Origin of the sequence: Seohaeicola saemankumensis (genome assembly GCF_021021435.1) — a bacterium.
Classification (GTDB): Bacteria; Pseudomonadota; Alphaproteobacteria; order Rhodobacterales; family Rhodobacteraceae; genus Seohaeicola.
In genome coordinates this window covers 115343-171580 of record NZ_JAINWI010000010.1, presented here as the reverse complement: position 1 = coordinate 171580, position 56238 = coordinate 115343, and the positions used below count along the sequence as shown (strand labels likewise).

The following is a 56238-nucleotide window of genomic DNA, read 5'->3' as shown; positions in this document are numbered from 1 at the left end:
AGCCAGTCGGAGGCCCGTGGAAGGACCAGCGCCAGAACGGTGCCCAAGGCCGATACAAAAACGAGTCGAGTCGCGAAAATCATGGCAGGACCATAGCCTTGGCGTGCCTTCTGTCTACTGCAATGATTTTCACAGCGGACAAGTTTGGAATGATCCGATCTGTCGCGTCCGACGTAAATCCTTTCGTAAGTGGTAATGTGCCACAGACCATCCTATCTTAGGATGGCACCATGTTGCGAAGGGGCTCTGCATGAATATTCACACGCCTGATCTGGACCGCCATTTCACCCGCGAAGACGCAGCCGAGGCGCTGGAGCGTTTGCGCCATTGGGCCGCGCGTGCATCCGAGGCCGAGATTGCGGATCTGGACCCTTCGCTGGCACGGCTTTTGCCGGATACGGAGGCGTCCAGCTATCCCGCGCTGTCGCGCGCCTATCCTTACAGTTTCGAGGTGGATTCCGCTTATAAGGATAGTCTGCCTGATTTGCAGAACGGTCCGTCCAGCCTGATCCGTGGCGCACAGCAGCAGATCCAGCATGTGGGCATTTCCAATTTCCGCCTGCCGATCCGCTTTCATACCCGCGACAATGGCGATCTGACGCTGGAAACCAGTGTGACCGGCACTGTCAGCCTTGAGGCGGACAAGAAGGGCATCAACATGTCCCGCATCATGCGCTCGTTTTACAAGCATTCGGAAAAGACCTTCAGCTTCGAGGTGATCGAGGCCGCGCTTGAGGACTACATGACTGATCTGGACAGCTTCGATGCCCGCATCCAGATGCGTTTCTCCTATCCGGTCAAGATCATGTCGCTGCGTTCGGGTCTGGAAGGCTACCAGTATTACGACATCGCTCTGGAACTGATCGAAAAGGCGGGTGTTCGCAAGAAGATCATCCATCTGGACTATGTCTATTCCTCGACCTGCCCCTGTTCGCTGGAACTTAGCGAACATGCCCGCCAAACGCGCGGGCAATTGGCCACGCCGCATTCGCAACGCTCGGTCGCGCGTATCTCGGCCGAGGTGATGGAGGGCGCATGCCTGTGGTTCGAGGATGTGATCGACATGGCGCGCCGCGCCGTCCCGACTGAAACACAGGTGATGGTCAAGCGCGAGGATGAACAAGCCTTTGCCGAGTTGAATGCCGCCAACCCGATTTTCGTTGAGGACGCTGCGCGCCTGTTCTGCGCGCAGTTGCAGCAGGACGAACGGGTGGGCGATTTCCGTGTGGTCGCCAGCCATCAGGAAAGCCTTCACAGCCATGACGCAGTCAGCATTCTGACGGAAGGCGCAACCTTCGCCAGCGAAAGCGTTGATCCCAAGCTGTTCAACACCCTTTTCCACGTCGGGTAAAGACAGGCTGCCGCGACGCGACCTGACGCAATGCCTGAAATAAGCCGTCCGGGACCGACCGGACGGCCTTTTCATTTCTGCAATGCAGCATTTCGCTGCGTTGCAGAAGGCGCAAGGCGGAGTTGCAGATTTGTCTGTGGTGGCACATCACCCCAGCCCCTATCTGATGCAGGAGCCCGAAACCGGGTGTACTGACCAGGACATGACAGATGAGCAGCAATACAACGAATATCATTTTCGCACAGGGCAATAGCTGGGCGAACTTCACCGCATGGTTTGCCCGTGCATTCGACGCCTATGTCGCCAAACGCGCGCGTACCGGTCAAATCCAGACGCTGGAGGCGATGAGTGACGCGGAACTGGCCAAGCTCGGCGTGCGCCGCGACCAGATCGTGCAATACGTGTTTCGCGACCTTTACTGGAGCTGATCGCCTTTCGCGGTCACCAGACAAGGCATGCACGTCCATGATGCAGAGGCTGTCCAATCGGGCAGCCTTTTGCCTTTTTGCGCGGCGGAACGCGAAACCTGCGCGACTTGCCTTGCTCTGACTGCAATGCCGCATTGCAGCATTGTCTATAGTAATGTCACATCTGCTGACCTATCTTGGCATCAGGGAGACAACTGAAACAACCAAGTGAGGTTTCCAATGGCTACCCAAACCACCAATATCAGCACATCCCGTGGCGATACGCGCACCCGGCTTATGGCACGGCTGGACGCTTTCTTTGCCGGATTGGGGCAGGGCATGAATGCCTATATGCACCGCAAGTCGCGCATGGACGAGATCGAGGCGCTGAATGCGAAGACAGACAGCGAACTGGCCGACATTGGCATCACCCGCGATGATATCCCGCGCTACGTGTTCCGCGACACCTTCTACATCTAAGGCTTGGGCCGCGGATAATCATGAACAGATAAGCGCGGCGCTTGACAGCGTCGCGTCTGACGGCCAAGCCTTCGCTCCATGTTGGATATGCGACCCGTCGGATACGTGATCGGCCTGTTGGTCGCGGCCTTGGGCCTGACCATGATCCCGCCGCTTGTGGTGGATCTGGCCGAGGGTCTGGGACACTGGCCTGTTTTTGCCGAAAGCGCGATCCTGACATTCCTGACCGGCAGTCTTGTGGCCCTTGCCTGCCGCAATGGCGCGCGCGAGGGGCTGTCGCTACAACAGACGTTCATTCTGACAAGCGGTGTCTGGCTTGTCCTGCCGCTTTTCGGCGCCTTTCCCTTCATGCTTGGCGCGACCGAGGCGCGCTTTGTCGATGCCTTTTTCGAGGCGATGTCTGGCATGACCACGACTGGATCAACGGTCTTTGTCGGGTTGGATACATTACCGAAAGGGTTGCTGCTGTGGCGCGGTATCCTGCAATGGCTGGGCGGGATCGGCATCATCGTCGTGGCGATGGTATTTTTGCCCGAATTGCGCGTCGGCGGCATGCAGATCTTCAAATCGGAAGCCTTCGAGACGATGGGTAAAATCCTGCCCCGTGCCAGCGCCATCGCTTCGCAAATCTCGATCATCTATGTCGGTCTGACGATTGCGTGCATGTTCACCTATCTGGTCATGGGCATGTCAGCCTTTGATGCCACGGTTCATGCCTTGACCACGATCTCGACAGGCGGCTTTTCGACCCGTGATGCGTCTTTTGGTGCATTTGCCGGCTCGATGGAATATGCGGCCTCTGTCTATATGATCCTCGCGGCTTTGCCTTTTGTCAGATTTGTGCAGTTGATCAATGGATCGGCCCAACCTTTATGGCGCGATACGCAAGTGCGTTGGTTTATCGGTATTATAATGGGGCTCAGTGTCGGCACCGCGTTGATCCTGACCAACATCTTTCCCAACCATCCGGAACAAGCCTTCCGCGAGGCGCTTTTTAATATCTCGTCGATCATGACTGGCACCGGCTATGCCAGCGTTGACTACATGGGTTGGGGCAACTTGCTGATCAGTATGTTCTTTTTCATTGGCCTCATCGGTGGTTGCGCCGGATCGACAGCCTGTTCGGTCAAGATATTCCGCTACCAGATCCTGTTTTCCTCGATCAGGGCGCAGATCCGCAAAACGCAGATGCCGCATGGTGTATTCATCCCGCGTTTTGAGGGCGCGCCGATCACCGAGGATGTGATGGACTCGGTCATCGCCTTTTTCGGCTTCTTCGTGCTGACCTTGGGGCTGGTCGCCGTTGCCCTGTCGCTGACAGGGCTGGACTTCATCACATCCGTGTCGGGGGCGGCGACAGCCATCGCCAATATCGGTCCCGGATTGGGTGATCAGATCGGTCCTGCTGGCAATTTTGCGTCGCTGAACGATGCAGCAAAGTGGATATTGGCTGCGGCAATGTTCGTTGGACGTCTGGAACTATTGGTGGTCTTCGCGGTGTTCACCGTGGGCTTCTGGCGCGCCTGACAGAAAAAAGGGGCAACCAAGCAGGCCGCCCCTTTGAAAACACGAGATAAAGTGTCCCGCTATTCCCAGCAACTGACAAGAACCGTCATTGCACCGGCGCGACGGGTCAGGTCGACGGGATGGATCATGGCGGTTTCCGTTGCTTCTGTCGGGGTAAGGCCCAGACGGTCCAGCATGGCACGGATGGCAGCGGCATCGACGCTGAAGCTGACATCCTGCGGCAGTTGCCGCCCGTTGTCCTGTGGTGCTGTCAGCATGCCAAGAACCGCGCCGCTGGCATCGAAAACCGGTCCGCCGATATCTCCGGGCAGCACGTCAAGCTCCAGCCGCTTCAGATTTTCTTCGCCGTTCAGCCCGCGCAGATCGGCTAGCCGGCCATAGGTCAGCGTCGGCGCGCTGAGAATGCCACCATAGGAGAAACCCGCGACCGAAATCTCCGATTGCAGGCGCGGGGTCGCGGTCTGGAAAGCCGCAGCCGCCATCGGAACCAATGGCTGGTCAGGCCGCAACACCGCAATGCCCTGCGCCGGATCGCTTTCCAGCACCTGCGCTTCTGCGTCATTGTCCAGCGTGATCCGTGTGCAGGCCGCAACCGCATCTGCCGTTGTCACGACCGTTCCTTGTGTATCGACAAAGAATCCCGACCGCGTCATGCGCGGCTTGCGGATCTCGAGCCCAGAGACAAGGTCGATCCGTTGCTCACCCGGCATGCCTGCCGCGAAATCCAGCACACCGTCCGTGCGGGCAAAGCTTTTCTGCATCTCGCCCAGCAGGCGCAGGCGACGGTCCTCGTCACCGGCAGGCCAGACCAGTGTAAAACCCTTGATCCGCCCGTTCAGCAGGCTGACTTCGGTATGCGAGACAAAATCCCCGCCTTGCCCGATCAGGGTAAAACCATCCTCGCGCCGCTCGCGCGGGCCTTCGGTGGGCACGATCTGCAAAGTCTGCATGATATCGTAAAGACCGAACATCGTGGCCTGATCGCCTTCTTGACTGATCAGAAGCACACGGGCGTCGATATCGTTGCTAGTCTCGTAATGCACGAAAGGTGGCTCGATGCGGTCAAAGCTGACAACACCCAGCGGCAGCAAAATCTCGATGCCCGCGGTGTCGTCGCGCACCATTTGCAGATCCAGTCCTTCCAGAACCGCATTATACTGCTTGAGCAGCGTCTCGCGCTGGAGTGTCGTCAGAATGCCGGTCGTGTCGAAGTTGTTGGCACTCTGCCACGCGGCCATCGACGACCGTGTTCCGCGCCCGAATGCCCCGTCGATGGCCCCGTCATAGAAACCGGCCCATTTCAGCGCCACTTGCAGGTTCTCGCGTGCGTCCCGCGTCAGCAGCGCCTCGCTGGTGCGGGCTTCGTTGGGGCTTTCATCGGGCAGGGGCGGCTGTGGAATCCCGTCCTCGTCCGTCAGTGGAACAGGTGCCAGCGCAAGGGGTTGTTCAGGCTCCGGCGCTGTGGGTTGCGCGGGCTGGGGCAGGTTTAGCAGATTGGCGCCAATGGGCCAGAACTGCTGCCGGAAGCTGCTGGTGAAGGCAATATAGCTGTCATTCGGGATGGTTCTTTCGGCGCGGTAGACCCGCAACACTTGATCCGCATCGGACCGCACATAGGGCCCAAGCGCAATTGCATACCACCCGCTATTGAGCGCAAATCCGTTCACATCGGGCAGTTCGGCCGCATAGGCGCGGGCGCGCTCCTGAGCTTCTGCCAGCGTGGAATGCGCCTCGATCTGGATCCAGACGACCTCCTGCTGTGCCATGAGGGGCCGGGTGAGGCAGAAAGCAACCCCGATAATCGCTATAATGAATCTGAACATGATGGGAATATGACCCTGTTTATGTGTGTTTTGCCCTTGAGCGACTGCTCTGATGGTGTTTTAGCAAATCCAGCCCTGCATGCACCCCAATAATGCGTCATCACGGAATTGACCCGATGCAATGCGGGCCTTAGGTAGAGCGCGCGACCGGTCGGGCAGGCAAAACTGTCATGGCGGGACGCACGGACATAGCCCGATAAGGTTGGGACGGATAAGCATGGTAGAGACAGGCAGCACACCGCGCAGTTTTCAGGAGATCATCCTGCGGCTGCAAGGCTATTGGGCGCGGCAGGGCTGCGCCGTAATGCAGCCCTATGACATGGAAGTGGGCGCAGGCACCTTCCATCCGGCAACGACGCTGCGTAGCCTTGGCACCAAGCCATGGGCCGCAGCCTATGTGCAACCTTCGCGCCGCCCGACCGATGGCCGCTATGGCGAAAACCCCAATCGTTTGCAGCATTACTACCAGTATCAGGTGCTGATCAAACCAAGCCCGCCGGATTTGCAGGCGCTCTATCTGGGCTCGTTGCAGGCCATCGGCATCGACATGGAGATGCACGACATCCGCTTTGTCGAGGATGACTGGGAATCCCCCACGCTCGGTGCTTGGGGGCTGGGCTGGGAAGTCTGGTGCGACGGGATGGAGGTTTCGCAATTCACCTATTTCCAGCAGGTTGGCGGGCATGACTGCCATCCGGTTTCGGGCGAGCTGACATACGGGCTGGAACGTCTGGCGATGTATGTTCTTGGTGCGGCGCATGTGATGGACATGCCCTATAACGATCCTGACGCGCCGATCCCGCTGACCTATGGTGATGTGTTCCGCCAGACCGAGCAGGAATACAGCCGCCACAATTTCGACGCCGCCACGACCGAGATGCTGTTGCGCCATTTCGAGGACGCCGAACGCGAATGCGCGCAATTGCTGGCACAGCCTGCCGAAGACCCCAAGACCGGCAAGCGCATCATCATGGCGCATCCGGCCTATGACCAGTGTATCAAGGCCAGCCACCTGTTCAACCTGCTGGACGCGCGCGGCGTCATTTCCGTGACCGAGCGGCAGGCCTATATCGGACGCGTGCGCGCGCTGGCCAAGCAATGCGCGGATGCATTCGTGCAGACCGACGCAGGAGGCTGGGCCGCATGATGGGCAAGTTTCTGGCGTTCCTGATCCTTGCTGCGGCAGTGATCGGTGGCGGCGCCATGTATTACCTGCAGGTTTACGGCTATTACGACGAGATCGCGGCCTCTGGTCCTGCTGATGTGCAGGTGGTCATTGCGGCCTCGGGCCAGTCTGTGCCTCTGCCGCATAGCGATTTTCAGGCGATTGATTCCGATAGCAGCCCGATCCGCTATCGCGCCTGTTTCACAACAGATCTGACCGCTGCGGAACTAGCCCAGACCTATCAGCCCTATACCGGCGCCGTGCCCTTGCTGGCGCCCAAATGGTTCGACTGTTTCGATGCCCGCGAGATCGGCGCAGCGCTTGAGGACGGGCGCGCACTGGCTCTTATGGGCACGCCCGATATCCGCTACGGCATTGACCGGATCATTGCCGTGCTGCCCGACGGTCGAGGATTTGTCTGGCACCAGATCAACCGCTGCGGCGAGGTGGTCTTTGACGGCCAGCCCGCGCCCGATGACTGCCCGCCGCCTCCGGCTAATTGAATACCCGCAAGGAAACTGATCCATGCCCGATCTTCTGATTGAACTTTTCTCCGAGGAAATTCCCGCGCGTATGCAGACCCGCGCGGCCGAGGACCTGAAGAAACTGGTGACAAACGGGCTGGTCGAGGCAGGGCTGACCTATGCGGGCGCTGCCGCTTTTTCCACGCCGCGCCGTCTGGTTCTGGCCGTCGAGGGCTTGCTGGCCAAATCACCCACCCTGCGCGAGGAACGCAAAGGCCCCCGAGTCGATGCGCCCGAACAGGCAATCGAAGGCTTCCTGCGCGGCGCTGGCCTGACCCGTGACCAACTGATGGAACGCGATGCGGGCAAGGCGCGCGTGTTCTTTGCCGTGGTCGAAAAACCGGGCCGTCCGGCGGCTGATATCGTGGCCGAAGTGCTGGATCACACGATCCGCAATTTCCCCTGGCCCAAATCCATGCGCTGGGGGGCGGGTTCCTTGCGCTGGGTGCGCCCGCTGCAATCCATCCTGTGCATTCTGACCGACGAGGCCGGGGCCGAGATCGTGCCGCTGTCCGTGGATGGCATCACCGCTGGAAACACCTCCGAAGGCCACCGTTTCATGGGCAAGGGGCGGTTTTCTGTATCTTCGTTCGAGGATTACAGCGCCAAGCTGAAACAGAACCGCGTGATCCTTGATCCGGCGGAACGCGCGGGGGCGATCTGGGCCGAGGCGACAAATCAGGCCTTTGCAAACGGCCTTGAAGTGGTCGAGGATCAGGGCCTGCTGGCCGAGGTTGCAGGGCTGGTCGAATGGCCGGTTGTGCTGATGGGCAAGATCGACGAGGCGTTTTTGGGCCTGCCTGCGGAAGTGCTGCAAACCTCGATGAAGGAGCACCAGAAGTTTTTCAGCGTCCGCAACCCCAAGACGGGCCGGATTGAACGCTTCGTGACAGTCGCCAATATCGAGACCCGCGATGACGGGGCCACGATCCTTGCGGGCAACCAGAAAGTGCTGTCGGCGCGTCTATCGGATGCGCGCTTCTTCTGGGAAAACGACCTGCGGACCGTCAAATCCGTGGGGCTTGAGGGGATGGGCGCGGGGCTGTCTTCCGTGACCTTCCACAACAAACTGGGCTCGCAGGCCGACCGCGTCGCGCGGATCGAGGCACTGGCCCGCGAGATCGCACCGCTGGTCGGCGCGAAACCCGATCTGGTCGCCGAGGCGGCCCGGGTTGCCAAAGCCGATCTGCAATCCGAAATGGTCGGCGAATTCCCCGAACTTCAAGGGCTTATGGGGCGGTATTATGCTGCGGCAGCCGGGCTGGATGCGTCGGTGGCCGAGGCTTGCGAGATGCATTACAAACCTTTGGGGCCGACGGATTCTGTGCCGAATGATCCTGTATCGGTGGCTGTGGCACTGGCCGACAAGATCGACACGCTGACAGGGTTCTGGGCGATTGACGAGAAGCCGACGGGAAGCAAAGACCCCTACGCCCTGCGGCGGGCGGCTTTGGGTGTGATCCGGTTGGTTCTGGGGAATGGGGTGCGGATGCATTTGAAAGAGCTTAGAATTTCCGCCGAAATGCGTATTCCCGATGAACATAAATCTGGCGAACTAGTTTCTGAAACTGCAGGCCATGACCAAGATAGCTTGCTGTCCTTCATCCACGACCGCCTGAAAGTCTACCTCAAGGACCAAGGCATCCGCCACGACGTCATCGACGCCTGCCTCTCCGAGTCAAGTGGCGCGCCTTCCGGCGCGACGCCCGGCAGTGACGATCTGACTCTGTTGGTCAAGCGCGCCGAGGCTCTCGCAGCGTTCCTGAAAACCGATGACGGGGAAAACCTGCTGCAAGGGTTCAAGCGCGCCAACAATATCCTGTCTCAGGCCGAGGAAAAAGACGGTGTCGAATATTCCTTCGGCGCGGATGTGAAATTCGCGGAATCCGATGCTGAACGCGCGCTGTTCGAGGCTCTCGACACCGCCGAGGCGGCGATTATCCCCGCCATGACATCCGAGGATTTTGCCGCTGCGATGTCAGCCATGGCCGCCCTGCGCGCGCCGATTGATGCGTTTTTCAACGCGGTGCAGGTGAACACGGACAACGAGATCATCCGCCGCAACCGTCTGAACCTGTTGCACCGTATCCGCACCATCTGTCTGTCGGTGGCCGATCTGACACGTCTGGACGGCTAAGCACCACCTGCGACGCTTCGGCCCTGGTTTGCCCCAACGCTTTGCTTGCGTTGGGGCGCACGGGGCGTATTCTGCGTCTGAATACGAAAGGCGCCGCAGTGCAGCATAACGATCCCGATTTCACCCTTGTGACGCCAACTGCGCCGATTCGTGCGACCACGCATGGCGGGCGCGCCAAATGCCTGCAAAGGCTCGCGCGGCTTGATCTGCCGGTGCCGCTGACTGTTGCCCTCAGCTTTGGTGCGGTTGAACGGATCGCAGCGGGCGAGATGCCGGATATGGCCGATCTGCTGGCCCCGTTTGGCGAGCGGCCTTTGCTTTGCGTGCGTCCCTCCTCGGAAGACCCTGATTGGGGCGGGCCGGGGGCGGTGCTGAATATCGGGATGAACGACAAGGTCTATGCCGAATTGCGCGCGGGCATGGGCGATGATGCGGCGGCGGCACTGTATCTGCGCTTCGTGCAGTCCTATGCGGTGCATGTGGCGCGGCTTGACCCCGATATGTTCGACGATGTGACGCTGGATGGTCCCGAAGGTCTGGACGAGGTGCTGCGCGCCTATGAGGCCGAGACCGAAGAAGAGTTCCCCCAAGACCCCGCCGTTCAACTGGCCGAGGTGCTGCGCTCGATGGCGCGGGCGTGGTCGGGCACAACCGCGCGCCTGCTCAGGCAGGCCAAGGGCGCTCCCGCCGATGCAGGGTTGGGCCTTGTGGTGCAAGCCATGGCGCTGGGGCTTGGCAAGGGCGAATGCGGGTCGGGTGTGATCCAACTGGTGAACTCGCAAACGGGGCATAAGGTGCTGACAGGGCGCTACCTGTCGCAAAGTCAGGGACGCGACGCGCTGCAACGCGGCACAGGTGCGCTTTATCTGGAACGTGACAGCCGCGGCCCCTCGCTTGAGGAACTGGCCCCCGACGCCTTTGCCGAGTTGAAGGCCCATACCGCCCTGATGCGATTGCGTCTGCGCGAGGAAATGCAGGCCGAATTCACCATCGAAAACGGAAAGGTGCATATTCTTGACGGTGTGCGCGTCGCCCGCAACGCCCGCGCCGCCGTGCGGATCGCTGTGGCGCTGGCCGAAGAAGGGATCATCCCGCGCGAGGAGGCATTGCTCAGGATCGAGCCACGCTCGCTGAACGAATTGCTGCACCGCCAGATTGACCCCCAAGCGCCGCGCGACCGTCTGGCGCGTGGCATTGCCGCCAGTCCGGGGGCGGCCAGTGGTCGTCTGGTGTTTACCGCAGCCGAGGCGCAGGCCAGTGCCGCGCGCGGCGAGGCATGTATTCTGGTACGCCGCGAAACCAGTCCCGAGGATATTCGCGGCATGCATGCCGCCGTGGCTGTGCTGACCGAACGCGGCGGAATGACCAGCCATGCTGCCGTGATCGGGCGCGGTTTGGGCCTGCCTTGCGTGGTGGGGGCCTCGGATATCAAGTTCAATCTGCGTAAAAATGCCCTGACAGCACCGGATGGCCGTGAATTCCGCGCCGGTGATATCCTGACCATCGACGGCACCAATGGCGAGGTTCTGGCAGGCGAGCCCGCGATGCTTGAGGCCACGCAGGACGATGCCTTCCAGACCTTGATGGAATGGGCCGATGCGGTGCGCGATATCGGCGTGCGCGCCAATGCCGACACGCCTGCCGACGCGCAAACTGCGCGCAATTTCAAAGCGCAAGGGATCGGCCTGTGCCGGACCGAGCATATGTTTTTCGAGGCGGATCGCCTGACTGTGATGCGCGAGATGATCTTTGCCGATGCGAGCCATGACCGCCGCGCTGCATTGGACCGTCTGTTACCCATGCAGCGCGCAGACTTTGCGGAACTGTTCCGCATCATGCAGGGCCAGCCAGTCTGTATCCGCCTGTTCGACCCGCCGTTGCACGAATTCCTGCCGCATGACCGCGCTGGCCACCGCGAACTGGCCGAAGCGCTGGACCTGCCTTTGTCAGATGTAACCCGCCGCTGCGAGGCTTTGGCCGAATACAACCCGATGCTTGGGATGCGCGGTGTGCGTCTGGGCATCACCGTGCCCGAAATCTATGACATGCAAGCCCGCGCCATTTTCGAGGCGACGATACTGGCCAGTCGTGACGGTGATCCGGTGGTGCCTGAAATCATGATCCCGCTGGTCTCGGCCAAGCGCGAGGTGGAACTGGTCAAAACCCGCGTCGATGCGGTGGCCGCAGCGGTCCGCAATGAATCGGGGGTGAATTTCACCTACCGTTTAGGCGTCATGGTCGAGACCCCGCGCGCCGCCCTGCGTGCGGCCGAAATCGCCCCGCATACCGCATTTTTGAGTTTTGGTACCAACGACCTGACGCAGATGACCTATGGTCTGTCGCGCGACGACGCGGGGCGTTTCATGTCGACCTATGTGCAGCAAGGCGTCTTTCCCGAAGACCCGTTCCACACGCTGGATCAGGACGGGGTCGGCGAGTTGTTGCAGATTGCGGCAACAAGAGGGCGGCAGACCCATCCGAATCTGGTGCTGTCGATCTGCGGCGAACACGGGGGTAACCCCGAATCAATCGCCTTCTGCAGGGATGCCGGATTCGACTATGTATCCTGTTCTCCCTTCCGTGTGCCTGTCGCCAGACTGGCCGCCGCGCAATTGGCGGTCAGGGACAAGATAGGGTAGAAAGACCGCACTCTTACCTCTAGATTTCCGCAAACTGCCTGGAAAAACAGCAAATTTCCGAAAGGCCCATTTGAGCGAGTTCCCGCCTGTTTCGGGTGCGAATAGTGCTCGGGTGGACGCCAGGGTCATTTTTAGCTAAGCCCCCATCTGATTTTGCGAGATGAAACGGATTTCTGCTTACCGGTCATCTTGACAAGGAGATGACGAAAATGCGCCTTTTTGCTGCCATTGTGCTGGCCACATCCGTGGCTTTTCCTGTGATGAGTGAAACACCGATCCATGAAGTCCTGAAACAGGAACGCCGCGGTCTGAACAGCCTGTCCTCGTCGCATCTGGATAGTTTTCTGCAAAAGACCAAGCCTGCCCAGGGGCAGATCAGCTATAGCCAGTCATGGCTGGACAGCCTGCCGCGTCCCAAGCTGACACAAGACGATATGCGCTGCCTGTCCGAGGCACTGTATTTCGAGGCGCGCGGAGAATCCATTCGCGGTCAGTTCGCTGTGGCGGAGGTGATCCTGAACCGTGTCGACAGCGCGCTTTACCCAGATACGGTCTGCGGTGTGATCCATCAGGGAACGGGGCGCAAATACCAGTGTCAGTTCACCTATACCTGCGATGGCATCCCCGATGTGATCCGCGAGAAACAAGCCTATGATGTCTCGGTCAAGGTCGCCAGCGTTATGGTCAGCGGCGCGCCACGCGCGCTGACAGAAGGTGCGACGCATTACCATACCAAGGCGGTCAACCCCAACTGGGCGCGGAAATTTCCGCGGACGGCCACGATCGGCGTGCATCATTTCTACCGCCACCCGATGGAAACGGCGCTGAACTGAACAGGCAACGCGTCCTTCAGGGCGACGGTTTCAAGCGATATGGTGCCGCGGGTGGTCTTGCGGGCGGGGCGATCGGCGCTACTGTGCGCCCTCATCGCAGAGGGGACCTATCATGAGCAGCGAAATCACATGGGCTTTTGCCCATCCGTCCGAGCGCGCCGAGGCCACAGCCGGCCCCGAGGTGCTGGACCGCATCTCGCTGCGTGATCATGTCGTTACTGTTGAAATCGGGGCATTTCAGGCTGAACGCGGCACGATGCAGCGCATCTGTTTCAATGTCGTCGTCGAAGTTGCGCCACAAGGTCAACTGGATGACGACGTGGATCGCATCCTGTCCTATGACAAGGTGACCGAGGCGATTGCCCATGAACTGGCCGCAGAGCGGCTGAACCTGCTTGAAACGCTGGCGCAGCGGGTCGCCGACCGCATTTTGATGGAGCCGCAGGCCCTGCGCGTGTTTGTCCGGATCGAGAAACTGGACCGCGGCCCCGGTGCCTTGGGTGTCGAGATAGTGCGCGCAAGGAAATCGGCGGATATTCCGCGCGGTGACGACGACCGCCCGCATCCCGAGGTGATCTATCTTTCTAATGCCGCCATCGCATCGGGCCATCTCAAGGGCTGGATTGATCAGTTGGAAGCGGGGCATCGCCCGACAATTCTTTGTGTTGGTGCAGCCCAAGTGCCTGCACCGCAAGCTGCCCATCCCTTGGCGCAACGCCGGATCGACCTTCTGGCGATCGAACAGAACGCGTGGGTTCTGGCCGCGCGCGATCCGCGCTGTGTCGTGGTCAACTCGCGCACCGAACTGGACTGGTCCATGCGGCAGGGCCAGATCAGCGTCTGGGCCCCGTCCAAGATCGTGCTGGACGCGGTCGACGGGCCTTCGGCGCAACCGCGCGACGCGCTTGAACTGGTCTTGTGGTTCGCACGCCATATGCAGGCGGCGGATGTCCTTGTGATCGGCGAAAGCCTGCCGGATGTTGCAGACCTGCCAGTTCGGGCCATGGCAGCGGACCAGCCCGTTCTTTAACGGTGCTTGCCAACGGGCGTTCAATCGCCCATCACATGCCAAGCATGAAGACCTATTTCCGCCCCCTTGTCCTGACTGGACCGGAACAGCCCGCAGATGCGCTGCCATTGGCTGGCGGACCATTGTGGTTCGACCGTGTCGAGCGGTTGACGCGGGACAAGCCGCCCGTCGTCGTGCCCGCCAGTGACCTTCCGGACAGGATTGTTGAACATTTGACTGCACCCCGCGCGGCGATTGCCGGTCTGGATATGGGGCGCGTGCAGATTATGGGCATCCTGAACGTGACGCCTGACAGCTTTACCGATGGCGGACAGCATGATGCGCCCGCGGCAGCGCTGGCTCATGCCCGCCGGATGCTGGCAGACGGGGCCGATCTGATTGATATCGGCGGAGAGTCGACGCGCCCCGGGGCGCTGGCCGTACCCGCCGGTCAGGAAATCGACCGCACGGCGCCAGTCATTGCGGCGCTGCGGGCGGCAGGGATCAAACTACCCCTGTCCATCGACACGCGCAAAACCGCCGTGGCCCAAGCCGCTGTCGCGGCAGGGGCCAGTCTGGTCAATGATGTATCGGGTTTCACCTTCGACGAGAGCTTGGCGCGGTTTTGCGCGGATCAGGCGCTGCCTGTCTGTGTCATGCATGCACAGGGCGACCCCCAGACCATGCAACAAAATCCGCAGTACGATGATGTCTTGCTGGATATCTACGACTACCTCGAAGCGCGCGTGGATGCGCTTGCGGATGCGGGCATTCCGCGGAACCGCATCATCGTTGATCCGGGCATCGGCTTTGGCAAGACACAGGCCCATAATCTGGCGCTGCTTGCCCGCATCAGCCTGTTTCATGGGTTGGGCTGCGCTGTGTTGCTTGGCGCATCACGTAAGAAATTCATCGCTACTCTGGGACAGGCGCCGCAGATTGCGGACCGAGTGCACGGCTCGGTCGCCGTTGCGTTGGCCGCCGTCGCGCAGGGTGTACAGATCCTGCGGGTCCATGATGTCTTTGCGACCAGATCCGCCCTGACCCTTTGGCAAGCCTCTGTGAAAGGACAAGCCTATGACCCGTAAGCTGTTTGGCACCGACGGGGTGCGTGGCACGGCCAATACTCATCCGATGACCGCCGAGATGGCGTTGCGGATTGGGGCTGCTGTTGGCCGCTATTTTCGCCGCGAGGCGGGCACCACGGTCCATCGCGTTGTGATCGGCAAGGATACGCGCCTTTCGGGCTATATGTTCGAAAACGCGTTGACTGCGGGCCTGACATCCACAGGTATGAATGTCCTGCTGCTGGGGCCTGTGCCCACACCTGCCGTGGGTTTGCTGACACCGTCGATGCGCGCCGATCTGGGGGTGATGATCTCGGCCAGCCATAACCCGGCCTCGGATAACGGCATCAAGTTTTTCGGCCCCGACGGGTTCAAGCTGTCGGACGAGGCCGAGGCCGAGATCGAACGCCTGATCGAAGAAGGCGTGGCACCCGCACAGGCGCAGAATATCGGACGCGCCAAGCGGATCGACGACGGGCGTTTCCGCTATGTTGAACGGGTCAAGTCGACCTTTCCTTTCGGAATGCGGTTGGACGGGATCAAGGTCGTGATCGACTGCGCCAACGGGGCTGCCTACCGCGCCGCGCCCGAAGTGCTTTGGGAGTTGGGCGCGGATGTCATTCCGGTGGGGGTGAACCCTGACGGGCGCAACATCAACCTCGATTGCGGTTCGACCAAGCCGCGACTGGCAGCGGAAACCGTGGTGGCGCATGGGGCCGATCTGGGGATCTGCCTTGATGGTGATGCCGACCGTGTCATCCTGATTGACGAGAACGGGCAGGTGGCCGATGGCGACCAGATCATGGCGCTTCTGGCCGCCCGCTGGGCCGAGGAAGGGCGTTTGAAAGGTGGCGCATTGGTGGCCACCGTCATGTCCAATCTGGGGCTGGAGCGGTTCATGAACGCGCGCGGGCTGCGCCTCGAACGGACTAATGTCGGCGATCGCTACGTAGTGGAACGGATGCGGGCAGGCGGCTATAATCTGGGAGGCGAGCAATCGGGCCATATCGTGATGACCGATTATGCCACGACCGGTGACGGCCTGATGGCCGGTCTCCAGTTTCTGGCTGAGATGGTAAGGACAGGGCAACCCGCCTCAAGCCTGACACGAAACTTCGAAAAAGTGCCGCAGCTTTTGCAGAATGTCCGCTATGCTGATGGCCAAACCCCTTTGGAAGCCCCCTCAGTGCAAAATGCGATTGCCGCTGCCGAACAGGCACTGATTGGCAAGGGGCGTCTGCTGATCCGCAAATCCGGCACGGAACCCTTGGTGCGGGTCATGGCCGAATGCGAGGACGAGGCGCTGCTGTCGCGCGTCGTCGCCGCTGTTGTCGATGAGGTGACAGCGGTGACGCAGGGCTGAGAGCACAAAAAACTTGTCTGCCCATGCAGTATGCTTTTAACTCGCAATGGTTCATGATCTGTTTTGCAGAGTGGAGGTTTTGATGAAACTGGTTTTAGGTTCGTTTTGTGCCCTTGCCCTTTCCGCCAGCGTGGCGTTTGCCGAGATGCAGGTCGCCTTGGGCGCGCCTTGGGACGGAAAGCGTGTGCCCAAGGGTCAGCAATGCACTTTGCATGGCGGGCAGGGCGCGACCCCGCCGATGCGGGTATCCGCGATTCCAGCCGGAACGGTGATGCTTGCTGTCGAATATAACGACAAAAGCTATGCCCCTTTGTCCAGCAAGGGCGGGCACGGCGTCATCGGTTATCCGGTCAAAGGCAATACAGCCGATCTGCCGGCCGTGCCTGGCATGACCGACAAACTGCCTGCAGGGATCAGGGTGATCTCGAAGGCGCGCAGCACGGGGCAATATGCATCCTCCGGCTATCTGCCGCCCTGTTCTGGTGGGCGCGGCAATGACTACCGCGCGGATGTGAAGGCCGTGGGTGCAGATGGCAAGGTTATCGAAAAGGTGACTGTCCGGCTAGGCCGCTACTAGCCTGTGATCAGCCGCGCCCGAAAAGCCGCATCAGGCTGCCCCACTGGCTGACAGCCAGCCCCGTCATGATCAGCGCAAGGGCTATGAAAAAGCGCATGGGCAAGGCTTCGGACAGGATCAGCGCCCCGAACGCCATCGACCAGAGCGGCACCTGATAGTTGACCAATGTCATGAAGACGGGACCTGCGCTGCGGATCACATGGACCCGCAGCAGCGCAGCCAGTGCGGTCGGAAAAAGACCCAGAAACAGGATCGCGAAACCAGTGGTCTGGCTTGCCCAGACAGGCACGCCTTCCATCAGCAGCATGGCGGGCAACAGCACGACCGATCCGACCACCAAGGTGACGGTCGATAGCACGATCGGATCAATCGGCGGACAGCGCCGCGTCAGGATCGCTGCCACGGCATAGGATAGCGCAGCACCCACGCAAGCCAGTTGGCCAAGACCCGCGCGATCACCGGTTGCCGACACTACGCCCGGCCCGATCAGAACTGCCGCGCCAACAAACCCCACGATGACGCCGATGCTGCGGCGCAGGGTCAGCGGCTCATCGGCGAAGACATGCGCCAATGGCAGCACGAACAAGGGCAGAGCCGCCATCGAAATGCCTGCAAAAGCCGATGGCACATATTGCTGGCCCCAGCTGAGCAGGAAGAACGGCATCGCTGTCGATAGCAGACCAATCGCGGCCAGATAGGACCAGAGCTGTAAATCGCCTGTCGGGAACCGTCGCCCCATCACGCGCATCAGCAAGGTGAGCGCCGCTGCTCCCAAAGTGGTGCGTGCACAGGCCACGGTCAGGGGGCCGTAATCCCGCAGCGCAAGCGAGACAACCATGAAAGTACCGCCCCAGACAAGGCCCAACAGCCCGATCGAGGCCCAGTTCGCAGCAGTAGGATTTTGTGCCATGGGGGGCAATAACCATGTGCCCGCAGCAATGTCCACCTTGTGCATGAAAAAGGGGCACCCCATCAGGAGCGCCCCAGATTTCAACGGTTTGCACCGCTATCATGACTCGCTGCGCGAAGATCAGTTCTTGGCTTTGTCGACCATCTTGCCAGCCGAGATCCATGGCATCATGCCGCGAAGCTGCTCGCCGACCTGTTCGATCTGGTGCTCGTCGTTCAGACGGCGTGTTCCCTTGAAGAAGGGCTGACCCACGGCATTTTCCTGCATGAAATCGCGCACGAATTTACCGGTCTGGATGTCGCGCAGCACGGCTTTCATGCGGGCTTTGGTCTCGTCGTAAGGCAGGATACGCGGGCCGCTGACATATTCGCCGTATTCCGCAGTGTTCGAGATCGAGTAGTTCATGTTGGCGATACCGCCTTCATAGATCAGATCGACGATCAGCTTGACCTCGTGCAGACACTCGAAATAGGCCATTTCGGGCGCGTAACCGGCTTCTACCAGTGTCTCGAAACCCATGCGGATCAGTTCGACCAGACCACCGCAAAGCACGGCCTGTTCGCCGAAGAGGTCGGTCTCGCATTCCTCGCGGAAGTTGGTCTCGATGATCCCCGAACGCCCGCCACCGATGGCCGAGCAATAGGACAGACCGATTTCCAGCGCCTTGCCGGATGCGTCATTATGCACAGCCACAAGGCAGGGCACGCCGCCGCCTTTGGTATATTCGCCGCGCACGGTATGGCCGGGGCCTTTAGGGGCCATCATGATCACGTCGACGCCAGGCTTTGGGTCGATCAGGCCGAAATGGATGTTCAACCCGTGGGCAAAGGCAATCGCGGCACCTTCACGGATATTGTCATGCACGTATTTCTTGTAGGTTTCGGCCTGCAATTCATCGGGCATCGTGAACATGATCAGGTCGGCCCAGGCGGCCGCTTCTGCGATACCCATAACCTTCAGACCCTCGCCTTCGGCTTTCTTGGCCGAGGCCGAGCCTTCGCGCAGGGCGACGACAAGGTTTTTGGCGCCGGAATCGCGCAGGTTCAGCGCATGGGCGTGGCCCTGCGAACCATAGCCGAGGATAGCTACTTTCTTGTCCTTGATCAGGTTGATATCGCAATCGCGGTCATAATAAACGCGCATGGGGTGATCCTTTCAGGTTGATGTCTTGAGCCTTGCTCTGACCGTAACCATAGCGATTTAGCGCTCATTGTGTTTTCAAATTTTATGCGTATGAAGTCTAAATGGGAAAAATCATTCGCTAAAATCAAAAGAGCGTATAAATCATGCTTGACGACACGGACCGCCGCATCCTGCGCCATTTTCAGACCGATCCCGCGCTTGGCACAGCGGAACTGGCTGAACGGGCTGGGGTGACGCAGGCCACGTGCTGGCGGCGGCTTGAGCGACTGACCGCGCGCGGTATCCTCAAGGGACAGCAAGCCGTGATCGACTGGCAGGCGCTTGGCTACGCGGTCGAGGTCAGTTTGCGGATCACGCTGGACAAAACCGTGACCCGCGCCTTTGACGATTTCCTGATTGCAGCCCGTGATATCCCCGAGGTTCTGGAAATCCAGACCTTTCTGGGCCGCGTCGATCTGCGGCTATCGGTCATTGCGCGCGACATGGGGCATTACCAGCAGCTTTATCGCAGCCGCATCCTGACCCTGCCCCATATCGCCGATATCGAGGCGCTGATGCATGTCGCGCGGATCAAATCGGACGAGGTGCTGCCGGTATGACGACACTATCCCTGACCGATCTGGACGACACGGACCGCGCGATCCTGCGCGCATTGGTCGATGATGCCACGCTGAGCGCGGGGGCCTTGGGGCGGCGTCTGGGTTTGTCGCAACCGGCCACGTGGCGGCGCATCAAGCGGTTGCAGGAGGCGGGTGTTGTCAAAACGCGGCGGTTGGTGTTGGATCACGAGAAGCTGGGCTTTGGCGTCACGGTCTTTCTAGGGGTGAAGCTGGCCACCAAGGGACGTGTCAGCCTTGAGGATTTCGAGCGCGCTGTGACCGCCATCCCCGAAGTGCAGACGGTCGAGCATATCCTTGGACTTTACGACTACCGCCTGCGCGTCGTGGCGCGGGACATCTCCGACTTTGAACGCGTCCTGCGCCGCCGCATCATGACCCTGCCGGGCGTGGGCGATGTCGAGGCGAATGTTCTGTTGTCCGAGGAGCGGCGTCCGGGGCCACTGTGACCCTGTCGGATAGGTCTTGCAAAAGATGCTTGGCCTTTGGGCCTGCGCCACTATACCCAATGGGTATGCAAAGCCCGAGGAGGAGATGCCGATGAATGCCCTGCTGACCAATGTAGACCCTGACGGGTTGCTGGAATTCTCGGTCGTGTTTACCGACCGCTCGCTGAACCACATGAGCGCAAGTTTCCAGCAGGTGATGCGCGATATCTCGGGCATGCTGAAAGAGGTCTACAACGCCGATGGTATCGCCCTCGTCCCCGGTGGCGGCACCTATGCGATGGAGGCGGTAGCGCGGCAGTTCGGCCATGATGCCCATGCGCTGGTGGTCAGGAACGGCTGGTTCTCCTACCGTTGGAGCCAGATTTTCGACGCGGGACAGTTCACTTCAAAAACAACTGTATTCAAGGCGCGCCAGACCGGAAATGGTGTTACGGCGCCATTCGCGCCCGCTCCGATTGACGAGGTGACAGCCGCGATCCGTGACGCCAAACCGGATGTCGTCTTCGCGCCGCATGTGGAAACATCGGCCGGATTGATCCTGCCCGACGATTACATCTCCGCGCTGGCCGCCGCCGCGCATGATGTGGGTGGGCTGATGGTGCTGGATTGCATCGCATCGGGTTGCGCTTGGGTAGATATGAAGGCAACCGGCGTGGACGTGCTGATCTCGGCCCCGCAAAAGGGCTGGTCGGCCTCGCCCTCGGCGGGTCTTGTAATGCTGTCGCAGCGCGCGATCGAGCGGCTGGAGCACACCAGCAGCGATAGCTTCGCGGTCGATCTGAAGAAATGGTACACGATCATGCAGACCTATGAGGGGGGCGGGCATGCCTATCATGCCACCATGCCCACCGATGCCCTGCGCGCCTTTCGCGACACAATGCTGGAGACCCGCAATTACGGCTTCGAGGCGCTGCGTCAGGCGCAATGGGATCTGGGCAATGGCGTGCGTGCCATGCTGGCAGACAAAGGCGTGGTCTCGGTCGCGGCAGACGGGTTCGGCGCGCCGGGGGTCGTGGTCAGCTATACGGATGATCCCGATATCCACAATGGCAAGAAATTCGCGGCCCTCGGCATGCAGATCGCGGCAGGTGTGCCTTTGCAATGCGACGAACCTGCGGGCTTTCGCACCTTCCGTCTGGGGCTGTTCGGGTTGGACAAGCTTTATGATGTGCCCGCCACGCTGGCGCGCCTGAAAGCCGTAATCGACAAGGTGCTTTAAGCGCCCCGTTTCTTCTTGCCGGAAATATCCCCGCCGGAGGCATCCGACGGGGGCCGCAAAAATGCAGCGTTCAGCCTTTGGCGCCAAGCCCCATCTGCATCATCGTGCGACGTACCGGCGCCAAGGAATAGATCGCGTTCAGGCCTGCCGCGCGCAGGTCGCGCAAAGGCTGTGCCGATATCATCGAGGCGCGATTAAGCAGGTCGATCCCCGCTACACGGGTGCGCACTTCGGTATGGCGGCGCTTGTGGAATGTTTCGAGCATCGCAGCGTCGCCCAAGCGGTCGGGCGCGGCCTCAGCCAATTCCAGCAATACACGCATGTCGCCAAGGCTCATATTCAGGCCCTGCGCGCCAATCGGCGGCACGACATGCGCGGCCTCGGCCACCAGCGCCACGCGTTCGGCATACATGCGTTCCGCCACCTGACTGATGATCGGCCAGACCGTGCGGCGCGACGCCAGCGTCAGCGGACCGTAGAGATTGCAGGACCGGATATTCATCTCCGCCTCGAATACCGCTGGCGGCAAAGCAGCAAGGCGCAACACCTCGGAGCCCTGTTCCATCCAGACCACAGCCGAGGATGGCATCCCGTTGAAATCGGGCAGTGGCACCAGCGTGAAAGGCCCGCCCGAGCGGTGGATTTCGGTCGAGACATTGTTGTGCGGGACCGGATGGGTGACCGCGAAGGCCAGCGCCTTTTGCCCGTAACGTGTTGTTTTGACAGGAACGCCCGCAGCGTCACGCACGGGTGAATGGCGACCGTCCGCGGCGATCACAAGGCGCACACGGGCGCTCGTGCCATCCGACAGACCGACACGCGCCTCGGCCTGCCGAGTGAAAACGGTGCTGACGCCGGTGCCGGGACGGAAGGTGACATTGGGCAGGTCGTCCAACCGTGCCACCATCTCGCGCCGCAGCAACCAGTTCGGAAGGTTCCAGCCAAAAGGCTTCTCCGAAATGTCCGAGGCGTCAAAATCCTTTGTCAGGCGAGGCTCTGGTTCTGGCCCGCCCGCATCCACGATCCGCATGATCTGCAAGCCCGCGGCATGCGGTGCAAGACGCTCCCACAGGCCCGCGCGATCCAGCAGGGCCTGGGCCGGTTGCAAGAATGCGGTAGTACGAAGATCCGCTCCATCCGCCTCGCGGTCGGTGACGGGCGGGGCGGGATCCACGCAGAGTACGGAAAAGCCCGTGCTGCCGAAGACGGACGCCGCCGTCAGACCCGCAACACCGCCGCCGGATACGAGGATATCGAAATCGAATTGCCGCATGATGAACCTCCTGCTTGAGCCCTACTTAGGGCGTGCAAGCAGAAAGGTCCAAGCGGCATTACGTCATCCGCGCGAAATCAGGATCAGCAGCACGAAGATGACCGGAACGGCGATCACAGCGGGAATATAGAGACCTGGTATCCCGAAGGCGGCAATCGCCAGCCCCCACAGGATGATGCCGAAGAGGGTGAGCACCAAAATAAGGCCAACGGGGTCAGCCTTGGCCGTTTTTGTTTTGGTTTCGGTGGTTGCGTCCCTTGAAGTGTCGATATCGGCGGCAAGGCTGGTGTCGATCTTGCTCATCAAATGGGGTCCTTTGCATGGCGGGCATTTAAGCTATGCCCGACATATAGGTTTCCACCTGTCACAGAAGAACCAGATTGACGCAGCGCGGCGAGGTGCCGCAGCCAAAAGGCACCAACTGCTAGACGAGCCGCGCCAGAAATCCTGTCAGATCGTCCGTATGGTGATGTATGTGATCGGCTTTCATTGGCTTTGGGGCCACATGGACGGTTTGCATCCCCATCGCATGGGGCGCTGCCAGATTGCGCGCATCGTCCTCGAACATCGCGGCTGATTGCGTGTCCAAACCGTCGCGGGCAAAAATCGTTTCGAAGGCCTGTGCCTCGGGCTTCGGCAGAAAACCGGCATCCTCGACACCGTAGATCGCATCGAAGAGCCCAGACAACCCGCGCGCCGCAATGACCCTTTCGGCATAGGGCGCACATCCGTTTGTATAGACGATCTTGCGGCCCGGAAGCGCGCGGATATGGTCGGCCAGCGCCTGATCCACCTCGAGATGGTCCAACGAGATATCATGCACATGCGTCAGATAGGGGGCGGGGTCGACATCATGTTCCCGCATCAGTCCCGCCAAAGTCGTGCCATAGGTCCGCCAGTAGTGATGGCGCAAATGGTTTGCGCGGGCGTGGTCCACGCCAAGCGAATCCATCACGAACTGCGTCATCCTGACCTCGATCTGGTCAAAAAGACGCGCCTGCGGCGGATAGAGTGTGTTGTCCAGATCAAAGACCCAGCCTGTCACGTGGGAAAAATGCTGCTTTGGCATGGCGCGACGCTACCGCGCCCGCGCCTGCTCTGCAACAGTTGGCCTTGCCTCACGGCATGGCGCGGCGATAGTCTGCGCTGATGAAAAAGGAGACGGCACGGATGAAGGATCTCAAACCGGTGCAGAAAGACGCCTACACCCTGATACTCGAGGCGATTGACACCGGGATTTACCGTCCCGGTGATCGTCTGGTGGAAAGCGAGCTGGCGGACCGGTTCGGTGTCTCGCGCACACCGATTCGCGAGGCATTGCAGCGGCTGGAAACCCAATCCCTGCTGACACGCGACGGGCGCAGTCTGATCGTGGCCTCGCTGGACCACAACCAATTGAGCGAACTTTACGTCGTGCGTGCCGAACTGGAAGGTCTGGCCGCCCGACTGGCCGCGCGCCATGCCACCGCTGAAGAGGCGCGCGTGTTGCGTGATATGGTCGATGCCGATCAGGCCCTGCTGGGCAATCCCAAGGGGCTGGCCCGCGCAAACCGCCGGTTTCACAAACAGATCCATCTGGCCTCGCATAACCGCTATCTCGTGCAGCAGTTGGACCTTGTGCACCGGTCAATGGCTTTGATGGCGACCACGTCGCTGGCGGCCGAGGGGCGGGGAGAGGTTGCTTTGGCCGAACATGCCGCAATCGTCACCGCGATCGAGAACCGCGATGAAATGGCGGCTTATGAGGCGTTGCGGGAGCATATCTCCAAGGCTTTCGTGACTCGTCTGAAACTGGACAGCGGCACTCTCAAGAGTTTGGAATAGAATTGCGCCTGTCAAATCTGCTGCTGCGGCGGCGCGGGGTCATGGAATGGCCATGTGCTGTCTTGTCCCAGAAGAAAGGTGCTGTCACCAGTTCGTAAAGGGCTTTGTAGGCGGCGAAAACACCAAGCGGGAAATAGAAATGCAGCGTCGGCACCCAGAACATCAAATGCCGGTGCGCGGGGCCTGACACGGCCAGCAATCCGGCGGTGATCGTCAGCAACTCGACCAACAGGAAAAGCCGCGCGATCAGCGTCAGCAGCACCGGCGAAAGAACAGTATCCAGCGGATGTGGCAGACCAAAGACGATCAGCCAAAAGGACCACAGGACCGGTGCCAGCAAAAACTGCGATAGCGCCGTGACAAAATGGGTCTGACAGCCGATGTACCGCCATAGTCCCAACTGGCGCAGCAACTGGCGCGGCTGTCGCATATGCACCAGATAGGTAACCATATACCCTTTGAGCCAGCGCGAGCGTTGCTTGATCCACGGCAGTAGATGGCAATTCGCCTCCTCATGGGTGGTGGTCGCGATCATCTCGGTCCGGTAGCCATGGCGCGCCAAACGAAAGCCGAGATCGGCGTCTTCGGTCACGTTATGGGCATCCCATCCGCCCAGTTCCTCTAGCGCCTTGCGCCGGAAAAACAGCGTTGTGCCACCTAGCGGGATCGCAAAGCCAAGCCGCACCATGCCGGGCATCATCACGCGGAACCAACTGGCATATTCGATGGTAAAACAGCGGGCCAGCCAGTTCTGGCGCGGATTGTAATAATCCAGCACACCTTGCAGGCAGACCAGATCGGGCGGGGCGGTCGCAAAGCGCGCAACGACCAGATCAATCTGGTCGGGATCGGGGGCATCCTCGGCATCGTAAATGCCGACAATTTCGCCCTGGCAGAAATCCAGCGCATAGTTCATCGCACGCGGCTTGGTTCGGGGCTGGCCATCGGGAACGGTGACAACCCTTATCCAGGGCGGCAATCTGGCCTTGGCAAGTGCCGTGCGGGTAATCGTATCGCATTCCTCAAGGACAAGAAGAACATCCAGCAACGCCTTGGGATAACGTAGTTTTTCCAATCGGCGGATAAGAATTTCGGCAACTTCGGGTTCGCGGAACAATGGTACAAGGATCGATACGACAGGGCGCTGGCCTGCACCTGCCGCCTGCACCAGTCCACGCGGTGAAGTCTGCGCCGGACCGGGCGGTTTGTCCGGACGTTGCAACACGAATGCCGCGATAGCCGCAGTGCGATGCAAGGCGGCTACCAGCAACGTGGCCAAAGCCCAACCGACAAGAAAGGTGAAACTGCCGGTCGGAAAGACCAACAACAGCGCAAACGCTACCATGACGAGGCCTGCAAGCAAGGTGTAGCGGCGCCAACCGGCCCGCGCCCAGCCGCGACAGCTTTCGATTTCGGGCACGCGGAGAAGCGCAGCGTCGGTCATTTCCGCGCGCCAGAACAGGGAAATCGCTGCCTCCAGACCGGACGGTGAAACAAGAACGGGTTCGGTTCGGTGAAACGGGGCGGGCAATTGGGCGCAACGTTCGGTGAAACCCTCGGGGCGCGCTGTGGCCATCAAGAGCGTGCCATCTGGCCTCGTCCGCCAAGGCAGTATCTGCAGCCGCAGACATGTTGCGGGGTCGAGCAACTGCATCAGCAACGGATCGGGCGGCATGTCCACAAGATCGACCAGTTGCAGGGACATGCAGTCAGCGCGTGCCGCCAGAAGCTGATCCGCCGACAACCAGCCTTCGTTCACGGCGATATCGGCCAGCCCGACCCGGTCCTGCCGCATTTGGATTCTGGCCGCCAGCATCTGTCCGACCGTCACAAGCTTGCGATCCACCAGATAGCGGGCCAGTCCATTTTCGGCCCTGTCATCGGGCATCAGTGCAGAGTTAGAGGGCCCTTGCACCACTTGATTTTCGCCATGCCATAGCAACATTCGCTGACCCCGGTTGGTTCCGCCGCGGGAGATAATCCCGCAAGCTGCCGACCCAGAGTGCAGATCATAAGTTAAGCGCTGCTTAACAGGTGCTTAACCGGCAACTTTATCCGCTCGTGTCGCCATATGCGCCGCAAAGCGTTCAAACAGGTAGAAGCTGTCCTGCGGACCGGGGCTGGCTTCGGGGTGGTATTGCACAGAAAAGACCGGCCGGTCGGCCAGTCGTATCCCGCAATTTGATCCATCAAACAGCGAGACATGGGTTTCCATCACGCCTTGCGGCAGGGTCTGGCTGTCGACGGCAAAACCGTGATTCATCGACGTGATCTCGACCTTGCCGGTCTCCAGATCTTTGACCGGATGGTTGGCCCCGTGATGGCCGTGGTTCATCTTGATCGTTTCGGCGCCAAGGGCGAGGGCCAGCATCTGGTGACCAAGGCAGATCCCGAAGACGGGCAGGTCATGCTTCAGGATGCCCTGGATCATCGGCACGGCATAAGCGCCGGTCGCCGCCGGATCGCCAGGGCCGTTGGACAAGAACACACCATCGGGGCTGTGGGCCATGACGTCATCTGCGGTGGCCGTGGCGGGCAGAACCGTAACGTCGCAACCGACCGAGGCCAGACAGCGCAGAATGTTGCGTTTCGCGCCGTAATCCACGGCGACAACCTTGAACTTGGCTTCGGACTGCCGGACATAGCCATCCGGCCACGCCCAGCGCATCTCGTCCCAGCGGTAGGATTGCGCGCAGGTCACATCTTTGGCCAGATCCAGCCCCTTGAGGCCAGAAAAGGCGCGCGCGCGGGCAACCAGCGCCTCGATATCGAAAACTCCGTCGGGGTTATGGGCCAGTGCGACATGCGGAGCCCCCTGTTGGCGGATCGCACGGGTCAGGCGTCGCGTATCCACACCGCCGATCGCGATGCGGCCTCGTTTTTCCAGCCATCCGGTCAGATGTTCCGCTGCACGCCAGTTGCTAGGCTCGGTGGGGTCCCATTTCACCACCATGCCTGCGGCAACCGGATCGGCGGTTTCGTCGTCATCGGGGTTCACACCGACATTACCGATATGGGGGAAGGTGAAGGTCACAACCTGCCCCGCATAGGACGGATCGGTCATGATTTCCTGATAGCCTGTCATCGCCGTGTTGAAGCAAAGCTCGGCCTGTGTCTCGCCTGTGGCACCGAAACCGCGACCGTAGAACAATGTTCCATCCGCAAGGGCAAGGCAGGCCGTCGGGCGAGGGGAGTGGGTCTGGGTCATCGGGTGTCTCCGGTTCGGATGTGGCAGCACGGGTCTGGCGGGCAGATTTGACCCGACCGTGACCGCAAGCGCAGGGCGCGGGCAAACTTGCGGAGGTTTAAGGGTAGGGCCTGCCATGGTCAAGGGCCAGCGTGCCGTAAAGTCATCACGCTTGGCCTTATAAACAAGGGCGCGCAAAGGGGCAGAACTGTTGCTCTTGCGGGGTGGACACACTATGTGTCGCCTTTGGGACAAACCCGAGGAATGGACAGAATGAATATGCGAGAGCGGGTCAACGTGGCCCTCAAACAAGCCATGAAAGACAAGGCGGCAGATCGCCTGTCGACATTGCGCCTGATCAACGCCGCGATCAAGGACCGTGATATCGCGGCGCGCGTCGATGCGGATTCCGAAGGTGTCGGGGATTCCGAGGTTCTGGCGATTCTGGGCAAGATGTCCAAGCAGCGCATGGAAAGCGTGCGCGCCTACGAGGAAGGCGGCCGTGTTGATCTGGCCGAACGCGAGCGGGCCGAGATCGCCGTGATCGAGGAATTCCTGCCGCGCCAGTTGACCCAAGCCGAGATCGACACCGCTGTTTCCGACGCCATTGCGGCGACCGGCGCGACGTCGATCCGCGACATGGGCAAGGTCATGGGCGAGTTGAAGACCAAATATCTGGGACAAATGGATTTCGGCGCGGTCGGTCCCATGATCAAGGCGCGGCTCAGCTAAGGCTCTGCGGCAACGAAAGATACAACACGGCCCGGTCTGGTTTCAGGTCGGGCTTTTTTGCTTTCGGGCTGCGAGGTGATGCCGCGCCACGGATCGCTTTGCCGGCCTCCCAAAAAAATCCTGCACTGCCTATCTGTCACTATTATCCGATATTATCCGATTTGGCGCTGCGTAATGCCTCGCAAAGATCATTGAACAAGGCTTTGCGCTCGTCCTCGGACAGGAACGAGCCGATCTCGACTGTGCGGCCATTGCCGGTCAGAGTGACGTAGAAGGGCACCGGCCCGCCCTTCGGGTGCAACTCGGCCCGCGCCCAGAAACTGTTGCAATCCCATTCCTGACGGTCGCCCTTGGGGTTGGTACGGGTCAGGTGGATATGCCGCGCATCCAGCGTCAGTTCTTCAAGGATGTTGCCATCTCGATAACTGCGCTCCAGCCCCCACCAGACAGCGGCGACCGCAGCCATTAGAAAAGGTAGCAGGCCCCACATCACAGCGGTGCCGAGCAGCGGATAAAGCGGGATTGTGATCAGCGTGAAGGTACCCAACACAAAAGCCGCCATGCCACGGCGCGGAAGCGAGCGGTGGGGCCAGAGTGTCAGGTTGCGGCTGGTCGGGTCGGGATCGGTCCATGTATAGGGCATAAGGCGTCGGTTCGCTGTTCAGAATATTCCGAAAACTAATGCCTTTGGCGCGCAGGTAAAGGTGCGGCACTGCGGGCAGGTGTCGCAGTCCCATAGGACTGTGACGCAATGCAAAAGGGCCCCGAGGGGCCCTTTTATCGTCATGTCACTCGCCTTAATGGGCGTGGCCTTTGTCCCAGTCTTCCCGCTTGGGAAGTTGCTCGAACGTGTGCTCGGGCGGCGGGCTGGGCAGGGTCCATTCCAGCGTATCGGCATACTCGTTCCAGTAATTGTTCTGGGTGACGCGTGCGCCACGGAACAGCGAGTAGAACATGATGCCGAAGAAGAAGATGAACGAAGCAAAAGATATGAACGCCCCGATCGACGACCAGTAGTTCCACAGGGCATAAGCCTCGGGATAGTCGATATAGCGGCGGGGCATGCCCTGACGGCCAAGGAAGTGCTGCGGGAAGAATGTCAGGTTCGAGCCGAGGAACATCATCCAGAAGTGCAGCTTGCCTGCCCACTCGGGATAATGACGACCCGTCATCTTGCCGAAATAGAAGTAGATACCGGCAAAGATCGCAAACACTGCCCCCAGCGACATCACATAGTGGAAATGGGCCACCACATAATAGGTGTCATGGTAGGCACGGTCGATCGCCGCCTGACTGAGCACGATGCCGGTCACGCCACCTACGGTGAACAGGAACAGGAAGCCGAAAGCCCAGAGCATCGGTGTCTCGAAAGTGACGGAACCGCCCCACATTGTAGCGATCCAGCTGAATACCTTCACACCGGTTGGCACAGCAATCACCATCGTCGCCATCATGAAGTAGGACTGCTGCGTCAGCGACATGCCCACGGTATACATGTGGTGGGCCCAGACGACGAAGCCCAATGCGCCGATCGCGATGATCGCCCAGACCATCGGCAGATAGCCGAAGATCGGCTTGCGCGAGAAGGTCGCGATCACGTGGCTGATGATGCCGAAGCCCGGCAGGATGATGATATACACCTCGGGGTGGCCGAAGAACCACAGGATGTGCTGGTAGAGCACCGGATCGCCGCCGCCTGCGGGGTCAAAGAAGGTTGTTCCGAAATTGCGGTCTGTCAGCAGCATGGTGATCGCACCCGCCAGAACCGGCAGGGACAGCAGAATCAGCCATGATGTGACGAAGATCGACCATGCGAACAGTGGCACCTTGAACAGTGTCATGCCGGGGGCACGCATGTTCAGGAAGGTGGTGATCATGTTGATCGCACCAAGGATCGACGAGGCTCCCGACACGTGCACCGCGAAAATAGCCAGATCCAGCGAGAAACCGCCCTCGTTCGTCGACAGAGGCGGGTAAAGCACCCAGCCCACACCCGAGCCCAGCTGGTCATTGCCACCGGGCGCCAGCAGCGAGGCAACGCCAAGGGCGGTGCCAGCCACATACATCCAGTAAGACAGGTTGTTCATGCGCGGGAAAGCCATGTCCGGTGCGCCGATCTGCAGCGGCATGAAGTAGTTGCCAAACCCGCCGAACAGGGCCGGAATCACGACAAAGAACATCATCAAGACGCCATGATACGTGATCATCACGTTCCACAAATGACCGTTCGGGGTACATTCCGCAGAGGAGGCGATGAACCTTGCGCCTTCGAGGCACATATATTGGACACCCGGCTCCATCAGTTCCATCCGCATATAGATGGTGAAGGTGACGGAAATCAGACCGACCACCGCCGAGGTGATCAGGTAAAGGATGCCAATGTCCTTGTGGTTCGTGGACATGAACCACCGGGTAAAAAACCCGCGCTGGTCCTCGTGTCCGTGGCTGTGAATGGCTGCGTCGGCCATGCGGTTGCCTCCTGTAGGTGGTTTATTCACGCAAGGAAGACTCCTCGCGCGGCGTTCCTGCCCTGTTTAGAATGGCATGGCGTCAACGGCAATCCGCGAAATTGATCTGAATCAATGTATATTGTCGCACCCTGATTTGTGTAAATGCGGCCTGACACAGGGCATAAGGTGCTGAAAACAAAAAGACCCGGCGTCAAGCCGGGTCTTTCGCCACCTGTTGCGAAGGGGTTATTTTCCTTGAAAAAGAGGCCGCGATCAGTTCGTGGCGGGTCCGACAGATGCCAGATAGGCCGCCACATCTTCCGAACCTTTCGCCAACTTGAAGCTCATGTTCGAGCGGGCAGCGGAATCGCCGGTCACTTCGACCAGAAATGCCTTGGGGTCTTGCACATAAGTTGCAAGGTTCTCTTCGTCCCAGACCAGACCGCCCTCGGCGGCGGCTGTCAGGCCGGGGCCATAGCGGAAACCTTCCTGCGCGCCGGCAGCACGACCGATGATGCCATAGAGGTTCGGACCGGTCTTGCCGCCTTTGACGATATCCGTTCCGTCATCCGCCTGGATCATATGGCAGGCTTTGCATTTGTTGAACTCGCGTTCGCCCTTGGCGGCATCACCCTCGGCAAAAGCGGGGGCGGACAGGGCCATCAAGGTTGCGGATGCGGTGATCAGAAATTTCATGTGTTCGACCTCTTGGTTTGGTGGGTAGCTGTGCATTCCTACCCTTATTGATAATGGTTCACATAGGGCGTGCAACAGTGATTTCAACTTGGCGCTTCGCCTGCGACTATTCGCCGAAGACCCGCCCGAATCCCGTTTTCAAGGCCTGATCCAACTCGTCCATCGTGGTCGAGCGGCCTAGATCACGCAGACTGGTAACACCGTGCTCGGAAATGCCGCAGGGAACGATGCCGGAGAAATGTTCGAGCGCGGGGTCAAGATTGATCGAGATACCGTGAAAGCTGATCCATTTGCGCAGTCGGATACCGATGGCCGCAATCTTGTCCTCGGTGATCCCGCCATCGGGTCCGCGCGGTTTGTCGGGACGTTCCACCCAAACCCCGACACGGCCCTCGCGGATATGCCCCTCGACACTGAAACCGGCCAATGTGTCGATCACCCACGCTTCGAGCTGTTGTACGAACCGGCGCACGTCATGGCCGCGCCGCCCCACATCCAGCATCACATAGACGACACGTTGTCCCGGCCCGTGATAGGTGTATTGACCGCCGCGCTTGGACTCAAAGACGTCAAATCGCCCGGAATCAATCAGGTCTTTGGGGTTTGCGCTGGTTCCCGCTGTATAGAGCGGGGGATGCTCCAGCAGCCAGATCGCCTCATTCGCTGTGCCTGCCGCGACCTCGGCCACGCGGCGTTCCATCTCCTGCTCGGCCAGGCGGTAATCGGTCAATCCGGGGGAGGTGATCCACTCTACCATGCTATTCACGCCTTCGCCTTTCGGTCGAACCCCAAGCGGTCCGGCTGTGGTGGTGCATAATTTCTTTGGAAAAGGCAAATATTGAGGTAGTCTCAAGTATTATTTTAGCACATCTGGGAGATTTTGAAATGACCGGTAGCCGTATCAAGCTCGGCCTCGTGGCCGCATTGTGCGTTTCGTTGCCCGCAACACAGGCTTCGGCTGACAGGTTGGGAGCCGCTATTGTCGGGGGTATTATCGGCGGTGTGATCGTCAACGAGGTTCACAAGAACAAGCGGACGACCACCACAACGACACGCAACGTGCAGCCGCGTAGCAACGTCAATACTGCCGCGCGCCAGCAGAACCGCGAGGTTCAAGCGTCGCTCAACTATTTCGGCTTTCCAGCCGGAACAGCCGACGGTGTGATGGGGCAGCGCTCGCGCGCGGCCGTCGCACAGTATCAGGCGCATCTGGGCTTTCCTGCGACGGGGCAACTGACGCCCTATGAACGGGATTTCCTCGTGACGTCTTACAACCGCGCGCAGATCGGCGGGCCGCAAGTCATCCGCGAGATGAATACCAACCCGCAGGGCGTCAAGGGTCTGTTGGTCGTCTGGCGGGACGAGGCGATGGGAGGCACAAGCGGCAGCCGCGTTTCCAACTACGGCGGCATGCCATCCGAAGTATCAGCAGCGGTGGACGAAATCGCCGCCAGTTCCGAACCGACGGCAGAACAACTCATGCAGCGCTCGGGCTTTATCCAGCTTGCCGATCTGAACGGCGATGGGCGCACCGATTACCTGATCGACACCTCGGTGACAGGCAGTTCCTTCTGGTGCGGGGCCAATAGCTGCTCGGTCATGGTTTTTGCCTCGACCCCGCAAGGCTATGCCCGAAACGACTTTCTGGCCTTCAACGCAACCCCTGCGATGTTCACCTGCCGTCAGGGGGCTTGCCAGCTTTCGGGGGAAAGCGACAGCGCGACAGGCGGCGTGATGGCGGCGGTGGCCTCTCCGGCACCGGCCATCCCGCAACTTGCACCAACAGCGCCCTCGGCCACGGTCATGGCCGCCGCCCCTTCTGCCGGACTGGGCGGCATCCAGCCGCTGCCGATGGTCGCCACCCCCATGCGCGAGGCCCCGTCACTGGCCAGCCATTGCAGCAAGGTCAGCCTGCTGACCAATTCCAACGGCGGTTTCGTGACATTGGCCAGCCTCGGCGATCCCGACCTTGCGCTGAGCGAACAGTTCTGCCTGACGCGGACCTATGCCATCGGCAAGGGCGAGGATATGGTGGCCAAGGTTCAGGGCCTGACCCAAGCGCAGGTTGACCAGCAATGCGACGCTTTCGGACCGGCACTAGCCCCGTTTACGGCCATGCTTGCCGACAAGGACAGCGGACAGGTCCGTGCCGAGGTGCAGAAATTCGTGCTGGGATCGTCCATGTCGATGGAGCAGTTGCAAAGCACGGCCGAAATCTGCCTCTATACCGGATATCGACGTGACCGGATGGAAGTGGCCTTGGGATCGGCGCTGCTGCTGGTTGGAATCGGCAAGACGCCCTATGCCGAGTTGGTGGGCCATCATCTGTCACAGGGCTTTGGCACCGACCGTTCGGTAGAACGCGCGCAGGACTGGTACGGGGTCGCAATCGCTGCGCTTGAGGGTGATCAGGATGTCGTCTTTGCGCCGGGCCAGCCCGAGCGGGTCGAACTTCTGCGCGCCGCTTCGACAGGTTTGGGGGGCGGTATGCCCTTGCCACAAGCCCAGCCTGCCGGTCTGCCTGCCTTCAAGCTGGATTAGGGCGGCGGGTTGACCGCAACCGACAGGGCAGGGGCCGGATCGGCCCCTGCCGCAACTCTGTGCCGCTCCGGCGCTGCGGCTGCATTTAGCCCCTTCACAAGCTTGCGGGCATTGTCTATACGGCCCCACGTTACCTGATCACGTGCGGTCGTGGCGGAATGGTAGACGCGCAGCGTTGAGGTCGCTGTGGGGTAACTCCCGTGGAAGTTCGAGTCTTCTCGACCGCACCAAATCACCCCCTTGAGGGGCCTGTTTTTTAAGGCTATCAGGCATATCGCGCCCATCCCGAGACACAAAACGGGACACATATGGGACACTTGCGATGGTGGTGATGATGAAACTCAAATACGTTGATGAACTCTCAGGAGGCCGCAAACGGTTCCGCCGTCGCTTCCCTAAAGCTGTTGCTGGGGTCTTGGGAGAAGAGTTTTTTCAGGTGTCTATGAAGGCTCGCGAGGGTGCCGCGCTGGTAAGAGAACAAGAAGCACTCCTCGCCGAATATGAAAAGATCGTTGCGAAGGCCAAGCGCAGGGGGGCAGGGCAGGGTGTCCTTTCGCCGCTTGAGCATTGGCGCGAAGCTGTCGCCGAAGTCACCGCCATGAAGGAGGGAATAGTCGGCAATCTGAGTGATGATGATCGGCAAGAAGTCCTAGCGGATGATTTACATCGCCGAGGTGCAGACCCCACCATGATCAGAGCATTGATGATGCCAGATGCCGAAGAGCCGCCTGTCACCATGCTGGATGCCAAGCGCATGTATGAGCAGGAACGGCTTGGGGACAACCCCGGACGCAACCAGAAGAACCGTTTGGAGCGCGTCTGTCGTCGGGTAGAGGCCGCGTTGGGGCCGCTCGGGAAGCTGCCGTTGGTTGACTTGAAGGACGCGCACGGGCGCAAGCTTCGAGACTACATGCTGGGTGTCGCTGCAAACGGTAAAGGCGGCAAACTTTTGGCCCCTCGAACTGTCCGGCGGGAGTTAGATATGGTCTCCACTATGGTCAACTTGGCGGTCAAGTCATTCGACCTTGAGAAGGAAGCCAAGAACCCGTTCGAGGGCATTTCACTGGCTACACCGAACAAGGCCCCGCAGACCGAATGGGAACTTCGCGACCCGCTTCCGGCCCCCGTTCTCGAAGCCATGCGGACCCGCATGACGGGCAAGTTGCGGCGTCCTGAACTTGGTCTGATCTGGCGCATCCTTGAGGGAACCGGATGCAGGGGCGCTGAGGTTGTCGGACTACGCGTCGAAGATGTTTTCTTTGACCACCGATATCCTCACATCTGGGTCCGGTGGCATGAAGACAGGAGCGTGAAAACACAGACCAGCATCCGAGCGGTGCCTCTTGTGGGTGACGCATTGGACGCGATGAAGGAAGCCTTGGCGCTGTCTCGTGACGGCTCCCATATGCTGTTCGCAAGTTACGCCCGAGAGAATGGCCCCGATGCCGTATCGCAAGCGCTCATGAAGCACCTTCGTGCCGTTACCAATGACCCCCGCCATGTGGTCTACTCTTTGCGGCACAACATGAAGGACCGTTTGGTGACAGCGGGCGTAGATCACCGTGACGAAAACCGCATCCTCGGTCATTCTCTCGGAGGTGTGGGCGACCGAGTGTATGGGGGAGGGGAGGCAAGGTTGAAGGCGGCTTTTGAGGCCATGCAAAAAGCCCTCGCAGTGGCGCTGTAGGCCCCCCCTAAATCGGATTGAGGCTCGTCCCGCTTGGCCCTCAGATGTTCCACCTTGCGGAGGTCGTCGAGGGTGGCCGCTCGGTGTGCCGTGGAGGGTTCCGGCTTGGTGTCCTTGAAGTCCAACATCTCGCGGATGCTGTTGGCCTGCTGAAAAGTAACCCACGAGTTACTTTTGACCTCAGCCACCTTGATGTAGATCGCACGGGTCTTTTTGGTGAACGTCAGGTTCTCCTCACACCACGGTTCATACTCCCCGTGGGCCAGCTTATGTTTCACCGCGATCAGTTCCTCACCGATCTCGGCAGCGATCTCCTTGGCGGTGCGCCCGAGGCGCTGGACCCGAAAAAAATCCCCCACAGCCGCTGGGCCATGAGGGGATGATTGGTCAGGTGATTTCCTCTTGGGAGAGCCACCGCTTCTGGTCTCCGCTGGGCTGTCCTTTCTGAACCTCCTTCGCACGTCTGTAAGCTTCCTGTTCGGCGTGCCGCTCTGCGTATCGGGTCTGAGCTTTTGCGGCCACCTCAGCCGCCGATAGGGTGCCGCTGAACGTCACGCCTGCAGTTGTCGATTGGTTGCACTTCGGGTCGAAGCCGCCGGGTGCGCCCTCGGTGACCTTGGGTCTGTATGGAGTAGCCATGTCGGCATCCTTTCTGTCTGGTGTGATGGTGCCCCCGAGCGAGGATGCTCAGGGGCGCGTTGGGCGGGTATTAGCCGCGCGAGAAGGTGATGATCTTCTGTTTCACGGCCACCTCCCATGGCACCTGTGTCCCGTGAACGATGACGTTGATGCCTCCTCCTGCCTTTTCGGAGAACTGCCAACCGGCCTCGGTCAGCATCGCCTTCACACGGGCACCTTCATAACGGTCCATCGCGGGTAGGTAGGCCTCAGCCATGGCGCGAAGACCTTCCGGCTTCCCGTGAACAAAGAGGTTCCGAGCCGCCTCGGTAAACTCCGACTTGCGCCTGAGGTCCGAGGTGATGAACGCTTGGAAGGCGTCCTCGTCCTCGATGCCTGCCTCGGCAAGAATGTCTGTGCCCGTGTCGTATGCACCTTGCCAGACGGTCTCGACTTTGGCCCGCATCTCAGCAGGCTCTACGCCCTCGATGGATGCCATGCGCTCGATTGCTGTCGCGTCCAAGTCGCCGGTATGCAGCACGCTGTCCACGGCTCGGAACATGTTGCCGGGGTGATGTTTCTGGGTGGCAAGAAGCTCCTGCAGGGTTGCCTGAGCCTTCTCCCCGAAGGTCACCGTATCGTCTTCCGCTTCAGCCCTCTTCTCATTGGCCTTGTCTGCCGGAGCCTTGGCCCCAGAGGTCGGGTCTTTCAGTGCTGCAGTTGTGGCCTTGTCGGAGAACGAGCCGTCAGGGTTGCGGTTCACGAGACCCAGATGTGCGGCCACGTCCAGTGTGATCGTCGCCCCTTGGTATTTGATCAGGTCATTGCCGTTGGGGTTGCGGGTCATGATGGGGCTGCCTGCCTGTGAGCGCACAGTGGCCATGACGCCCTCGCTTTCGTCGTCGTTCGCGCGTGCCGTGAAGCCTGCCGAGGTGTCGCGCCCACGGAAACCGCCGTCGCTGGGGCCTGACCCTCCGAGGGGAGCGGGGCTGTCGGGGCTGGTCAGTGTCGATGCTGAACCTTCGATCTCGCCAGTTGCTGTAATCCAGTTTGCCATGATGATGTTCCTTGCTTTTTCAGTTGATGGGCGGCGTTAGCCGTTGGTGGTGTCAGCGGTCGAGCCGCCGAAGTTTGCGTGTCCGAGGATGCGTTCCAGACCCTCGGCCATGAGTGCTGCCAGAACTTCAGCCCGAGAGATTTCCTTGCCGGTGGCCTTGAGATGCCGCGCTTGGAGCATCTCGATCACGGCCATCTGGTCGATGCGGATGCGGGTGGTTATCCAGCATGGGCGATTATCCCAAGGCATATTCCGTGCGGCATTTGTCGCGCCTTCCTCGGCACTCATGATCTCTATGGTCGGAACCATCGAAACGAGCTTCTTGCGAAGGTAGCGGGTCCAACGAGCGCGATTTCGTTCCCCCACGGCGGTTGCCTTCGTCTTGGCGGGGCGGGTGTAAGTGATGATCATCTGGGTCTCCTCCGCAGTTGTTTCGGTTGGGGCGCTGAGAAAAAGGCCGTTTTGAGGGGGGTCGGGATGAAACAGGGGGTGTCCCCTCGGTAGACCGCGAGAAGGCCCTCAAACTGTGGGTTTTCCGCACGGAGAATGGCTGCGAGCTTCGAGACTATCGGCCCGTCACCGATGATCTCGTGACCGAGAGAAGACCTTGCCCGCTGGGTGGTTCGATACTCGCTCTTGTTCCGGTAGACCCGGACTGCATCAAGGTCGATGCGGATGGTGTCCGTCATCTCGTTTTCCTTCTATGGAATTGAAAACGCCCCCGCCGGGAGGACCGACAGGGGCGCGTTGAGGATGTGTGAACCGCGCAATTTGCGTGGTCTATGGTTGCGTGGTTGGGGTCGTTCAATTCAGCCTCGCGGGCACCTCTCGGGGTTCCGTCCGGGTTCCTCTGAAGTCACCGTCATCGGCATCGAGGAAGCCGCCTTCGTTCATGTCGGGTTCCATCCATGAGGTGTCCCGGTCGTCTTCCTCATCGCCGCCCCCGAGGTAATCCGCGATGCTGGCCAACTGGCGCACCCCAAGGGCTTCCTGTAGCGCGTCCCCGATGATTTCCACGTCACGGGTTCTCACCTCATTCAAGGCGGCTTTGAGGGCTTGGGACAGGGCTGCAACCATCGCCTGCCGCGCGGCATCTGAGGGCGGCTCATAATCGCTCTTTACGGGGAACCTACGGTCGATGAGCCATTTCCCGGTTGGCGTTTCACCCGCCTCGGTGAACTTTCTGAACTGTTGGCGCATGCTCAAGATGGTGCGCTCGGAGACCCCCGAGGCCCTCGCCAAGCGCGGCTTCGAGATCGTCTTCGGGTAAGCCTGCACCAGCTTCCATGCCGCGTTAAGGCGCTCCTGCATGGTGAGCGGCAAGGTGTCCTTCGAGTTCGCCATGAGGGCAGCGAGATGGGCTTCCATACGGTTGCCCGATATCAGCATCGCGGGGATGCCCCGGCCTTCGATCTTCCCGGCGGATTGCTCCGCCCGATAGGCTGCAAGGCGATAATGGCCGTCGAGAAGAACCAAGCGGCCCGTTGCGGTGCCCTTGTCATCTGCCTCCTGCCAAACCAGCACAGCGTCCAGCCTTCCGGTGTTCCGCAAGGTCTTCCTGAGCGCGGCCAGATGGATGCCGCTATCGGGGCCTGAGCGATGTCGGAAGGTGGCGTCGGTGGTGATCTTGTTCCGGTCGATATTCGTGAGAGTTCTGTTCTGCATGTCATCGGTCCCTGTTGCATGCGTTTTGGTGGTTGGTGGTCGTGTGACAAGTTGTGAAAAGCACAGATGAGGCCCCTTCGCAGGCATCCGCCAAAAGGAAACCGCCCCGACAACCCATGAGGTCACCGAGGCGGGCACCGGAACGAAAATGCGAAGTCAACATCACTTGACTTGCACAGGAGAACCGCCCGTCGTCGCCGAGCCGCCCTTGGCGATGCCGCTACTACATCGGAAGGGGACCGCTCAGGGTCGGTTCTCTTATGCTAGGGGGGTGGGTTCAATATATTCTGCTATCGGGCGTCCCAGACACTGGTCTCGGCTTTCTTAGGGCTAGGGAGTGGGTGAATTGATGTTCTGTCGTCAGCCGGTCTTGGTCTCGCTGACAACGCGATACACCGACTGCCTACTGATACCGAGCCTTCTGGCAATTTCCGCAGGACCGACGCCTTCCTCTCGAAGCTGGCAAACCTTTGCTGCGTCGATACTGGCGGGGCGTCCCTTATAGGGGCTTTCGTCGCCTTTGGCCTTCGCAGCGGCGATACCCTCGCGCTGGCGGGCCTTCCTGATTTCGGTCTCGAACTCTCCGAATGCTGAGAGCATCGTGAAGAACAAGCGACCCTCGGGCGATGCGGTGTTGATAGGCTGTTCCAGCGCCGTGAGGTCGGCCCCTGTCTCCTCGATCTGCGCCGCAATGGTCAGAAGGTCTTGGGTTGAGCGTGCAAGCCGGTCCAGCCGCGTGATAACCACGCAGTCGCCCTTGCGCAGGCTTCGCAGCATGTGCGCCAACTGCTCACGCCCCTCCCGCTTCGTGCCGCTGGCCTTCTCCGCATACAGATGACGCGTGGCGACCCCAGCCTTCTCCAAGGCAGTGGTTTGGACCTCAAGCGACTGGCCCGCTGAGGACACCCTTGCGTAACCTACAAGGGCACCTCCACGGGCCTCCACAGTCTGTTTCAGGGTGGCGACGTTGGCTATCGCAGAGGTCATGTCAGATTCTCCGGTGTGTAACTTTTGGATATCTGCATATCCGTTACAGTCACTTAAATATCCGGTCAACCCTAATGTTACGCATCTGGCCTATTTAAGTCATGTAACGTGAGAGTATACCCATGCGTTACATAGCTTCAGCCTTCCGGTGGTTCATGAAGGTGACGGTGGTGAACGGGAGGTCGAAGACGACAATTCCCGACCCCTCTCGGGTCACCTTGAAGGGATGCCTAACGGTTTCGCGCTGGGCGAGGATAGAGAAGCGCCCGAGGCGGATGTCGAAGATGATCATGGGGTGTTCCTTGCGTAGATGTGAAGGCGGGCATGAGGCCTCGCCTCCTCTACATCGGCAGCGCAGGAACGATAGTCAAGCTATTGTTTTTGCTTCACTTTAGGAGCATTCTCGCAGGTGGAGCTAACGGTGTCCCGAGGGTGCCCCCACGGGGGGACACGCGGTGCCTCTCTATCTATCTTTGGGTGTCGCATTTTTGCAGTAAAATAATCTGGGCTTGCTAAACGCGCGGGCGCTCTGGAGAATTGCCGTTGCGCGTGAAGCGGCAAGAGGCAGGGGAGGCGTCATGATTGATTGGTCGCAAGTGGATTGGGCGGTAGTTCTCGCTACCTTCTGCGGTCCCGTTCTAGCGGTTCTGATAACCCTTTGGCACCAAGGGAGGTCGGCTAGAAAAGACGCACAGCGTTCAGTTTATGCGACGATGATGCGATACAGGCGGCACCCGACCAGTCTGGACTTTGTGGGTGCCTTCAATCTTGTTCCCGTCCACTTCCACAACAACAAGGTAGTGATGGAGAAATATAACAGGGCCTTGGACATACTTAACGATCCCTTATGGTCTCAAAGGGAAGCGACCACGCGGCTAAACGAAAACTTTCAAACCGCCATCGCTCACCTATTGTCCAACATGTCGCGAGCGGTGGGGTTGCCAGTAGAACAAATCACAATCCTCAACGGTGCTTATGCGCCCCAAGGCTGGGCAGATGATGAGCAAGACCAAAGGACGCTGAGGCACGCTCTCATAGGTGTTCTGATCGGCGCGCGACCGCTGCCAGTCTATATCTCCGACGAAAAGAAGGGGTCACGGATAGAACATAAGCCTGAAGCAGGTGTGGCTCTCGAAGCGTCGTTGAAGACAGAAACAGACAACAGTTAGTTGGCTCCTTTTTCCTAGCCGAGCCTTTTTTAAGGCTGCCATACGCTAGACTTCGCCGCGCTTTTGTGAGACACAAATAGCTCACGTTTTGGGACACATGGGCGACAAGCGGTTCTGATTATTCTATAAAAAAACAGGTGTATAGAGGTGTTCAGGTAGAGTTGGTTAGTCTTCTCGACCGCACCAATCAGGCCGGTTCAACCGGGACCCGCCCTCCTGATACAGTCAGCCGAAACAGAGCCTGCGTGGTGCGACGCCGCGTCTCGTGCTGTTTTCCGTGCTTTCCATCCTGCGCCTGACGTGCTGTTATCCCGTGGAATTGATTTTCGCAGGGAGGAAATAGGCATGAATATGAACTTCGGGATGCGCCCCGAGAATCGCAAGCTGCTGGACCGCGTCGCCGCGATGATCCGCGACGAGGTGATGCCTCTGGAGGATGCGTATCACGCCGAGATCGACAAGGAAGACCGTTGGCAGTTCACGGCCCGCCAGACTGAGATTCTGGAAGGATTGAAAGCCAAGGCCAAATCCGAAGGTTTGTGGAATTTCTGGCTGACCGATAGCGAGAAAGGGTTTGGCCTGACCACGGTTGAATACGCCTATTTTGCCGAAGAGATGGGCAAGACGCCTCTTGGGGCCGAGGTGTTCAACTGCGCCGCACCCGATACCGGCAACATGGAAGTGTTCGAGCGCTATGGCACAGCGGCCATGAAGCAGGAATGGCTGGCCCCGCTGTTGGACGGCAAGATTCGTTCAGCCTATCTGATGACCGAACCCGATGTGGCTAGCTCGGACGCGACCAATGTGTCGATGTCCTGCGTGCGCGACGGCGACAGCTATGTGCTGAACGGCGAAAAATGGTGGGCCTCGGGCGCCGGAGATCCGCGCTGCAAGGTCTATATCGTCATGGTCAAGACAGGCGGGGATGACGCGCCCAAACATGCCCGCCATTCGATGATCGTGGTGCCTGCGGGCACTTCGGGGATCGAGATTCTGCGCCCGATGGAAGTCTACGGCAATGACGACGCGCCGCATGGCCATATGCATATCCGGTTCAAGGATGTGCGCGTGCCTGCCGAAAACCTGCTTCTGGGCGAGGGGCGCGGTTTCGAGATCAGCCAGGGCCGTCTGGGGCCCGGTCGTATCCATCACTGCATGCGCGCCATCGGGCAGGCGGAATCCGCGTTGGAACTGATGTGCAAGCGCTCATTGGCGCGCGAGGCCTTCGGCAAAAAGCTGGCGCAACTGGGGGCCAATTTCGATATCATCGCGGAATGCCGCATGGAGATCGAGATGGCGCGCCTGCTGTGCCTCAAGGCGGCATGGTACATGGATCAGGGCGACAAGCGCGCCGCAGCACCGTGGATCAGCCAGATCAAGGTGATCGCACCCCGCGTCGCCCTCAAGGTGATCGACGAGGCGGTGCAGATGTTCGGCGGGCAGGGTGTCAGCCAGGACACGCCTTTGGCGCATAAATGGACCCATGTGCGGACCCTGCGTCTGGCGGACGGGCCGGATGCCGTGCACCGTCGGCAGGTGGCGCGGGCTGAACTGAAAAAATACACGCAGGAAAAAGTCTGAGCATGTGATTCTCAGACATCAAATAGGGGCTTTTCGGAGCCCCTTTTTCACGAACGCGGTTCAAACAGGATGCAGAAATCCTGCGCAGCAAGGCTTGCCTCAGTACCTGTGGCAAGATGAAACGCCGCGTCGCCCATGCTATTGTCTTGCCCAAATTCTCGAATCCCCGGCAAACGATCCGGTGCGATCACGGCGTTATTCCGCCGGCTGGAAGCCCTCGATCAACTGTCGCAGTCCGAAAGCGGCACCTGCAAGGATTGCAGCAAAGGTCAGAGGGGCCGAGAAAGCCAGCACCGAGAAGGCCGATATCCCCTGTCCGATGGTGCATCCCAGCGCCAGCACAGCGCCGACGCCCATCAAGGCGGCCCCGGTGATCTGGCGGCGCAATTCGCGCGGGTCCTCGCAGGCTTCCCAGCGGAAATGCCCTTTGAAGAGCGAGCCGATAAACGCCCCGATGATCACACCCGCAACCGAGCCGACGGCAAAAGACGGCGCGCGGGCCGAGCCGGTCATGGCGTAGAGCAGGCTTTCACCGACAGGCGCGGAAAAGCTGTGCGAAACAACAGGCATCTCGGTAAAGCTGGTGGTGGCCACCCAATAACTACCGGCCCAGCCGCTGACGATGCCCAGCGCGACAACGCCCGACCAGAAGATCGCCTTGCCATTGGCCCGAAATCCTGGAGAGGCCAATGTGCCTGCAACGATCAGCGCGCCGATCAGCATGCCGATCAGCGGCACCTGCGCGCCAGTCATCTGTGCAAGAAGATGCGCGAAGCCCGGGGGCATCTCGCCCGGAACGACATCCTGCTGGTTGACCAGCATGGCTCGCAGCGGTGCAAGCGGACCGGACATCACGAAATAGGCCGACAGCCCCATGACCAGAACGATAACGAAGGCGCGCATATCGCCGCCCCCCAGCCGTGCGATGGAGCCGAAGCCGCAATTGCCTGCCAGCGCCATGCCATATCCGAACATCAGCCCGCCGATGATCGAGACCAGCGGCATCCAGCGGATTGACAGGTAGAAAGATCGCTCGGGTTCCAGCAAGCCGCCCGCCATCAGGCCGAAGCTGCCGATCACCGACAAACCGATTGCCAGTACCCACATTCGCATGCGGGTGTCGTTCTGTCCGTAAAGTAGGTCTTCGATCGCACCCATGGTGCAAAACCGCCCCAGCCTTGCGGCAAGCCCCAGCAGCAAGCCGCTGGCCATGCCGATCAGGGCCACAAGGGCGCTGTCACTGATCCACTCGAACATCGCCCGATCCTCCCCGATCTGGTAAAGCTCAGATGTTCCGCTGTGCGTCGTCTGCACAGAACAAATCGTACACGATTTCCAGTATACGTTTGGGACGGTCATCCGCCAAACGGTAATAGATCGCCTTACCATCGCGGCGGGGAACGACAAGTCCCTCCAGCCTGAGGCGCGACAATTGTTGGCTGACAGCCGCTTGACGGGCCGACAAGAGCTCTTCCAGTTCGGTGACGGATTTTTCGCCCGTGACCAGATGGCACAGGATCAGCAACCGGCCTTCATGGCTGATCGCTTTGAGAAAGTTACTTGCTGTTGTCGCATTCTCGACGAACAGGTCCATCTCGGCATCCGAGATGCTGTTAGAAAATACCGGAAGTGGCACCTGCCTTTCCCCTTCTTCTGTCTCCGAAGCGTATGCCGTCGCACAAACCTTCTCAGGGCAGGCTGCCGTCGGAACGCAGGTATCACGAATGACTGGCCCAGCCTTGCGACCGAACCCTATCAGCGCGCCAGCAAAGCCGCTAAAATCAGCTGGCCCCGATGAAATCCGTCTTCTCCTTTAGCAGTTTTTCCAGAAGACCCCAGAAAAAATCCTCACCCGGATAGCCTTCGATACGGCCGAGTTCCTGTCCGTCCTCGATCAGGATGAATGTGGGAGTGAAGAGGGCAGGTCGCGCGAAGGTCATCCCCGCAGGTGCGCCATCGCGGATATCGACGATACGCAGCGGCGCATAGGCACCCAGATCCGTATTGGGATAGGCTGGGCCGATCTGTTCCTTCCACGCGATGCAATAGGGGCATCCCGCGCGGTCCACCATGACCAGTTCGGCGGCCGCAAGCGGCAAAGCTGCAAACCATGTCACGGCGATCAGCCCGGTTGTCGCAAGGCGGCGGGAAAGACGGTCGATCAGGCGCATGACAGATCCGGTTGGTTTCAACACTGAACGGTTGCTGCGCGAGAGTGGCAGCAGATGATTGACGACGACGGTATACACAACGTAATCTGAATATGTGAATAATTCAAGGAGTCCCGCTGATGCTGGACATTTCCTATGCTGGTGCGGCGCTGGCCGGTCTGTTGTCGTTCTTTACGCCCTGTATCCTGCCGATGGTTCCCTTCTACTTATGCTACATGGCGGGCATTTCCATGTCCGAACTGCGGGAGGACGGGGCTATCGCCGCTGGCGCGCAAAAGCGCCTTGTCATTTCGGCCATATTTTTTGCGCTTGGTGTCAGCACGATATTCGTCTTGCTGGGAATGGGGGCCACGGCGCTGGGGCAGACCTTCGCGCAGTGGCGGCAACCTCTGTCCTATCTGGCCGCGGCGGTACTGCTGATCTTCGGGCTTCACTTTCTGGGCGTGATCCGTATCGGGCTGCTCTATCGCGAAGCACGGATCGACAGCAAGGCCGCGCCGACGACCGCAATCGGGGCCTATGTCATGGGGCTGGCCTTTGGTTTCGGCTGGACGCCATGCGTGGGGCCGGCGCTTGCCGCGATCCTGATGGTCGCCAGCGGAATGGGAGACATCTGGCAGGGCGGCGCGTTGCTGCTTGTCTACGGGTTGGCCATGACCGCGCCATTTGTCGTGGCTGCACTGTTTGCCAAGCCCTTTCTTGGCTGGATGCAGCGCAACCGCAAATATCTGGGGCATGTGGAAAAGGTGATGGGTGTCATGCTGATCATCTTTGCTATCCTGATCGCAACCAATGCGGTCAACCTGATTGCCGATGTCATGATTCGCTGGTTCCCCGGCTTCTTGTCGATCGGTTGAAACGCCACGGAGTGAGAACGACATGAGACAGATATTGACCGGAGTTCTGGCCGCCGCCTGCACCATCGGCTTGGGGCTGGGGCCGCTTGCCGCAGCGGAACTGGGGGATGACGGGCTGCACAAGACCGCATGGATGCGCGATACGTTCAAGGATTTGCGCGACGATCTGGCCGAGGCCAATGCCGAGGGCAAGCGCCTTGCTATCATCTTCGAGCAGCGCGGCTGCATATACTGCACGAAGATGCATGCTGAGGTTTTCCCCGATTCGGAAATCGATTCGTTCATCCATGAGACCTACTTTGTGATCCAGATGAATATGTTTGGCGATGTCGAGGTGACGGATTTCGATGGCGAAACCCTGCCCGAAAAGGAGATGGCCCGCAAATGGGGGCTGCTGTTCACGCCGACTTTGATGTTCCTGCCGCAGGACGTCCCCGAAGGCGTGACCGCCCCGCAGGCCGCCGTGGCTGTCATGCCGGGGGCCTTCGAAAAAGGTACGACTTTGGCTATGTTACGCTGGGTGGCGGAAAAGGGATATGAAGGGGACGAACCCTTTCAGAAATACCTTGCCCGGTCTCTGTCCGAGTAACACAGTATAGCTTTGCCGGTTCAAGGCGTCGGGCAGAGTTTGTAAAAGTCTTCAGATAAGTAAATTCGTTTTTATGAATTTGTTGTTGCGCGAGACCTTGTGCGTGGACTACGGTATACAAAGCTAACTCAGCCAGAAGATCTGGTAGCTAAGGGAGGGAACATGAAATTTTCAGTACTGACACTCGCGGCGTCGCTTGTGGCAACCGGTGCCTTCGCGGCTGAACCTGTGGCTCCGGCCGATGTGGTTTATACCGACGGCGCGATCGAGGCATCGCTGTCCGGCACAGCCGGCAACCCCGAAGAGGGGGCAAAGGTCTTCGGAAGTCGCGCGATGGGCAATTGCGTGGCATGCCATGAAGTGACCAGCCTCAATTCGAATTTCCCCGGCAATGTCGGCCCGATGCTTGACGGTGTCGGCAGCCGCTGGAACGAGGCCGAGTTGCGCGGCATCGTCGCGAATGCGAAACTGATGTATGAAGGCACGATCATGCCTGCCTTCTACAAGGTGGACGGGTTCACCCGTCCGGGTAACGGGTATACCGGCAAGGCCGCCGAGACACTGGAACCCATCCTGTCCGCCCAACAGATTGAAGACGTCGTTGCGTTCCTGATGACTCTGAAAGACGAGTAATCGGACACACCAGGATATAAGGAGACACCAAACATGGAATTCACAAGACGCGATACACTGGCGATCGGCATGGGGGCTGTTGCCATTACCGTGCTGCCCTTCCGTGTGAACGCAGCTGCAGAAGAAGCCATTTCCGCATTTACCGGCGGTGCAGATATTGCCGAAACCGGTGTGACGCTGATCGCGCCCGAGATTGCCGAGAACGGCAATACCGTACCGATCGGGGTCGAGGCGGAGGGCGCTGTGGCGATCATGGTTCTGGCGATGGGCAACCCGACACCGGGCGTTGCAACCTTCACCTTCGGCGAATTGGCAGGGGCACATTCGGCCTCGACCCGTATCCGTCTGGCTGGCACGCAGGATCTGGTTGCTATCGCCCAGATGGCAGATGGCAGCTTTGCGAAGGCCAGCTCGAACGTGAAAGTAACAATCGGCGGCTGCGGCGGCTGATCTGCGCCACATCCCTCCGGTCTGACGGGCCGGAAACCGCAAACGCATTGCAAGATTTAGGAGAGTTAAAATGGCAGAAGGCGTAAAACCCCGCGTCAAGGCCCCCAGCTCGGCAGCAGCCGGCGAAGCGGTCGTTCTGAAAACCCTGATCAGCCACCAGATGGAATCCGGACAGCGCAAGAACGCTGACGGCACGCCCATCCCGCGCTCGATCATCAACCGCTTCACCTGCGAGTTCAACGGAAAGTCCGTGATCGACGTCAAGATGGAGCCAGCGATCTCGACCAACCCGTATTTCGAGTTCGAAGCCGTGATTCCCGAAGCCGGTGATCTGAAGTTCACCTGGTACGACGATGATGGCGACGTCTATGAGGACGTCAAGTCTGTCGCCATCGCGTAAGGCAAGAAGACCAAGCAAGATCCCGGGATGCGGACAGTAGATGATCCGCGCCCCGGGCAGCCAAAAGGGAGGGTATCATATGAAATTCAAGGCAATGACGGCTATAGCTGCGCTGCTGCTGTCGGTTCCAGCGATGTCGCTGGCCGATCCAGATGAGGACCAGTTGGTTCTCAACGGAGAGATGGAGTCGGTCACCGAGACCGCTGCGCCGGCACATCTGTCCGATGTTCTGGACACGATCTATTCGGGATGGCGCTTCCGCGAGAACGAAACCCAAGCTCTGCAGATGGACGATTTCGACAATCCAGGCATGATCTTTGCCGATCTCGGTCTGGATCAGTGGAACGCTGTCGAGGGCGAGGAGGGCAAATCCTGTGCAAGCTGCCATGACGATGTGACCGAAAGCATGAAAGGCGTGCGCGCTGTCTATCCCAAGTGGAACGAGGCAGCAGGTGAGGTCCGGACCCTTGCGATGCAGATCAACGACTGCCGCGAGACCAACATGCAGGCCGAGCCCTACAAATACAACAGCACCCAGATGACAAACATGGAAGCCCTGATTTCTGTGCAGTCGCGCGGCATGCCGGTCAATGTGGCAATCGACGGTCCTGTTCAGGCGACATGGGAAGCGGGCAAGGAAATGTACTACACCCGTTTCGGCCAGTTGGAGCTGTCTTGCGCCAACTGTCACGAGGACAACTATGGCAACATGATCCGTGCCGATCACCTGAGCCAGGGCCAGATCAACGGCTTTCCGACCTACCGTCTGAAGAACGCAAAGCTGAACCAGACGCATGACCGCTTCCGCGGTTGTATCCGCGACACACGCGGGCACACGTTCGACGTCGGCAGCCCGGAATTTGTGGCGCTGGAGCTATACGTGGCAAGCCGTGGGAACGGCCTGTCGGTCGAAGGCCCGTCAGTCCGTAACTGAAGATGATTTCGGGGGCGGACTAACCGCCCTCGAAACACCCGCATTCGCAATTTGACAAGCTGGCCTATTCGGCCGAACCGCTGGCCGCTTCGGGCAGTGGACTGGAACAACTCAAACTAATTCGGAGCCCGCCCCATGATCTCTCGCCGTGATTTTCTTCAAGCCGGCATGGCCGCATCCGCGCTGGTGGGCGCATCGGGCTTTGGCAACTGGTCGCGTCTGGCGGCCCAGCAAGCCCTGACACAGGATCAGTTATTGCAATTCGATACCTTCGGCAACGTGTCGCTGATCCATATCACGGACATCCACGCACAACTGAAACCGATCTATTTCCGCGAGCCCGAAATCAATCTGGGCGTCGGCGACAACAAGGGTCATGTGCCCCACATCACCGGCGCTGATTTTCGCAAACTCCACGGGATCGAGGACGGCTCTCCCTCGGCCTACGCGCTGACGTATAATGACTTTACAGCGCTGGCAAAAACCTATGGCCGGATGGGTGGCATGGACCGTGTTGCAACGGTTGTGAACGCGATCCGTGCGGAACGGCCCGATGCCCTGCTGCTGGATGGTGGCGATACATGGCACGGCTCTTACACCTGCTATCACACGCAAGGACAGGACGTCGTCAATGTGATGAACGCGCTCAAGCCGGATGCGATGACCTTCCATTGGGAATTCACGCTGGGCACGGAACGTATCCGTGAACTGGTCCAAGGACTGCCCTTTGCTGCATTGGGTGCCAATATTTTCGATGCAGAATGGGATGAGCCGTCCGAGGATTTCAAACCCTATGAGATGTTCGAGCGCGGCGGCGTCAAGATCGCGGTGATCGGGCAGGCCTTCCCCTATATGCCGATCGCCAATCCCGGCTGGATGTTCCCCGAATACAGCTTTGGCATCCGTGACCAACGGATGCAGGAAATAGTGGACGAGGTGCGCGCTGCAGGGGCTGAACTGGTCGTCTGCCTCAGCCATAACGGCTTTGACGTGGACAAGCAGATGGCATCGCGGGTGACGGGTATCGACGTGATCCTGACGGGGCATACCCATGACGCCTTACCCGAGCCTGTGCTTGTTGGCGAGACGATCCTGATTGCATCAGGCTCGAACGGCAAGTTTGTAAGCCGTGTCGATCTGGATGTCCGCGACGGGCGGATGATGGGTTTCCGCCACAAGCTGATCCCGATTTTCAGCGACGTGATCGCACCCGATACCGCCGTTGCCGCCGTGATCGACGAACAGCGCGCACCCTATATGGACCAGTTGACCGAGGTGATCGGGCAGGCGGATACGCTGCTGTACCGCCGTGGCAATTTCAACGGCACATGGGACGACCTGATCTGCGACGCCCTGATTTCCGAGCGCGAGGCAGATATCGCCATGTCACCCGGCGTGCGCTGGGGGCCGTCGATCCTGCCCGGGCAGGACATCACCCGCGAGGATATCCACAACGTCACCTCGATGACATATGGCAAGGCTTACCGCACAGAAATGACAGGGGAATTCCTGAATGTCATTCTGGAAGACGTCGGTGACAACCTGTTCAACACCGACCCCTATTACCAGCAGGGCGGTGATATGGTGCGCGTGGGCGGTCTGGGCTACCGGATCGACATTTCCAAGCCGATGGGCCAGCGCATTAGCGAGATGACCCTGCTCAAGACCGGCGAGGCGATTGATCCCGCGCAAACCTATGTCGTGGCGGGGTGGGCTTCGGTCAACGAAGGCACCGAAGGTCCGCAGATTTGGGACGTGGTCGAGGACTACATCCGCAAACAGGGCACCGTAACGGTCGCCCCGAATACAAGTGTGCAGGTCGTGGGGGCCTAAAGCTCCCATGGCCACAGGAATAGTTTGACTCTATCAAATTCATAAAAATGAATTTGATGATCTGAAAAGGAGGCAAGGATAAATGACTGCCAACTCCAATGACATGAAGTCCTCGCGCCGCGCGTTCCTTCGGGGCGCGTTGGCCGCAGGTGGCGCTGTGGCAGGGGCCACGGCTGCGCGGGCTGCAGGGCCTGATCCCTTGATCACCGAGGTGCAATCCTGGGCCAGTGGTCTGGGTGCGCCGGTTGATGCCACGCCTTACGGTTTGCCGATCCAGTTCGAATCCGATGTGATCCGCCGCAACGTGGAATGGCTGACAGCGGACACGATCAGCTCGATCAACTTCACGCCGATCCATGCGCTGGATGGCACGATCACCCCGCAGGGTTGCGCGTTCGAGCGGCACCATTCGGGCGCGATCGAGCTGTCCAAGAAAGATTACCGCCTGATGATCAACGGGCTGGTGGATCGCGAACTGGTCTTCACCTATGAGGATCTCGAGCGTTTCCCGCGTGAGCAGCATGTCTATTTCTGCGAATGCGCTGCCAATACTGGCATGGAATGGGCGGGCGCGCAGCTCAATGGTGCGCAGTTTACGCACGGCATGATTCACAACATGGAATATACCGGCGTGTCGCTCCGCACCTTGCTGACCGAGGCAGGCTTGGATGCCGCCGGTGATCTGTCGGATAAGTGGGTCTATGTGGAAGGGGCCGATGCCTCGTCCAATGGCCGTTCGATCCCGATGGAAAAGGCGCTGGATGATGTGCTGGTTGCCTTCAAGGCCAATGGCGAGGCCCTGCGGATGGAACACGGCTATCCCGCGCGTCTGGTCGTGCCCGGCTGGGAAGGCAATATGTGGGTCAAATGGCTGCGCCGGATCGAAGTGGCGGATGCCCCCGTGGAAAGCCGCGAGGAGACCTCGAAATACACCGACACGCTGGCAGATGGCACATCGCGGAAATGGACTTGGGTGATGGACGCGAAATCCGTCATCACCAGCCCCAGCCCGCAATCGCCGATCCGTCACGGGAAAGGCCCGCTTGTGATCACCGGTCTGGCATGGTCGGGCCGTGGTGCGATTACCCGTGTCGATGTGACCGTGGACGGAGGCAAGACATGGCAGCCGGCGCGTCTGGCAGCGCCCGGTCAGAAAATGGCGCTGGCACGTTTCTATTTCGATCACAACTGGGATGGCGAGGAGATGCTCTTGCAGGCCCGCGCCCATGACGAGACAGGCTATGTCCAGCCGACCAAGGACCAACTGCGCGAGGTGCGCGGCCTGAACTCGATCTATCATAACAACTGTATCCAGACCTGGTGGGTGAAACCGAACGGGGAGGCTGAAAATGTCGAAATCTCTTAATCTTTACGGCGGTTTGGCGCTGGGCAGCGTTGCCATGTTGACGGCTGCTTACAATTTCGCCGATCGCAATGTGACGCCTTTCCCGACCGATGCGCGTTTGCAGGGCGAGGCGCCCTCAAATCCCGATCTCGGCTTTATGGTGCGCCCGGCTGTCGCCAGCACCAGCACCAGCGATGGACCTTTGGGGATCGGGCGCGTCGCCCTTCCCGAAGAGGTCGCGGCATGGGATCTGGATGTGCGCCCCGACGGTCACGGCCTGCCTGTCGGGTCTGGAAATGTCGCGGATGGTGACGAACTGTTTCAGGATTATTGCGCCGTATGTCACGGCGTCTTCGCTGAAGGCGTCGACAACTGGCCCAAACTCGCCGGTGGCTCGGATACGCTGGACCGCGACGATCCTCTCAAGACAGTAGGGTCATATTGGCCGCATCTGTCGACGGCGTGGGACTATGTCAACCGCTCCATGCCTTTTGGCAACGCGCAAAGTCTGGCCACAGACGAGGTTTATGCCATCACGGCCTATATCCTCTACTCGAACGATCTGGTGGATGACGATTTTGTCTTATCGAACGAGAACTTTTCCGAAATCGTGCTGCCTAACGCGGACGGTTTCATCATAGACGATCGTGACGAGACAGAATTGCCCGTCTTCTCGCAGGAACCCTGCATGGAGAATTGCAAGGAAGCTGTCGAAATCACGATGCGCGCTACTGTTCTGGATGTGACGCCGGACCAGACCGCTGCCCGTGAAGCCTTTATCGCGGAAGAAGCGGCAGAAGCCGAAGCCGAAGCTGCAGAGGAATCCCAACCCGCAGCAGAGACCGCGGCGACTGCGACAGAACCCTCTGAACCTGCCGCGAGCGAAACCGCAGCAGCGCCTGCAACAGCCGCGCTGGATATGGAACTGGTTGCCGCTGGCGAGAAGGTATTCAAGAAATGTGCTGCCTGCCATCAGGTGGGCGAGGGCGCACAGAACAAGACCGGTCCGCATCTGAACGGTGTGATGGGGCGCACGCTGGGCAGTGTCGAGGGGTTCAACTACTCCAAGACAATGGCTGAAATGGGTGCTGCCGGTGCCGTTTGGGATGACGAATCCATGGCCGCGTTCATGACCAAGCCGCGCGATTACGTGAAGGGCACCAAGATGTCTTTTGCAGGTCTGAAGAAGGAAGACGAGATCGCTGCCATCAACGCATTCCTGCATTCGGTGTCGCAGTAAGGACGCCGGACAGGGCCGCATCGCCGGCCCTGTCCATTCCACGTTGAGCGGCGTGGACAGACTGTGGGCCGATGTCGGAGGGGGCTGACCCGCGCTGAAGGCAAGGCTGCACAAGACATTTGTTCTACTGTCTAAGCTCTTGATCCATCATGTGTTCTCTCCTTTCGATCAAAGCCGCATCAGACGGACTTTCTGGCATCTGGCCCAGTGTCTGACTTGAAATTCCAGTTGTTTTCAGATCGTTTTCGGGGTCTTCTGACGACGCGAACGAACAGGATGAGATGATGATCAAAGCTCTGGTGAAGATCCTCGGACTGGCGGCGCTGTGTGGTGGTGGCGGCATCGCCCATGCCGATTTGTTGGGTGACGCAAAAAGGGGTGAAACGCTGTTTCGCGACTGTCGGTCCTGCCATCAGGTCGGTGAGGGAGCGCAGAACCGGATCGGCCCCCATCTCAACAATATCTTCGGACGCAAGGCGGGAAGTGTCGGGGACGACTACCGCTATTCCAAGGGGTTGGCGCGGATGGGTGCGGATGGCCTGATCTGGTCCTTCGACACGCTGGACGCCTATATCGAGAATCCCAAAGCGCTGGTCAGCGATACACGCATGGCCTATCGCGGCATGAAGGACGAGAAGGATCGCGCCGATCTGTTGGCCTATTTGCGTGATTTCTCGGCCAGCCCTGCGAATATCCCCGAAAGCCAGCCCACAGCGCGCCCGCGCGAGGTGGAACTGTCGTCCGAAACCCTCGCGATTGTGGGGGACAAGGCTTACGGCGAGTATCTGGCCAGCGAATGCCTGACCTGCCATCAGCGCAGTGGATCGAACGAGGGTATTCCCGGCGTAGTTGGCTGGCCCGTCGAGGATTTCGTGATCGCCATGCATGCTTATAAGCGGCAGATCCGCCCACATCCTGTGATGCAAATGATGGCAGGGCGGCTGTCCGACGAAGAGATTGCGGCATTGGCCGCATATTTTGAGGATCTGGAATGATCCCGCTGTTCTTAGGGAGGAACAAGACATGAGACTGAACAGACGAGCCTTTATCGGCACCGGTGTTGCAGCCACTGCTGCGTTGCAGGCCCCTATGGTGTGGTCGCAGGGACGCGCACGTGTCGTTGTCATCGGCGGCGGTGCCGGCGGCGCTACTGTCGCGCGCTATCTGGCCAAGGACAGCAATGGCGAGATTGACGTCGTGCTGGTGGAACCTGCGAAGCATTATTACACCTGCTTCTTTTCGAACCTCTATATCGGGGGTTTTCAGGATATGGCGGACCTCGGCCATTCCTATGGCACACTGGCTGCGGAATACGGGGTCAATGTCGTGCATGATTGGGCGGTCGGGGTCGACCGCGACGCCAAGACCGTGACGCTGGCGGGCGGCGCTGTGCTGTCCTATGACCGATTGGTCCTCAGCCCCGGTATCGACTTTGTCGACGGCTCGGTTCCCGGGTGGGATGTGAGCGTCCAGAACAAGATGCCCCATGCCTATAAGGGCGGATCGCAGGCGGAACTCCTGAAGGCGCAGATCGAGGCGATGCCGGAAGGCGGGCGTTTTGCGATGGTCGCGCCGCCCAACCCCTACCGCTGCCCCCCCGGTCCCTATGAGCGGATCAGTATGGTCGCACATCTGCTGACACAGGTGAACCCGACGGCCAAGATCCTGCTGGTTGACCCAAAGGAATCTTTCAGCAAACAGGCGCTGTTCGAGGAAGGCTGGCAAAAGCATTATGGCGGCATGGTCGAACGTATCGGTCCCGATTTCGGCGGCGACAAGGTCGAGGTGCGGGCCGACACGATGGAAGTCATCATCGACGGCAACGCCGAGAAAGTCGACGCCTGCAATGTGATCCCCGGCCAGAAGGCAGGCCGCATCTGCGAGATGGCAGGTGTGACCGAAGGAAACTGGGCTCCCGTGACAGGCCACACGATGCAAAGCCGCATTGATGGCAATGTTTATGTTCTGGGCGATGCAAGCAATCAGGGTGACATGCCGAAATCGGGCTATTCCGCGAACAGTCAGGCCAAGGTTGCCGCCATGGCAATCCGTGGGGAATTGCTGGGCAGTTCGGTCTTTCCGGCCAAGTTCTCGAACACGTGCTGGTCACTGATCGCAACCGATGACGGTGTCAAAGTCGGTGCCGCCTATGAGGCCACGGATGAGAAGATCGCCTCGGTCTCAAGCTTCATTAGCCAGACGGGTGAGGATGCGGACCTTCGCAAACAGACCTACGAGGAAAGCCTTGGCTGGTATGCCGGTATCACCAGCGACATGTTCGGCTGATCCTTGATCGCACGAAAACAGACCGCCCCTCGCGCAAGCTTGGGGCGGTTTGCGTGTCAGGGCTCCTGTCCGCAACAGGACGACGCGAAATTATACTAGCGTTATCCCTTTGACCTCGCCCAGCAGCTTGGGAATCTTGTCTTTGAACTTGAAAAAACCAGCCGTGGCATGGGGCCAAGCCGCGCTGTCATAGTCACGGCGCAAACGGATCAGCCGGATACCGTCAGGGGCCAACAGCGCCGCGAGTGCACGCAAGGCGGAGGCGTTCGGTCCGACAGGTGCATAGGGCGTCACGACCTGCTTCGCCCCGTGCCCGCGCACCCAATCTGCAAGCAGGGCTGTATCGGTGATCGGGGTGTAAACCTCGCCTATCCTGTCCGCCCACCGTGTGGTGGCATCGGTCATGGCCCCTGACACGAAATCCGTCAGATGCGGGGCCACATGCAGCGGGCTGCGCTGATGTGTTGTGATCAGACATGCGGTCGCAATAGGCGCAATTCCTTGTTCGAACAGGAAACCGGGGCTCAGATCATCGTCATGCAGGATGCATACCGTTGCTGACGTCGGATCGGCCTGCTCTGCGGCAGGCAGGGGTTGGCGTGGTGTCACCTGACCCTCAAGGGGAACCGCTATGGATGCCAGACCCTTGGGGCGGAACCGTCCTTTTGTGTAGGTTTCGATATTGTCAGGGCGCGCCAGATAGGTTTTGCCCTGCGTTTGCAATCCCGCAACCCAACGCCAGCTAAGGGTATTTGACGCAGGATCACCGTCCAGCAGATGGCGCAGAAAGAAA

General features: G+C 59.8%; 58 protein-coding genes and 1 tRNA gene (2 of these 59 only partly in view). 34 read left to right on the top strand and 25 right to left on the bottom strand.

Annotated elements, in window-relative coordinates:
* On the bottom strand, nt 1-83 hold the beginning of the coding sequence (locus K7H22_RS07515) for an NYN domain-containing protein (RefSeq protein WP_230800115.1). 472 nt of this gene lie to the left of the window's left edge; the window shows 83 of its 555 coding nt (coding positions 1-83); its start codon is at nt 81-83; the stop codon falls past the left edge of the window.
* A 167-nt stretch (nt 84-250) separates the two neighbouring features.
* Here K7H22_RS07515 and folE2 point away from each other — a divergent pair, with 167 nt between their 5' ends.
* The 4 genes from folE2 to K7H22_RS07495 all read left to right on the top strand — a co-directional run bounded on the left by folE2 (nt 251) and on the right by K7H22_RS07495 (nt 3765).
* Complete coding sequence (gene folE2 / locus K7H22_RS07510) at nt 251-1351, top strand: GTP cyclohydrolase FolE2 (RefSeq protein WP_230800114.1); 1101 nt, start codon at nt 251-253, stop codon at nt 1349-1351.
* A 209-nt stretch (nt 1352-1560) separates the two neighbouring features.
* Nucleotides 1561-1779, top strand: a complete 219-nt coding sequence (locus tag K7H22_RS07505) for a hypothetical protein (RefSeq protein WP_230800113.1) — start codon at nt 1561-1563, stop codon at nt 1777-1779.
* Between the two features lie 219 nt (nt 1780-1998).
* Nucleotides 1999-2238 (top strand): DUF1127 domain-containing protein, encoded by a 240-nt coding sequence (locus K7H22_RS07500; RefSeq protein WP_230800112.1) that lies wholly within the window; start codon nt 1999-2001, stop codon nt 2236-2238.
* Between the two features lie 78 nt (nt 2239-2316).
* Nucleotides 2317-3765, top strand: a complete 1449-nt coding sequence (locus tag K7H22_RS07495) for a TrkH family potassium uptake protein (RefSeq protein WP_230800111.1) — start codon at nt 2317-2319, stop codon at nt 3763-3765.
* Nucleotides 3766-3824: 59 nt separating this feature from the next.
* On the opposite strand, the gene K7H22_RS07490 is transcribed toward K7H22_RS07495, so the two are convergent.
* Nucleotides 3825-5588 (bottom strand): serine protease, encoded by a 1764-nt coding sequence (locus K7H22_RS07490; protein WP_230800110.1) that lies wholly within the window; start codon nt 5586-5588, stop codon nt 3825-3827.
* Between the two features lie 217 nt (nt 5589-5805).
* Here K7H22_RS07490 and K7H22_RS07485 point away from each other — a divergent pair, with 217 nt between their 5' ends.
* The 9 genes from K7H22_RS07485 (at nt 5806) to K7H22_RS07445 (ending at nt 16902) form a co-directional block, all read left to right on the top strand.
* The gene (locus K7H22_RS07485) at nt 5806-6735 is read left to right on the top strand and encodes a glycine--tRNA ligase subunit alpha (RefSeq protein ID WP_230800109.1); all 930 of its coding nucleotides are present in this window, start codon (nt 5806-5808) and stop codon (nt 6733-6735) included.
* Complete coding sequence (locus tag K7H22_RS07480) at nt 6735-7256, top strand: DUF6446 family protein (protein ID WP_230800272.1); 522 nt, start codon at nt 6735-6737, stop codon at nt 7254-7256. Before K7H22_RS07485 ends, K7H22_RS07480 begins: the two co-directional genes overlap by 1 nt.
* 22 nt (nt 7257-7278) lie before the next feature.
* Complete coding sequence (gene glyS, locus K7H22_RS07475) at nt 7279-9414, top strand: glycine--tRNA ligase subunit beta (protein WP_230800108.1); 2136 nt, start codon at nt 7279-7281, stop codon at nt 9412-9414.
* Between the two features lie 98 nt (nt 9415-9512).
* Entirely contained in the window at nt 9513-12053 is a 2541-nt protein-coding gene (gene ppdK / locus K7H22_RS07470; RefSeq protein ID WP_230800107.1) for a pyruvate, phosphate dikinase, read from the top strand.
* 209 nt (nt 12054-12262) lie between these two features.
* Entirely contained in the window at nt 12263-12886 is a 624-nt protein-coding gene (locus K7H22_RS07465) for a cell wall hydrolase (RefSeq protein ID WP_230800106.1), read from the top strand.
* Nucleotides 12887-12998: 112 nt separating this feature from the next.
* Nucleotides 12999-13916: a dihydroneopterin aldolase gene (locus K7H22_RS07460; RefSeq protein WP_230800105.1), complete on the top strand. Its 918-nt coding sequence runs from the start codon at nt 12999-13001 to the stop codon at nt 13914-13916.
* A 44-nt stretch (nt 13917-13960) separates the two neighbouring features.
* Nucleotides 13961-14983, top strand: a complete 1023-nt coding sequence (gene folP, locus K7H22_RS07455; protein ID WP_230800271.1) for a dihydropteroate synthase — start codon at nt 13961-13963, stop codon at nt 14981-14983.
* Nucleotides 14973-16325 carry a phosphoglucosamine mutase gene (gene glmM, locus K7H22_RS07450; RefSeq protein ID WP_230800104.1) on the top strand — a complete coding sequence of 451 codons (1353 nt, stop codon included), beginning with the start codon at nt 14973-14975 and terminating at the stop codon, nt 16323-16325. Before folP ends, glmM begins: the two co-directional genes overlap by 11 nt.
* An 82-nt stretch (nt 16326-16407) precedes the next feature.
* Complete coding sequence (locus tag K7H22_RS07445; RefSeq protein ID WP_230800103.1) at nt 16408-16902, top strand: hypothetical protein; 495 nt, start codon at nt 16408-16410, stop codon at nt 16900-16902.
* Between the two features lie 7 nt (nt 16903-16909).
* On the opposite strand, the gene K7H22_RS07440 is transcribed toward K7H22_RS07445, so the two are convergent.
* On the bottom strand, nt 16910-17812 hold the full coding sequence (locus K7H22_RS07440) for a DMT family transporter (protein WP_230800102.1): 903 nt from the start codon (nt 17810-17812) through the stop codon (nt 16910-16912).
* A 120-nt stretch (nt 17813-17932) separates the two neighbouring features.
* On the bottom strand, nt 17933-18955 hold the full coding sequence (gene ilvC, locus K7H22_RS07435; RefSeq protein ID WP_230800101.1) for a ketol-acid reductoisomerase: 1023 nt from the start codon (nt 18953-18955) through the stop codon (nt 17933-17935).
* A 143-nt stretch (nt 18956-19098) separates the two neighbouring features.
* Here ilvC and K7H22_RS07430 point away from each other — a divergent pair, with 143 nt between their 5' ends.
* From K7H22_RS07430 to K7H22_RS07420, 3 genes are all read left to right on the top strand, one after another.
* Nucleotides 19099-19554 (top strand): Lrp/AsnC family transcriptional regulator, encoded by a 456-nt coding sequence (locus tag K7H22_RS07430; protein ID WP_230800100.1) that lies wholly within the window; start codon nt 19099-19101, stop codon nt 19552-19554.
* Nucleotides 19555-19565: 11 nt separating this feature from the next.
* Nucleotides 19566-20021 carry an Lrp/AsnC family transcriptional regulator gene (locus K7H22_RS07425; RefSeq protein WP_230800270.1) on the top strand — a complete coding sequence of 152 codons (456 nt, stop codon included), beginning with the start codon at nt 19566-19568 and terminating at the stop codon, nt 20019-20021.
* Between the two features lie 91 nt (nt 20022-20112).
* Complete coding sequence (locus K7H22_RS07420) at nt 20113-21240, top strand: aminotransferase class V-fold PLP-dependent enzyme (protein WP_230800099.1); 1128 nt, start codon at nt 20113-20115, stop codon at nt 21238-21240.
* 70 nt (nt 21241-21310) lie between these two features.
* Here the strand turns inward: K7H22_RS07420 and K7H22_RS07415 are convergent, their stop codons facing one another.
* The 3 genes from K7H22_RS07415 to K7H22_RS07405 form a co-directional block, all read right to left on the bottom strand.
* Nucleotides 21311-22513 carry a UbiH/UbiF family hydroxylase gene (locus K7H22_RS07415; RefSeq protein ID WP_230800098.1) on the bottom strand — a complete coding sequence of 401 codons (1203 nt, stop codon included), beginning with the start codon at nt 22511-22513 and terminating at the stop codon, nt 21311-21313.
* 63 nt (nt 22514-22576) lie between these two features.
* Nucleotides 22577-22816 carry a hypothetical protein gene (locus K7H22_RS07410; protein ID WP_230800097.1) on the bottom strand — a complete coding sequence of 80 codons (240 nt, stop codon included), beginning with the start codon at nt 22814-22816 and terminating at the stop codon, nt 22577-22579.
* A 121-nt stretch (nt 22817-22937) separates the two neighbouring features.
* Nucleotides 22938-23582, bottom strand: coding sequence for a pyrimidine 5'-nucleotidase (locus K7H22_RS07405; RefSeq protein ID WP_230800096.1), 645 nt, complete (start codon nt 23580-23582; stop codon nt 22938-22940).
* Between the two features lie 101 nt (nt 23583-23683).
* Here K7H22_RS07405 and K7H22_RS07400 point away from each other — a divergent pair, with 101 nt between their 5' ends.
* On the top strand, nt 23684-24337 hold the full coding sequence (locus K7H22_RS07400) for a GntR family transcriptional regulator (protein WP_230800095.1): 654 nt from the start codon (nt 23684-23686) through the stop codon (nt 24335-24337).
* On the opposite strand, the gene K7H22_RS07395 is transcribed toward K7H22_RS07400, so the two are convergent.
* Nucleotides 24321-26225 (bottom strand): glycosyltransferase family 2 protein, encoded by a 1905-nt coding sequence (locus K7H22_RS07395; RefSeq protein WP_230800094.1) that lies wholly within the window; start codon nt 26223-26225, stop codon nt 24321-24323. The genes K7H22_RS07400 and K7H22_RS07395 overlap by 17 nt on opposite strands.
* Nucleotides 26226-26375: 150 nt before the next feature.
* Entirely contained in the window at nt 26376-27545 is a 1170-nt protein-coding gene (gene carA, locus K7H22_RS07390) for a glutamine-hydrolyzing carbamoyl-phosphate synthase small subunit (RefSeq protein ID WP_230800093.1), read from the bottom strand.
* A 252-nt stretch (nt 27546-27797) separates the two neighbouring features.
* Between carA and K7H22_RS07385 the strand changes: the two genes are divergently transcribed.
* On the top strand, nt 27798-28256 hold the full coding sequence (locus K7H22_RS07385) for a GatB/YqeY domain-containing protein (protein WP_230800092.1): 459 nt from the start codon (nt 27798-27800) through the stop codon (nt 28254-28256).
* Nucleotides 28257-28398: 142 nt separating this feature from the next.
* Here K7H22_RS07385 and K7H22_RS07380 read toward each other — a convergent pair whose 3' ends face one another.
* The 4 genes from K7H22_RS07380 to lipB form a co-directional block, all read right to left on the bottom strand.
* A complete protein-coding gene (locus K7H22_RS07380; RefSeq protein WP_230800091.1) occupies nt 28399-28899 on the bottom strand; it encodes a DUF2244 domain-containing protein in 501 nt (166 codons plus the stop codon).
* A 154-nt stretch (nt 28900-29053) separates the two neighbouring features.
* Nucleotides 29054-30724: a cytochrome c oxidase subunit I gene (gene ctaD, locus K7H22_RS07375; protein WP_230800090.1), complete on the bottom strand. Its 1671-nt coding sequence runs from the start codon at nt 30722-30724 to the stop codon at nt 29054-29056.
* Between the two features lie 255 nt (nt 30725-30979).
* Nucleotides 30980-31402 carry a c-type cytochrome gene (locus K7H22_RS07370; RefSeq protein ID WP_230800089.1) on the bottom strand — a complete coding sequence of 141 codons (423 nt, stop codon included), beginning with the start codon at nt 31400-31402 and terminating at the stop codon, nt 30980-30982.
* A gap of 106 nt (nt 31403-31508) precedes the next feature.
* Nucleotides 31509-32159, bottom strand: a complete 651-nt coding sequence (gene lipB, locus K7H22_RS07365; protein WP_230800088.1) for a lipoyl(octanoyl) transferase LipB — start codon at nt 32157-32159, stop codon at nt 31509-31511.
* A gap of 128 nt (nt 32160-32287) precedes the next feature.
* On the opposite strand from lipB, the gene K7H22_RS07360 reads away from it, so the two are divergent.
* The 3 genes from K7H22_RS07360 to K7H22_RS07350 all read left to right on the top strand — a co-directional run bounded on the left by K7H22_RS07360 (nt 32288) and on the right by K7H22_RS07350 (nt 35630).
* Nucleotides 32288-33943 carry a peptidoglycan-binding domain-containing protein gene (locus K7H22_RS07360; protein ID WP_230800087.1) on the top strand — a complete coding sequence of 552 codons (1656 nt, stop codon included), beginning with the start codon at nt 32288-32290 and terminating at the stop codon, nt 33941-33943.
* Nucleotides 33944-34087: 144 nt separating this feature from the next.
* Nucleotides 34088-34173, top strand: a tRNA-Leu gene (locus K7H22_RS07355).
* Between the two features lie 92 nt (nt 34174-34265).
* The gene (locus tag K7H22_RS07350; protein ID WP_230800086.1) at nt 34266-35630 is read left to right on the top strand and encodes a tyrosine-type recombinase/integrase; all 1365 of its coding nucleotides are present in this window, start codon (nt 34266-34268) and stop codon (nt 35628-35630) included.
* Here K7H22_RS07350 and K7H22_RS20235 read toward each other — a convergent pair.
* The 8 genes from K7H22_RS20235 to K7H22_RS07310 form a co-directional block, all read right to left on the bottom strand.
* Nucleotides 35528-35908 (bottom strand): hypothetical protein, encoded by a 381-nt coding sequence (locus tag K7H22_RS20235; RefSeq protein WP_419248163.1) that lies wholly within the window; start codon nt 35906-35908, stop codon nt 35528-35530. The genes K7H22_RS07350 and K7H22_RS20235 overlap by 103 nt on opposite strands.
* A 109-nt stretch (nt 35909-36017) precedes the next feature.
* Nucleotides 36018-36269, bottom strand: coding sequence for a hypothetical protein (locus K7H22_RS07340; protein ID WP_230800084.1), 252 nt, complete (start codon nt 36267-36269; stop codon nt 36018-36020).
* 70 nt (nt 36270-36339) lie between these two features.
* Nucleotides 36340-37305 (bottom strand): hypothetical protein, encoded by a 966-nt coding sequence (locus K7H22_RS07335; RefSeq protein WP_230800083.1) that lies wholly within the window; start codon nt 37303-37305, stop codon nt 36340-36342.
* A 36-nt stretch (nt 37306-37341) separates the two neighbouring features.
* Entirely contained in the window at nt 37342-37716 is a 375-nt protein-coding gene (locus K7H22_RS07330; protein ID WP_230800082.1) for a hypothetical protein, read from the bottom strand.
* Nucleotides 37713-37994, bottom strand: a complete 282-nt coding sequence (locus tag K7H22_RS07325) for a hypothetical protein (RefSeq protein WP_230800081.1) — start codon at nt 37992-37994, stop codon at nt 37713-37715. Before K7H22_RS07325 ends, K7H22_RS07330 begins: the two co-directional genes overlap by 4 nt.
* Before the next feature lie 115 nt (nt 37995-38109).
* Nucleotides 38110-38970 carry a hypothetical protein gene (locus tag K7H22_RS07320; protein WP_230800080.1) on the bottom strand — a complete coding sequence of 287 codons (861 nt, stop codon included), beginning with the start codon at nt 38968-38970 and terminating at the stop codon, nt 38110-38112.
* 360 nt (nt 38971-39330) lie between these two features.
* Nucleotides 39331-39957, bottom strand: coding sequence for a recombinase family protein (locus tag K7H22_RS07315; protein WP_230800079.1), 627 nt, complete (start codon nt 39955-39957; stop codon nt 39331-39333).
* Nucleotides 39958-40084: 127 nt separating this feature from the next.
* Nucleotides 40085-40249 carry a hypothetical protein gene (locus K7H22_RS07310; RefSeq protein ID WP_230800078.1) on the bottom strand — a complete coding sequence of 55 codons (165 nt, stop codon included), beginning with the start codon at nt 40247-40249 and terminating at the stop codon, nt 40085-40087.
* 286 nt (nt 40250-40535) lie between these two features.
* On the opposite strand from K7H22_RS07310, the gene K7H22_RS07305 reads away from it, so the two are divergent.
* Complete coding sequence (locus tag K7H22_RS07305; RefSeq protein ID WP_230800077.1) at nt 40536-41126, top strand: DUF6680 family protein; 591 nt, start codon at nt 40536-40538, stop codon at nt 41124-41126.
* 345 nt (nt 41127-41471) lie between these two features.
* Entirely contained in the window at nt 41472-42707 is a 1236-nt protein-coding gene (locus K7H22_RS07300; RefSeq protein WP_230800076.1) for an acyl-CoA dehydrogenase family protein, read from the top strand.
* Between the two features lie 195 nt (nt 42708-42902).
* On the opposite strand, the gene K7H22_RS07295 is transcribed toward K7H22_RS07300, so the two are convergent.
* From K7H22_RS07295 to K7H22_RS07285, 3 genes are all read right to left on the bottom strand, one after another.
* Entirely contained in the window at nt 42903-43964 is a 1062-nt protein-coding gene (locus tag K7H22_RS07295) for a YeeE/YedE family protein (RefSeq protein ID WP_230800075.1), read from the bottom strand.
* A 28-nt stretch (nt 43965-43992) separates the two neighbouring features.
* Nucleotides 43993-44343 (bottom strand): ArsR/SmtB family transcription factor, encoded by a 351-nt coding sequence (locus tag K7H22_RS07290; protein WP_419248160.1) that lies wholly within the window; start codon nt 44341-44343, stop codon nt 43993-43995.
* Nucleotides 44344-44488: 145 nt separating this feature from the next.
* Nucleotides 44489-44878, bottom strand: a complete 390-nt coding sequence (locus K7H22_RS07285; protein ID WP_230800074.1) for a thioredoxin family protein — start codon at nt 44876-44878, stop codon at nt 44489-44491.
* Nucleotides 44879-44997: 119 nt separating this feature from the next.
* Here K7H22_RS07285 and K7H22_RS07280 point away from each other — a divergent pair, with 119 nt between their 5' ends.
* The 11 genes from K7H22_RS07280 (at nt 44998) to K7H22_RS07230 (ending at nt 55445) form a co-directional block, all read left to right on the top strand.
* The gene (locus K7H22_RS07280) at nt 44998-45735 is read left to right on the top strand and encodes a cytochrome c biogenesis CcdA family protein (protein WP_230800073.1); all 738 of its coding nucleotides are present in this window, start codon (nt 44998-45000) and stop codon (nt 45733-45735) included.
* 22 nt (nt 45736-45757) lie between these two features.
* The gene (locus K7H22_RS07275) at nt 45758-46324 is read left to right on the top strand and encodes a SoxW family protein (protein ID WP_230800072.1); all 567 of its coding nucleotides are present in this window, start codon (nt 45758-45760) and stop codon (nt 46322-46324) included.
* 162 nt (nt 46325-46486) lie between these two features.
* Nucleotides 46487-46957 carry a sulfur oxidation c-type cytochrome SoxX gene (gene soxX / locus K7H22_RS07270; protein WP_230800071.1) on the top strand — a complete coding sequence of 157 codons (471 nt, stop codon included), beginning with the start codon at nt 46487-46489 and terminating at the stop codon, nt 46955-46957.
* Nucleotides 46958-46990: 33 nt separating this feature from the next.
* Nucleotides 46991-47407, top strand: a complete 417-nt coding sequence (soxY, locus tag K7H22_RS07265) for a thiosulfate oxidation carrier protein SoxY (RefSeq protein ID WP_230800070.1) — start codon at nt 46991-46993, stop codon at nt 47405-47407.
* A gap of 70 nt (nt 47408-47477) precedes the next feature.
* Nucleotides 47478-47807 (top strand): thiosulfate oxidation carrier complex protein SoxZ, encoded by a 330-nt coding sequence (gene soxZ, locus K7H22_RS07260; protein WP_230800069.1) that lies wholly within the window; start codon nt 47478-47480, stop codon nt 47805-47807.
* A 79-nt stretch (nt 47808-47886) separates the two neighbouring features.
* Nucleotides 47887-48741: a sulfur oxidation c-type cytochrome SoxA gene (gene soxA / locus K7H22_RS07255; RefSeq protein WP_230800068.1), complete on the top strand. Its 855-nt coding sequence runs from the start codon at nt 47887-47889 to the stop codon at nt 48739-48741.
* A gap of 135 nt (nt 48742-48876) precedes the next feature.
* A complete protein-coding gene (gene soxB / locus K7H22_RS07250; protein WP_230800067.1) occupies nt 48877-50574 on the top strand; it encodes a thiosulfohydrolase SoxB in 1698 nt (565 codons plus the stop codon).
* 82 nt (nt 50575-50656) lie between these two features.
* Nucleotides 50657-51940 carry a sulfite dehydrogenase gene (soxC, locus tag K7H22_RS07245; protein ID WP_230800066.1) on the top strand — a complete coding sequence of 428 codons (1284 nt, stop codon included), beginning with the start codon at nt 50657-50659 and terminating at the stop codon, nt 51938-51940.
* A complete protein-coding gene (locus tag K7H22_RS07240; protein ID WP_230800065.1) occupies nt 51924-53159 on the top strand; it encodes a c-type cytochrome in 1236 nt (411 codons plus the stop codon). Before soxC ends, K7H22_RS07240 begins: the two co-directional genes overlap by 17 nt.
* 284 nt (nt 53160-53443) lie before the next feature.
* Nucleotides 53444-54154, top strand: coding sequence for a c-type cytochrome (locus K7H22_RS07235; RefSeq protein WP_230800064.1), 711 nt, complete (start codon nt 53444-53446; stop codon nt 54152-54154).
* 28 nt (nt 54155-54182) lie between these two features.
* Complete coding sequence (locus tag K7H22_RS07230; RefSeq protein ID WP_230800063.1) at nt 54183-55445, top strand: NAD(P)/FAD-dependent oxidoreductase; 1263 nt, start codon at nt 54183-54185, stop codon at nt 55443-55445.
* A 90-nt stretch (nt 55446-55535) separates the two neighbouring features.
* Here the strand turns inward: K7H22_RS07230 and K7H22_RS07225 are convergent, their stop codons facing one another.
* A protein-coding gene (locus K7H22_RS07225) for an FAD-binding domain-containing protein (RefSeq protein WP_230800062.1) crosses the window boundary here: on the bottom strand, nt 55536-56238 show its 3' portion. Its footprint extends 527 nt past the window's final position; the window shows 703 of its 1230 coding nt (coding positions 528-1230); its start codon lies beyond the right edge, outside the window; the stop codon is at nt 55536-55538.

Coding starts and splice junctions, on each gene's coding strand:
- folE2 (WP_230800114.1), top strand. CDS start 251: ATGAATATTCACACGCCTGATCTGGACCGCCATTTCACCCGCGAAGAC.
- K7H22_RS07505 (WP_230800113.1), top strand. CDS start 1,561: ATGAGCAGCAATACAACGAATATCATTTTCGCACAGGGCAATAGCTGG.
- K7H22_RS07500 (WP_230800112.1), top strand. CDS start 1,999: ATGGCTACCCAAACCACCAATATCAGCACATCCCGTGGCGATACGCGC.
- K7H22_RS07495 (WP_230800111.1), top strand. CDS start 2,317: ATGTTGGATATGCGACCCGTCGGATACGTGATCGGCCTGTTGGTCGCG.
- K7H22_RS07490 (WP_230800110.1), bottom strand. CDS start 5,588: ATGTTCAGATTCATTATAGCGATTATCGGGGTTGCTTTCTGCCTCACC.
- K7H22_RS07485 (WP_230800109.1), top strand. CDS start 5,806: ATGGTAGAGACAGGCAGCACACCGCGCAGTTTTCAGGAGATCATCCTG.
- K7H22_RS07480 (WP_230800272.1), top strand. CDS start 6,735: ATGGGCAAGTTTCTGGCGTTCCTGATCCTTGCTGCGGCAGTGATCGGT.
- glyS (WP_230800108.1), top strand. CDS start 7,279: ATGCCCGATCTTCTGATTGAACTTTTCTCCGAGGAAATTCCCGCGCGT.
- K7H22_RS07465 (WP_230800106.1), top strand. CDS start 12,263: ATGCGCCTTTTTGCTGCCATTGTGCTGGCCACATCCGTGGCTTTTCCT.
- K7H22_RS07460 (WP_230800105.1), top strand. CDS start 12,999: ATGAGCAGCGAAATCACATGGGCTTTTGCCCATCCGTCCGAGCGCGCC.
- folP (WP_230800271.1), top strand. CDS start 13,961: ATGAAGACCTATTTCCGCCCCCTTGTCCTGACTGGACCGGAACAGCCC.
- glmM (WP_230800104.1), top strand. CDS start 14,973: ATGACCCGTAAGCTGTTTGGCACCGACGGGGTGCGTGGCACGGCCAAT.
- K7H22_RS07445 (WP_230800103.1), top strand. CDS start 16,408: ATGAAACTGGTTTTAGGTTCGTTTTGTGCCCTTGCCCTTTCCGCCAGC.
- K7H22_RS07440 (WP_230800102.1), bottom strand. CDS start 17,812: ATGGCACAAAATCCTACTGCTGCGAACTGGGCCTCGATCGGGCTGTTG.
- ilvC (WP_230800101.1), bottom strand. CDS start 18,955: ATGCGCGTTTATTATGACCGCGATTGCGATATCAACCTGATCAAGGAC.
- K7H22_RS07430 (WP_230800100.1), top strand. CDS start 19,099: ATGCTTGACGACACGGACCGCCGCATCCTGCGCCATTTTCAGACCGAT.
- K7H22_RS07420 (WP_230800099.1), top strand. CDS start 20,113: ATGAATGCCCTGCTGACCAATGTAGACCCTGACGGGTTGCTGGAATTC.
- K7H22_RS07415 (WP_230800098.1), bottom strand. CDS start 22,513: ATGCGGCAATTCGATTTCGATATCCTCGTATCCGGCGGCGGTGTTGCG.
- K7H22_RS07410 (WP_230800097.1), bottom strand. CDS start 22,816: ATGAGCAAGATCGACACCAGCCTTGCCGCCGATATCGACACTTCAAGG.
- K7H22_RS07405 (WP_230800096.1), bottom strand. CDS start 23,582: ATGCCAAAGCAGCATTTTTCCCACGTGACAGGCTGGGTCTTTGATCTG.
- K7H22_RS07400 (WP_230800095.1), top strand. CDS start 23,684: ATGAAGGATCTCAAACCGGTGCAGAAAGACGCCTACACCCTGATACTC.
- K7H22_RS07395 (WP_230800094.1), bottom strand. CDS start 26,225: ATGCCCGATGACAGGGCCGAAAATGGACTGGCCCGCTATCTGGTGGAT.
- carA (WP_230800093.1), bottom strand. CDS start 27,545: ATGACCCAGACCCACTCCCCTCGCCCGACGGCCTGCCTTGCCCTTGCG.
- K7H22_RS07385 (WP_230800092.1), top strand. CDS start 27,798: ATGAATATGCGAGAGCGGGTCAACGTGGCCCTCAAACAAGCCATGAAA.
- K7H22_RS07380 (WP_230800091.1), bottom strand. CDS start 28,899: ATGCCCTATACATGGACCGATCCCGACCCGACCAGCCGCAACCTGACA.
- ctaD (WP_230800090.1), bottom strand. CDS start 30,724: ATGGCCGACGCAGCCATTCACAGCCACGGACACGAGGACCAGCGCGGG.
- K7H22_RS07370 (WP_230800089.1), bottom strand. CDS start 31,402: ATGAAATTTCTGATCACCGCATCCGCAACCTTGATGGCCCTGTCCGCC.
- lipB (WP_230800088.1), bottom strand. CDS start 32,159: ATGGTAGAGTGGATCACCTCCCCCGGATTGACCGATTACCGCCTGGCC.
- K7H22_RS07360 (WP_230800087.1), top strand. CDS start 32,288: ATGACCGGTAGCCGTATCAAGCTCGGCCTCGTGGCCGCATTGTGCGTT.
- K7H22_RS07350 (WP_230800086.1), top strand. CDS start 34,266: ATGGTGGTGATGATGAAACTCAAATACGTTGATGAACTCTCAGGAGGC.
- K7H22_RS07340 (WP_230800084.1), bottom strand. CDS start 36,269: ATGGCTACTCCATACAGACCCAAGGTCACCGAGGGCGCACCCGGCGGC.
- K7H22_RS07335 (WP_230800083.1), bottom strand. CDS start 37,305: ATGGCAAACTGGATTACAGCAACTGGCGAGATCGAAGGTTCAGCATCG.
- K7H22_RS07330 (WP_230800082.1), bottom strand. CDS start 37,716: ATGATCATCACTTACACCCGCCCCGCCAAGACGAAGGCAACCGCCGTG.
- K7H22_RS07325 (WP_230800081.1), bottom strand. CDS start 37,994: ATGACGGACACCATCCGCATCGACCTTGATGCAGTCCGGGTCTACCGG.
- K7H22_RS07320 (WP_230800080.1), bottom strand. CDS start 38,970: ATGCAGAACAGAACTCTCACGAATATCGACCGGAACAAGATCACCACC.
- K7H22_RS07315 (WP_230800079.1), bottom strand. CDS start 39,957: ATGACCTCTGCGATAGCCAACGTCGCCACCCTGAAACAGACTGTGGAG.
- K7H22_RS07310 (WP_230800078.1), bottom strand. CDS start 40,249: ATGATCATCTTCGACATCCGCCTCGGGCGCTTCTCTATCCTCGCCCAG.
- K7H22_RS07305 (WP_230800077.1), top strand. CDS start 40,536: ATGATTGATTGGTCGCAAGTGGATTGGGCGGTAGTTCTCGCTACCTTC.
- K7H22_RS07300 (WP_230800076.1), top strand. CDS start 41,472: ATGAATATGAACTTCGGGATGCGCCCCGAGAATCGCAAGCTGCTGGAC.
- K7H22_RS07295 (WP_230800075.1), bottom strand. CDS start 43,964: ATGTTCGAGTGGATCAGTGACAGCGCCCTTGTGGCCCTGATCGGCATG.
- K7H22_RS07285 (WP_230800074.1), bottom strand. CDS start 44,878: ATGCGCCTGATCGACCGTCTTTCCCGCCGCCTTGCGACAACCGGGCTG.
- K7H22_RS07280 (WP_230800073.1), top strand. CDS start 44,998: ATGCTGGACATTTCCTATGCTGGTGCGGCGCTGGCCGGTCTGTTGTCG.
- K7H22_RS07275 (WP_230800072.1), top strand. CDS start 45,758: ATGAGACAGATATTGACCGGAGTTCTGGCCGCCGCCTGCACCATCGGC.
- soxX (WP_230800071.1), top strand. CDS start 46,487: ATGAAATTTTCAGTACTGACACTCGCGGCGTCGCTTGTGGCAACCGGT.
- soxY (WP_230800070.1), top strand. CDS start 46,991: ATGGAATTCACAAGACGCGATACACTGGCGATCGGCATGGGGGCTGTT.
- soxZ (WP_230800069.1), top strand. CDS start 47,478: ATGGCAGAAGGCGTAAAACCCCGCGTCAAGGCCCCCAGCTCGGCAGCA.
- soxA (WP_230800068.1), top strand. CDS start 47,887: ATGAAATTCAAGGCAATGACGGCTATAGCTGCGCTGCTGCTGTCGGTT.
- soxB (WP_230800067.1), top strand. CDS start 48,877: ATGATCTCTCGCCGTGATTTTCTTCAAGCCGGCATGGCCGCATCCGCG.
- soxC (WP_230800066.1), top strand. CDS start 50,657: ATGACTGCCAACTCCAATGACATGAAGTCCTCGCGCCGCGCGTTCCTT.
- K7H22_RS07240 (WP_230800065.1), top strand. CDS start 51,924: ATGTCGAAATCTCTTAATCTTTACGGCGGTTTGGCGCTGGGCAGCGTT.
- K7H22_RS07235 (WP_230800064.1), top strand. CDS start 53,444: ATGATCAAAGCTCTGGTGAAGATCCTCGGACTGGCGGCGCTGTGTGGT.
- K7H22_RS07230 (WP_230800063.1), top strand. CDS start 54,183: ATGAGACTGAACAGACGAGCCTTTATCGGCACCGGTGTTGCAGCCACT.